The sequence below is a fragment of the Citreicoccus inhibens genome (assembly GCF_019039035.1).
Lineage (GTDB): Bacteria > Myxococcota > Myxococcia > Myxococcales > Myxococcaceae > Citreicoccus > Citreicoccus inhibens.
Map to the genome: position 1 here is coordinate 57672 of NZ_JAHNZT010000021.1, position 57671 is coordinate 115342.

General features: G+C 71.7%; 36 protein-coding genes (2 of these 36 cut by a window edge). 12 read left to right on the top strand and 24 right to left on the bottom strand.

The features are described from left to right. The 4 genes from KRR26_RS22930 to KRR26_RS22945 form a co-directional block, all read right to left on the bottom strand. Nucleotides 1-244, bottom strand: the 5' end (the start) of a protein-coding gene (locus KRR26_RS22930; RefSeq protein ID WP_147422976.1) for a hypothetical protein. The gene continues 425 nt to the left of window position 1, outside the view; the window shows 244 of its 669 coding nt (coding positions 1-244); the start codon lies at nucleotides 242-244; the stop codon falls past the left edge of the window. 49 nt (nucleotides 245-293) lie between these two features. Further along, entirely contained in the window at nucleotides 294-1745 is a 1452-nt protein-coding gene (locus tag KRR26_RS22935; protein WP_120206685.1) for a reverse transcriptase family protein, read from the bottom strand. Between the two features lie 398 nt (nucleotides 1746-2143). Further along, on the bottom strand, nucleotides 2144-3991 hold the full coding sequence (locus tag KRR26_RS22940; RefSeq protein WP_217080822.1) for an SWIM zinc finger family protein: 1848 nt from the start codon (nucleotides 3989-3991) through the stop codon (nucleotides 2144-2146). Further along, entirely contained in the window at nucleotides 3988-10473 is a 6486-nt protein-coding gene (locus KRR26_RS22945; RefSeq protein ID WP_217080823.1) for a HEAT repeat domain-containing protein, read from the bottom strand. The genes KRR26_RS22940 and KRR26_RS22945 overlap by 4 nt, the downstream gene beginning before the upstream one ends. A gap of 178 nt (nucleotides 10474-10651) precedes the next feature. Between KRR26_RS22945 and KRR26_RS22950 the strand changes: the two genes are divergently transcribed. The 3 genes from KRR26_RS22950 (at nucleotide 10652) to KRR26_RS22960 (ending at nucleotide 12523) form a co-directional block, all read left to right on the top strand. Further along, nucleotides 10652-11050, top strand: coding sequence for a hypothetical protein (locus KRR26_RS22950; protein ID WP_120206688.1), 399 nt, complete (start codon nucleotides 10652-10654; stop codon nucleotides 11048-11050). Between the two features lie 19 nt (nucleotides 11051-11069). Further along, nucleotides 11070-11975 carry a M57 family metalloprotease gene (locus tag KRR26_RS22955; protein ID WP_120206689.1) on the top strand — a complete coding sequence of 302 codons (906 nt, stop codon included), beginning with the start codon at nucleotides 11070-11072 and terminating at the stop codon, nucleotides 11973-11975. Nucleotides 11976-12130: 155 nt separating this feature from the next. Next, the gene (locus tag KRR26_RS22960; protein WP_217080824.1) at nucleotides 12131-12523 is read left to right on the top strand and encodes a DUF488 domain-containing protein; all 393 of its coding nucleotides are present in this window, start codon (nucleotides 12131-12133) and stop codon (nucleotides 12521-12523) included. Nucleotides 12524-12533: 10 nt separating this feature from the next. Here KRR26_RS22960 and KRR26_RS22965 read toward each other — a convergent pair whose 3' ends face one another. Next, nucleotides 12534-13931: an MATE family efflux transporter gene (locus KRR26_RS22965; protein WP_217080825.1), complete on the bottom strand. Its 1398-nt coding sequence runs from the start codon at nucleotides 13929-13931 to the stop codon at nucleotides 12534-12536. Between the two features lie 179 nt (nucleotides 13932-14110). Between KRR26_RS22965 and KRR26_RS22970 the strand changes: the two genes are divergently transcribed. Further along, nucleotides 14111-14671, top strand: a complete 561-nt coding sequence (locus KRR26_RS22970) for a sugar O-acetyltransferase (RefSeq protein WP_217080826.1) — start codon at nucleotides 14111-14113, stop codon at nucleotides 14669-14671. Between the two features lie 16 nt (nucleotides 14672-14687). On the opposite strand, the gene KRR26_RS22975 is transcribed toward KRR26_RS22970, so the two are convergent. From KRR26_RS22975 to KRR26_RS23025, 11 genes are all read right to left on the bottom strand, one after another. Next, complete coding sequence (locus KRR26_RS22975) at nucleotides 14688-17417, bottom strand: hypothetical protein (protein ID WP_217080827.1); 2730 nt, start codon at nucleotides 17415-17417, stop codon at nucleotides 14688-14690. A 60-nt stretch (nucleotides 17418-17477) separates the two neighbouring features. Then, nucleotides 17478-23150: an AAA family ATPase gene (locus tag KRR26_RS22980; protein ID WP_217080828.1), complete on the bottom strand. Its 5673-nt coding sequence runs from the start codon at nucleotides 23148-23150 to the stop codon at nucleotides 17478-17480. Between the two features lie 476 nt (nucleotides 23151-23626). Continuing rightward, nucleotides 23627-26806, bottom strand: a complete 3180-nt coding sequence (locus KRR26_RS22985; protein ID WP_217080829.1) for an AAA family ATPase — start codon at nucleotides 26804-26806, stop codon at nucleotides 23627-23629. Beyond that, nucleotides 26803-28053 carry a metallophosphoesterase family protein gene (locus KRR26_RS22990; protein WP_217080830.1) on the bottom strand — a complete coding sequence of 417 codons (1251 nt, stop codon included), beginning with the start codon at nucleotides 28051-28053 and terminating at the stop codon, nucleotides 26803-26805. Before KRR26_RS22990 ends, KRR26_RS22985 begins: the two co-directional genes overlap by 4 nt. Nucleotides 28054-28204: 151 nt before the next feature. Further along, nucleotides 28205-31441, bottom strand: coding sequence for a carboxypeptidase-like regulatory domain-containing protein (locus KRR26_RS22995; RefSeq protein WP_217080831.1), 3237 nt, complete (start codon nucleotides 31439-31441; stop codon nucleotides 28205-28207). A 60-nt stretch (nucleotides 31442-31501) separates the two neighbouring features. Further along, nucleotides 31502-31963 (bottom strand): VOC family protein, encoded by a 462-nt coding sequence (locus tag KRR26_RS23000; RefSeq protein WP_120206697.1) that lies wholly within the window; start codon nucleotides 31961-31963, stop codon nucleotides 31502-31504. Nucleotides 31964-32043: 80 nt separating this feature from the next. Beyond that, a complete protein-coding gene (locus tag KRR26_RS23005; RefSeq protein ID WP_217080832.1) occupies nucleotides 32044-32418 on the bottom strand; it encodes a hypothetical protein in 375 nt (124 codons plus the stop codon). A 143-nt stretch (nucleotides 32419-32561) separates the two neighbouring features. Further along, entirely contained in the window at nucleotides 32562-33335 is a 774-nt protein-coding gene (locus tag KRR26_RS23010; RefSeq protein WP_217080833.1) for an SAM-dependent methyltransferase, read from the bottom strand. After that, a complete protein-coding gene (locus KRR26_RS23015) occupies nucleotides 33332-34060 on the bottom strand; it encodes a hypothetical protein (protein ID WP_120206700.1) in 729 nt (242 codons plus the stop codon). The genes KRR26_RS23010 and KRR26_RS23015 overlap by 4 nt, the downstream gene beginning before the upstream one ends. Nucleotides 34061-34227: 167 nt before the next feature. Continuing rightward, the gene (locus KRR26_RS23020; RefSeq protein WP_147422978.1) at nucleotides 34228-35103 is read right to left on the bottom strand and encodes a Dyp-type peroxidase; all 876 of its coding nucleotides are present in this window, start codon (nucleotides 35101-35103) and stop codon (nucleotides 34228-34230) included. A gap of 165 nt (nucleotides 35104-35268) precedes the next feature. Beyond that, nucleotides 35269-36792 carry an FAD-dependent monooxygenase gene (locus KRR26_RS23025; RefSeq protein ID WP_199723798.1) on the bottom strand — a complete coding sequence of 508 codons (1524 nt, stop codon included), beginning with the start codon at nucleotides 36790-36792 and terminating at the stop codon, nucleotides 35269-35271. A gap of 63 nt (nucleotides 36793-36855) precedes the next feature. Here KRR26_RS23025 and KRR26_RS23030 point away from each other — a divergent pair, with 63 nt between their 5' ends. Both KRR26_RS23030 and KRR26_RS23035 read left to right on the top strand, forming a co-directional pair. After that, on the top strand, nucleotides 36856-37494 hold the full coding sequence (locus tag KRR26_RS23030; protein WP_120206702.1) for a TetR/AcrR family transcriptional regulator: 639 nt from the start codon (nucleotides 36856-36858) through the stop codon (nucleotides 37492-37494). A 111-nt stretch (nucleotides 37495-37605) separates the two neighbouring features. Next, nucleotides 37606-38220, top strand: a complete 615-nt coding sequence (locus KRR26_RS23035) for a hypothetical protein (RefSeq protein ID WP_120206703.1) — start codon at nucleotides 37606-37608, stop codon at nucleotides 38218-38220. Nucleotides 38221-38224: 4 nt separating this feature from the next. Here KRR26_RS23035 and KRR26_RS23040 read toward each other — a convergent pair whose 3' ends face one another. Then, nucleotides 38225-38965, bottom strand: a complete 741-nt coding sequence (locus KRR26_RS23040) for a class I SAM-dependent methyltransferase (protein ID WP_120206704.1) — start codon at nucleotides 38963-38965, stop codon at nucleotides 38225-38227. Nucleotides 38966-39188: 223 nt separating this feature from the next. Between KRR26_RS23040 and KRR26_RS23045 the strand changes: the two genes are divergently transcribed. The 3 genes from KRR26_RS23045 to KRR26_RS23055 all read left to right on the top strand — a co-directional run bounded on the left by KRR26_RS23045 (nucleotide 39189) and on the right by KRR26_RS23055 (nucleotide 41076). Beyond that, nucleotides 39189-39686, top strand: coding sequence for a tetratricopeptide repeat protein (locus tag KRR26_RS23045; RefSeq protein WP_120206705.1), 498 nt, complete (start codon nucleotides 39189-39191; stop codon nucleotides 39684-39686). Nucleotides 39687-39806: 120 nt separating this feature from the next. Then, nucleotides 39807-40592, top strand: a complete 786-nt coding sequence (locus KRR26_RS23050; protein WP_120206706.1) for an alpha/beta fold hydrolase — start codon at nucleotides 39807-39809, stop codon at nucleotides 40590-40592. 40 nt (nucleotides 40593-40632) lie between these two features. Continuing rightward, nucleotides 40633-41076 carry a hypothetical protein gene (locus KRR26_RS23055; RefSeq protein WP_120206707.1) on the top strand — a complete coding sequence of 148 codons (444 nt, stop codon included), beginning with the start codon at nucleotides 40633-40635 and terminating at the stop codon, nucleotides 41074-41076. 10 nt (nucleotides 41077-41086) lie between these two features. Here the strand turns inward: KRR26_RS23055 and KRR26_RS23060 are convergent, their stop codons facing one another. Both KRR26_RS23060 and KRR26_RS23065 read right to left on the bottom strand, forming a co-directional pair. Next, on the bottom strand, nucleotides 41087-41782 hold the full coding sequence (locus tag KRR26_RS23060; RefSeq protein ID WP_217080834.1) for a molybdopterin-dependent oxidoreductase: 696 nt from the start codon (nucleotides 41780-41782) through the stop codon (nucleotides 41087-41089). Then, the gene (locus tag KRR26_RS23065) at nucleotides 41775-42434 is read right to left on the bottom strand and encodes a cytochrome b/b6 domain-containing protein (protein ID WP_217080835.1); all 660 of its coding nucleotides are present in this window, start codon (nucleotides 42432-42434) and stop codon (nucleotides 41775-41777) included. Before KRR26_RS23065 ends, KRR26_RS23060 begins: the two co-directional genes overlap by 8 nt. A 197-nt stretch (nucleotides 42435-42631) precedes the next feature. On the opposite strand from KRR26_RS23065, the gene KRR26_RS23070 reads away from it, so the two are divergent. Continuing rightward, nucleotides 42632-45313, top strand: a complete 2682-nt coding sequence (locus KRR26_RS23070; protein ID WP_217080836.1) for a right-handed parallel beta-helix repeat-containing protein — start codon at nucleotides 42632-42634, stop codon at nucleotides 45311-45313. 18 nt (nucleotides 45314-45331) lie between these two features. Here KRR26_RS23070 and KRR26_RS23075 read toward each other — a convergent pair whose 3' ends face one another. Further along, nucleotides 45332-47017 (bottom strand): sigma-54-dependent Fis family transcriptional regulator, encoded by a 1686-nt coding sequence (locus KRR26_RS23075; protein WP_217080837.1) that lies wholly within the window; start codon nucleotides 47015-47017, stop codon nucleotides 45332-45334. Then, entirely contained in the window at nucleotides 47014-50352 is a 3339-nt protein-coding gene (locus KRR26_RS23080) for a serine/threonine-protein kinase (RefSeq protein WP_217080838.1), read from the bottom strand. The genes KRR26_RS23075 and KRR26_RS23080 overlap by 4 nt, the downstream gene beginning before the upstream one ends. A gap of 299 nt (nucleotides 50353-50651) precedes the next feature. On the opposite strand from KRR26_RS23080, the gene KRR26_RS23085 reads away from it, so the two are divergent. Both KRR26_RS23085 and KRR26_RS23090 read left to right on the top strand, forming a co-directional pair. After that, a complete protein-coding gene (locus KRR26_RS23085; RefSeq protein ID WP_217080839.1) occupies nucleotides 50652-53018 on the top strand; it encodes an RCC1 domain-containing protein in 2367 nt (788 codons plus the stop codon). A 90-nt stretch (nucleotides 53019-53108) separates the two neighbouring features. Further along, nucleotides 53109-53687 (top strand): DUF642 domain-containing protein, encoded by a 579-nt coding sequence (locus KRR26_RS23090; RefSeq protein ID WP_217080840.1) that lies wholly within the window; start codon nucleotides 53109-53111, stop codon nucleotides 53685-53687. 20 nt (nucleotides 53688-53707) lie between these two features. Here KRR26_RS23090 and KRR26_RS36980 read toward each other — a convergent pair whose 3' ends face one another. The 3 genes from KRR26_RS36980 to KRR26_RS23105 form a co-directional block, all read right to left on the bottom strand. Beyond that, nucleotides 53708-54193: a hypothetical protein gene (locus tag KRR26_RS36980; protein WP_236069051.1), complete on the bottom strand. Its 486-nt coding sequence runs from the start codon at nucleotides 54191-54193 to the stop codon at nucleotides 53708-53710. A 924-nt stretch (nucleotides 54194-55117) separates the two neighbouring features. Further along, nucleotides 55118-56311, bottom strand: a complete 1194-nt coding sequence (locus tag KRR26_RS23100) for an ABC transporter substrate-binding protein (protein WP_217080841.1) — start codon at nucleotides 56309-56311, stop codon at nucleotides 55118-55120. A gap of 126 nt (nucleotides 56312-56437) precedes the next feature. Beyond that, nucleotides 56438-57671: the 3' portion of a hypothetical protein gene (locus KRR26_RS23105; protein WP_217080842.1), read on the bottom strand. It continues 47 nt past the right edge of the window; 1234 of the gene's 1281 nt are visible here — the last part of the coding sequence; its start codon lies off the right edge, out of view — the gene reads right to left on this strand; its stop codon occupies nucleotides 56438-56440.

Sequence of the window (57671 nt, forward strand, 5' to 3'; positions counted from 1 at the left end):
GAAGGATGCGGAGCTGATTCTGCTCATCGAGCGTGCCGGTGACGCGCTTGCGCGCCTCCGAGATGGGCACGGACGTGGCGGGATGCGGAGGCTCCTTCGCGCCATTGCACGCGATGCAGACGAGCGCGAGCCACAGGGCCGTGTAGCGACGGCGAACACGCCGCGGGGGGCTGGGGACATGGCGCCACGCTGTCCGCGAGCGCCCCACGTGGACCCTCGCGCCCGAGGCGGGCCGAACGGTCATCCCGTCGGCGTGTTCACGCGTGATGACTCTTGGATGACTGGCGACGGGATTACGCCGCCGTCGTCGCGGGGCGAGCGGACAGCTTCTCCAGCCGCTCCATGAAGGCGCGGCCCTTGGCCGGATCCGTCATGTGGATGAAGGCGGCCATGCCCTGGAGCTGCTCCAGCGACTCGCCTTCCTTGCCCGGCTTGCCCTGCTCACGGTTGTGCAGGGCGGCGCGCAGGCGGCGCACCACGTCGCGCGGGACTCGCGCGGCGGGGACCTTCGGGCCGGCGTCATTCACCACCAGCCCCGTCACGCGCTGACGGCTGCCCTTGCGAGCCACGCGCGTCTTGTCCGGATGCAGGCGGAAGCCCTCGGCCTCCACCACTTCCTGCACGCGCGCGAGCAACACCGCCACTGGAGCGCCCTGCGCCCGCCGAGCCTTGGGTGCCTTGGCCTTCGTCCACGAGAAGGTCAGGTCATCCGCGTAGCGCGTGTAGACGAAGCCCAGCTTGCGAGAGAGCGCGGACAGCCGCTTGTCCAAGCGCAGGCACAGCGCGTTGGTGATGCCCGGAGAGGTGGGCGCGCCCTGAGGCAGCGCGCGCGGCCCCTGCGCCACGTAGAGCGTCTTGCCTCGGAAGCTCACGGCCTCGCGCGGGGCCTCGGTGGCGAGCAGCGCGAGCAGCGTGGCGATGTTCTCCGGCAGCCCGCCCTTGCGCAGCAGGCCCTTCACGCGCGGCCACGTCACGGACGGGAAGAAGTCCTTCACGTCCACCTTCACCACCACGTCCGCGCCTCGGTGCGCCAGCGCGTTGGTGAGGATGGAGCGGCCCGCCACGAAGCCGTGCGCGGCGCCGTGCACGGGCAGCCGCTCGACGATGTTGGAGAGCACCCAGCGCTGGGCGGCCTTCAGCTCCGTCTTGGGCGAGGTGATGGTGCGCGAGCCGCCGTCCCGCTTGGGAATGCGCCAGCTCGTGTAATGCGTGGCGGTGTCCACCTCGCGGTGGAAGGCGAACCAGCGCAGCTTGGAAACGCCGAGGCCCAGCGCCTTGGCCACGTCCTCCGCCGAGGTGAACTCAGGCAGGCCGTTGGACTTGGCCCGCTCCTCGCGGTGAGGGATGTCGAACGCGTCCGCGCCGCCCTCCTCGTTCCAGTGGATGCCCGCGCCCAGGTGGCCAATGTGCGTGGCCTTCCAGGCTTCGTAGGCCAGCCGCTTCAGCGCGCGGCGCTCGGTGGCCTCGGCCTTCTTCTTCTCCTTCCAGGCCGTCTTCTCCTTCTCCTTCAGGGAAGAGAAGTCGACCTCCTCGGCCAGCGCGCCTCGGGCGACGAGCTGCTGGTGCACCCACTCGTCCTGGCCGCCGGCCTCGGTGATGGCCTTCCATCGGGCGAGCACCGCGGCCCTGGCGGCCTGGCGCGTCTCACGCTGCACCAAGGCTTGCGCGGTGGGCGTGACGGGCGTCGGGGTGGCGATGGCCTGCGGTGGAGCGGCGGGGACGAAGGACTCAAGCTTCGCGGTCATTGCGACACCAGGGACGGGCGCGGCGGCGTGAGGTGGGGCGACGGACGTTGCGCGAGCAGTCGAGGGAGGCCGGGAAAGCACCACCATCTCACCTGGGGCACGGTAGCCTCACCGGCTCTTCCCTCCTAGGCACCATGGCCGCGGCGGGAAAACGGCGGTCGCGTCGTTGGCTCCGCTTCCCGCCGTGGCCATGGTGCCTAGGAGGGAGAGAGCCAAGAACAGGCTACCTTGCGGAGAGTGTCCTGCATTTCAACCAGAGCGGCGCAACGCCGCTCCTGCGCTCGAGGCGCTAAGGCTGATGCGCTCCGGACCTCTCTCGGCTGCTCGCGTTCGCTATTTCGTCCGTCGCACCCATCCTTCCAGCCGCCCCGTCGGCGGCCGGGCCGTTGTTGAGAGGTTTACACCAAGGCTGAGGCCGCGTCGATGTAGCCGTCGGCCATCAATTGCTCCAGGCGCGCGAAATACGCGGTGCGCGCCTCGGAATCCGAGTCGAACCACAGGCGCTGGTGCCGGGCCTCGCCCGAGCGCGGGCCCCACTCCAGGCCCACCAGCTTTCCATCCAACGACACGCGGTACACCTGCTCCAGTCCGCTGACCGGGTCGCGGCGCACGTACTGCCGCGTCTCGGCGCGGATGAGCTGGCGCCCCTCGGGCGTCTGGCGAAGCGCCTCTTCCTCTGCGCGGCGGCGGCCATAAGCCAGACGCAGCGCCAGGAGGTGCTCGCAGGGGCCCTCGCGCAGGCCGGAGCGGCGGAAGTGCGGACACCCGCAGCCCGCGTCGCGCAGCCGGCTCTCCAGGTCCAGCGTGAAGCTGGGGAAGAAGCTGCGCACGGCCTCGCGGTCCACGACCTCGCCGTGGATGCGGGTGCCTTCGCCCACCAGCTCGTGCACCTTGGTGAGCTTCACCTCGCCCGCGCCGGGGCCGCCGTCGCCGAGCAGGCGGTGGGCGCGCGCTTCCAGCTCATTGCCGAAGCGGATGGTGGCCTCGTCCACGGGCGTGGGCATCAGCTCGCGCGGCCGGTACTTGTTGCCGGCCACGTCGAAGAGGACGCGTCCGCGCAGGCACTCCAACTGGAGCGCGGCGCGCACGGCGTCTCGGGGTGAGCCCGCGGTGGCGGCCAGCGTGTCGAAGGGCAGGGGCCCTTCCGCGCGCAGGCGGTTGCGCAGCTTCTCCGCCAGCCCGTCCGGCACCGCGCGCGGCATGAGGACATCGAAGGCGGCGGCGCTGGACCAGCCGCTCTCCGTCCAGCCCGTCAGGCCGAGCGTCAGCGTGGCCATGCCCAGGTCGATGACCCAGAACACCGGCAGGCCCGGGCCCATGAGCTGCACCTTCACCGACTTCGCGTGCGGCAGCAGGCGGGCCAGGGCCATGAGGCGCTGACGGCCGAAGGTGCGCACCACGGCGGGGGCGGTGCCCGTGTACTTGCCGCCGTGGCACTCCAGCACCAGCTCCCACGGCTCCAGCACGAGGCGCGGGGGGGCGCCGGGCACCAGCTCGAAGCGCAGCGCGCGCGGGGCCTTCTTGGCCTTGCGGGTGCGCAGCGCGACCAGCAGGTTGTAGAGGTCGACGGGCGCCAGCTCGCAGGTGGTGGCCGGCAACGTGGCCGCGGACTGCACCTGGAGGAAGCCGCGCAGCCACGCGTGCGGGACGTCCACGTTGCGCGGGGCTCGGGCCTCGCCACGCGCGGGCAGCGCCACGTGGGCCTCCAGCGACACGGGGACATAGGCGCGCAGCCGGTCCACCTTGGTCAGCAGGTCGCCGGGGACGTCCAGGAAGGTGGAGCCGTGCGCGGCCTCGCGCCCCTCGAAGAGGGCGTTGTCGAAGGCGAGCCGGGCGTAGGCGCTCTCGTCGCGGGAGAACACCTCCAGGGACACCTGATCCGGATCCACCGTGAGCACGGGGTCCAGCACCGCGTCCTTCTTCTCCTCGCCGTCCAGCGCGCTGTCGAGGAAGGCCTTCTGCGCCTCCCAAATCTGGGCGGTGGCGCGCTTGCCCTGCTTCATGAGGTAGGCGAGGTACGCGGTCCGGTCCTTGCCCCGGTAGCGCAGGTCGCTGGCGAGGACGCCGAAGGCGGCGCTCAGCGCGTCGCGGAAGAGGGCGGCGTCACGGACGCGGCCACGCAGGCCCACCGTGCCGCGCGAGCCCTCCAGGGCCAGCAGCACGCGCGAGGCGTCCGAGGTGGCGTCCACATCGCTCGCGGTGGCGTAGCGGAGCGCGACGGGATGGCGAGGGGAGGCGGTGCTCACGACGGGGTTCCTTCCTTCCGGACGCGCTCATTGGCCCGGCGTGCACGTTTGTGGGCGCGCCACGCGGCCTTGCGCAGCTCCACCGATTGCGACTTGTCGAAGGCGGCGGTGTGCAGCAGTTCCGTTGCCGCGTCTCCACCCACGCGCCCCAGCGCGGCCCAGGCGTCCTGGCGGACCTCGGGCTTCGCGTTGGCCGCGAGCGGGCGCAGGGTTTCTGTCTGTCTGGCGCCGAGCAGCGCGGGCAGCGCGAGCCGGCGGGCCTCGTCCGTGGCCAGCGCCTCGGCGGCCACCTTCACGCCCGTGGGGCCGAAGGCCACCGGGTCGAAGGGCTTCACTTCCAGGGCCCACGCCGCGGCCTGCTCGGGCGCGAGCTTCGCCAGCGTGTCTGCCGCCGCCGCGCGCACTCGCGCGTCCGGGTCGGAGAGGGCGGCGCGCACGGACTCCAGCTCCTTCACGGCGCCCAGCCGACCCAGCGCGCGCGCGGCTTCCTGCCGCACGTTCGCCGGGGCCACGGACTCGCCCGAGCGCAGCAGCGCGCTGGCGGGGCCGACCAGCTCTCTCCCCCCCAGCCGAGCCGCCGCCCACAGCACGCGCTCCCACGCGGAGGCCACCGGGGCGCGCTTGGGCGCGGGCGTGGACGCCCACTCGGCGGCGGTGCGGCGCTCGGTGGTGAGCAGGGCCTGTGACAGCGCGGAGGTGTCCACGGAGCCCGCGGGACGCGCCTCGCCGGTCCAGGTGCCCACCAGCCACGCGGCCTCCTCGCGGGCCTGCGCCTTGTCGTGGCCCAGGAGCGCGGTCAGCTCAGGGATGGGCAGGGCACCACGGCGCGCGAGTCCGCGACGCAGCCGCAGCCGCAGGGCCGCGTTGTCCAGGGTGGCCAGACGGGGCACCAGCAGCGCGGGGTCTCCCTCGCCGGAGAGGTAGGCCGCGGCGGGCTCGGAGATGTCCGTGTACTTGCTGGCCACCGCGAGGAACTCCACGCGCGTGCGCTCCTGCGGGAAGAGCTTGTCCAGCGCCTTGCGGGCCGCCTCGCGCAGCTCGTCCTCGTCGTCGTCGAGCGCGGCGGCCAGGGCGGCCTCTGCGGCCAGGTCTCCCAGCTTCCCGAGCTGCTCGGCCACCGTGACGCGCACGTCCACGTCCGTGCCGTCGTCCGCCAGCAGGGCCTCCAGCTTCACGCGGGCGCGCTCGCCGCCGATGGCGCGCAGGCCGCACACGCCCGCGCGCTGCATCTCCTCGGTCTGGCCTTCCATCGCGGCGGCCTCGACCTTCTCCTCGACCCGACGGCGCTCCTCGCCCTCGGGCAGTCGGCCCGCGAGGCGTCCCAGGCCCTCGATGGCGGCGACCACCATGGACGGCTCGGCCGGGGCCTCCGGCGTGCCACCCGCGGCCACGAGCTCCAGCTCCGCGAGGGCGCGCGCATCCCCCAGCGTGCCCAGGGCGAGCAGCGCCCGCTCCCGGTCACCCGGCTCTCCGGCGCGCGCGTACAGCAGCAGGGGACGCAGCGCGCTGGCGCGGCCCTTGTGCGCCACGCCCTCGGCGGCGGGCAGCATCACCAACCGGTCGCCGGCGCGCAGGACCTCTTCCAGCGGCTCCACCGGCGAGCCCTGGTAGATGACCCGCTTCGAGTAGCGCGCCACGGCCTCCGCGCGCACGGCGGCGTCGCGGTCGTTGAACAAGCCCACCAGCAGCGCGTCCTGGCCCGCCTCCTTGCCGGTCTGCAACTCGACGGCGGCGGCCTTGCGCACCTCCGCGTCCGCGCTCTTCACCGCCACGCGCAGGAAGCGCACCGCCAGCTCGGGGTCGCGCTTCGTCGCCTCGCGGTCCTTCGTCTTCTCGCGGTCGGTGCCCGCGATCTTCATGGCGGCCGCCACGCAGGCGAGGCGCACGGCGGGGGCCTCGTCGTCCACGCTGCGGCGCGCGAGCAGGTCCAGCGCCTCGACCCGCTCGGTACGTCCCAGGGCCTTCACCAGATTCGTGCGCTCGTTGACGTCCGTGGAGACGGACAGGCGCGCGCCCAGGGCGGCCACGGCGGCCGGAGTCGCCAGGCGGGCCAGTCCCTCCACCGCGCGCTTCACCAGCGGCGCGGCCTCGGCGCGCAGGAAGGCGCCCAGCACCTCCACGGCGCGGTCGTCGCCGCGCCACGCGAGCAGCTCGGCGGCGCGCAGCCGGAGGTCCTCGTGCTCGCTGGCCATCGCGCGGCCGAGCGCCTCGGTGACGCGCGCGTCGTTGGCGCCCGCCAGCCGCTCGATGACGCCCACGCGCAGGTCGGCGTGCTCGCTGCTCAGCGCCGCGAGCAGCGGCTCCAGGCTTCCCGCCGGGCTGAGCTTCTCCAGCAGCTCGAAGGCGTACTTGCGCACGTCCGCCAGCGGCGAGTTGAGCGCGGCGGCCACGCGGGGCCGGGCCGGGTCTCCACGCTCGGCCAGCTCGTCCAGCGCGGCGCGGGCCACGTCCGGCGAGAGCGAGGCCAGGGCCAGCGCCAGCGGCTCATCACTGCCCGCGGGGAACAGTTCCTTGATGCCCGCGAGCGCGGCCTTGCGCACGAGCTGGTGCGGATCCTCCAGCGCGCGCAGCAGCGCGGCCACCGCGGCCTGCGTGCCCGCGTAGCCTTCCTGCGTGAGCTTCACCACGCGGTCCACCGCGTCGCGGCGCACGCGGTGTCCCTCGTCATCCCCCGCGACCACCTGCCGCAAGAGCCCCACGTACGCGCCGAACGCGAGCCGGCGCAGGTGCTGCCGCTCGGCGGCGACGGTGGCCTCGGCCGAGGGCTCCGCCGAACCGGGCTTCACCGCGGAGAAGAGTCGCCGCAGCCAGCTCTTGCCGCCGCCCGTCTGCACGGGGCCCGTGCCGGGCGCCGTCTCCGGCTTCCACGGGGCGTCCAACGTGCGGGGCCGCGCGACCTTCTGCGCCTCGCGGAAGTAGTCGAGCGGCTTGTTGCGCAGCAGCAGCACCTGGGCCGCCGCGTAGCGCTGCTCGGGTTGGTCGCTGGAGAGGGCCTCGGCGAGGCCCACCACGCGCTTGGCGCGGTCCTCTTCCGACGGCCAGTCCTTCATGTCGCCGGCCTTCTCCGGGCGCGGCGGCAACAGCACGTCCACCAGGTGCGCGCGATACGCGTCCGCTTCCGTGCGCAGCTCCAGGGCGCGGGCCGCGGCGTAGCGTACGTCGGGACGGCCGCCGGACAGCGCGCTGGTCAGCAGGTCGGGCGGCTCGCCCCGACGGGTGGCGCGCAGGTCGCGGGCGAGGACGATGGCGAACACCATCTCCTGCACCTCGCGCGCGGAGTCTTCCAGGCCGTGCAGGAGTCCGCCGTCGCCCTCGGAGCCCAGCGCCGCGAAGGAGAGGATGGCGCCCAGGCGGATGGGCAGGTGGTCATGGCGCAGGTTGCCGGTGAGCACCGGCAGCGCGCGCGCATCACCCAGGCGCGACAGGCCGTCCGCGCCCCACGAGCGCACCGCCACGTTGGCGTGGCCGAGCGCGTCCAGCAGGAACCCCTCGTCACCGCGACGGCTCGCGGTGGCGAGGCCTCGCGCGCCCTGCTCCTGGAGGTCGCCCAGCTCATGCGGGATGAGCGTGGTGGCGAAGAAGCCCAGGAGGCGCCGCGAGCCCAACGAGGCCAGCGCTCGCGCCGCGCGCACGCGCAGCGGGTGGAGGAGCCCAGGCGGATAGATGCGCTCCAGGTCCTTGTCGGTGATGAGCCCGCGCATCGGCTCGATGATGTCCTCGGCGCCGCGCGGGGCGAGCAGCTCCGCGGCCCGCACGCGCACCGGCAGCTCTCCCGCCACGAGCCCGGCCAGCAGCGGCCCGTTCTCGCTCGGAATCAGCTTGTCGAGCGACTCCAGCGCGGCGATGGCCACGTCCACGCGCTCGTCCTGCACCAGCTTCAGCAGCGGCGAGCGCAGGGGCTCGGCGGGGGCCTGCGCGGCGTTCTTCGCCGCCAGCGCTCGCAGCGCGGGGTGGGTGCTCGTCAGCGCGGCCAGGTGCGGCTCGGGCTTCTCCTTGCCCGCGAGCTTCACCCACGACTCGTAGGCGGCGGTGGCCACGGTGACGTCGCGATCCTCCACGGACTTGCGCAGCCGCTCCAGGGCCCAGCTCTCGGCGCCGCGCTCGGTGAGCACCTCCACGGCGCGCTGGCGCAGGTCCGGGAAGCGGCCCGTCAACGCGCGGTCCAGGGCCTTCTGCGGCTCCTTCTCGTTCCACGCCCACAGGGTGCGGAAGGCCTCGCTGCGCACCTTGCCAGACTCGTCCTCCAGCGCGTTGCCGAGCAGCGGCTCCGCGCCCTGGGCCTGCGCGCCCAGCTTCACCAGCCGGTCCAGGCCGCGCACGCGCACGTCCTCGTGGCCCGAGCGCAGCGCGGCCTCGGCGGCGGACAGCGGCGCCTCCACGTCGAGCGTCACCACCGCGTCCAGCGCCGCCGCGCGCACGTCCGCGTCGGTGTCGTCCAGCATCCACACCAGCCGCTCGCGGGCACGCGGATCCTGCAGCGCCTGAAGCGACGTGGCCGCCTGCCGACGGATGAACGCGTCCCCTTCGCGCGACAGCTGGAGCAGCGCACCCAGCGCGCGGGCATCGCCCACCTGCGCCAGACCGCGCGCGCCCCGCAACGCGGTGTCCGGCGTGCGGCAGGCCATGGCGGCCAGCAGCGGCTCCAGGTCCGGCTCCGCGAGCGTGCCCTGCGCCGAGGCGCCCGCGAGCAGCGCGTCGCGCGAGGCGGTGACCTCGGTCTCGGTGGTGAACTTCGCGTCCGCGTCTCCGGCGTTGCGCTTGGCGCGCAGGGCCAGCATCCGCGCCACGTCACGCACCGCGCGCGCGAAGTCCTCGTCACGCGACTCCAGCGCGGCGGCCAGCGGCCGGCGCTCCAGCGCGCGCACCGTGAAGGCCACGCGCCGCACATCCGCGTCCGAGTCATCCAGCGCGCGCGCCACCAGCGGTTGGAGCTGCGGGTGGCTCAGGAGCCCACCGCCCGCCGCGCGGATGAGCACCTCGACCTTGAGGGGCGAGGGGCCACGCTCGAAGGCGGTCTTCAGCGGCTCCAGGCTCTCCGCGGGCGAGACGGCGACGAGCGCGTCCAGCGCCGCCAGCCCCACCGAGGGCTCCGCGTCCGCGAGCCGGCCCGCGACGAGCCCCGGCACCAACGGGGACGTGCCGCCGAGCTTCGCCAGCCGGCGCAGGCCCAGGGTGCGGATCTCCGAGAAGCGCGAGTCCAGGGCCGCGCGCGGCGCGCCCAGCGCGGACTCCGTCTCCAGCTTCTCCAGGGCCTCCAGCGCGGCGAGGCGCACGGCGGGCTGATTGTCGTTGAGGCGCTCGCGCAGCTTGGGGCGAGCCCCGACGCGGCCTCGCGCGGCCAGCTCCAGCGCGGCCAGCTTGCGCACCTCGGGCTCGTTGTCCGAGGTCAGCAGCCCCAGGACGAACTCCAGCGCCTCGGGCTCCTCCAGCGCGGTGGCCTCGCGCACCGCGGCCTCGCGCTTGGAGCGGCCTCCCTTGGGGGCCTCGGCCAGCAGGTCGAAGCCGTGCGCGTACGTCACGGTCTCGTCGGTGGGCTTGCCATCCAGGCCCACCGTGTAGCGAGACACCTTGCGGTCATCGCCACCCGCGAAGACGTGCCCCTGCGCCAGCTTGGCCAGCCGCGGGTTGGCGGGCGGCGCGAAGGCGAGCGCCGTCACCGGCCTGGTGCTCACGTCGAAGGTGCGCGGCTTGCGGCGCTCATCCAGACGCCAGACCTTGAGCTTGCCGTCGGTGCCCGCGGACCACACCCGGTCCGAGGCCTCCTCGCCCGCCTCGGCGGCGGGCGTGGGCGGGAACAGCAGCGCGAGCACCGAGCCCGCGTGGCCGCTGTCCTTGTCGCCGCGGACCTCGAACTCCACCGCGCCCACCAGGTACCAGAGGCGCAGCTTGCCGTCGTCGCCGCCGGACACCAGGCGCCCGTCGCGCGGCGTGAACGCCAGCGCCCGCACGCCACCCTCATGGCCCGGCATGTCGCGCCGCGCGTCCGTGGAGAGGGTGAAGGCGCGCACCACGCCGTCATCACCGGCGCAGGCCACGTACGTGTTCGAGGGGTCCACCGCCACCGCGCGCAGCGGCTGCGACGAGGCCCGCCACTCCTTCAGCTTGCGGGTGGACTCCACCTCCCACACGCGCACGACGCCGTCGATGCCGGCCGTGGCGAGGTGCTTTCCGTCCGGGCTCGGGGCCACCGCGGTGCATCCGCCCGCGTGCACGCCGTGGAGCTGGAACTGCACCTTGCCGTCAGACAACGCCCCGAAGTACACGGTCCCGTCCGCGCCGCCCGCGAACCAGCGCTCGCCGAAGAGCGCCACCGCGAGCACCGCCGAGGGCAGCTCCGTGGTCCACACCACCTTGTTGGTGCCGGGCTCGTAGGCGATGAGCCGGCTGTCGGTGGACGCGCGGGCGCCGCCCACGAGCAGCAAGCGGGCGTTGGCCGCCAGTGCACGAACCTTCTCGATGTTGCCGATGGCGAGGTTGGCCATGGTGTCTTTCCGGAGCGACCGCGCCGGGTGCATCCGCGGTCGAGCGCGGCAGGAGCGTAGGCGAGCCCTACGGGGAGCGGAAGGTGGAAAGGACGCGCGGCGCGAGGGCTCGGGAAGATTCCCGGCTTCTCTCGTTGGACTGAGGACTCACATCCACCAACAACGGAAGGCTTTCGCCATGCAGAGCTCGAAGAAGACGCTGTTCCAGAAGTACGTCCTGGGTGCCGCGCTCGCCGTCTCGGCCATCCTGCCGGGCATCGGTCACGCCACCCCGACCAGCAATGGCTACACCTGGCAGGTCTGGGGCTTCGTGGACCAGTACCGCGTGTCGAACACCGGTGATGTTGTCGTGTGGTTCGAGAACAGCGCGGGCACGCGCATCACGAACTATCCGGACGCCAATGGCGTGAACCAGTGTGCCGGCAATGATGGACTGGTCATCTCGCAGTCGCATCCGTTGTTCGACCAGCTCTCGAAGACCATCCTCACGGGCGGGCTGGCGCGCCGCAATATGAAGATCGCCTACGAGGGCGTGAGCGGCACCTGCTACATCAAGATGATCCTGGTCGAGATGTGATGTCCCAGGTGACGCCATCATGATGACACGACAATTCAGACCGCCCTGGCGCGGGCTGGCGTCCCTGGCGTTGCTGGGAGCGCTCGCCGGGTGTGGCGGCGCGGACCCCGCCGAGCCCACTGCTCCCACGCTGTCCACGTCGCATGCGCCGAGCTGGGAGGACTTCCTCGCGCGCAGCACCAAGCACGTGGAGGGCCGGGACATCTACGTCGTCGAGTGGGACCGGCCGCTCGCCTCCATCGAGGCGCTGCGCGCGTACTACGACCAGCAGGTCGCGGGAGCGGACACCGGCACGGCGGGGCAGCCGCTGATGGTCAATCAGGTGAACGGCGCGGATGACCTGTGGCGAGACCCGACGGTGACGCACTTGAGCTACTGCGTGAGCACCGCGTTCGGCTCGCGGCAGGCGCGGGTGCGGCAGGAGATGCAGGCCGCGGCCTCGTCGTGGGCGCGACTGTCCAACGTCGCGTTCATCGATGACCCGACGCAGGATGGCTCCTGCACCGGCAGCAACACCAACGTGACGTTCGCGGTGGTGCCGTGGACCTCCGGCGGGGCCTGCTCCTTCTTCCCGAGCGGCGGCGCCTGCGTGGCTCGCACGCTGGTCATCAACTACGACGACTTCGACACCAGTCCGAACTGGAAGACGATCGCCCCGAACATGACCACCGAGGGCGTGCTGCGCCACGAGCTGGGGCACATCCTCGGCTTCCGGCACGAGCACACCAACCCCGCGTCGGGCACGTGCTTCGAGGACTCGAACTGGCGGTCGCTGACGCCGTATGACCCGTCCAGCGTGATGCATTACCAGTGGTGCAACGGCGTCCTGTCCGCGGACATGACGCTGACCAACCTGGATGAGCGCGGCTCGGTGTCGGTGTACGGCCTCGCCGTGCCGGCCATGAGCGCCGCCCTGCTCCTCTGAGCCGTGACACCGAAGGCCGCCCGTCTCGCGTGAGCACGCCGCGCGAGACGGGCGGTTCGCGTCCTCGGGGCAAGGCGCCTGGCTGGTGCGCCCCTCAGGGCTGCTCCCCGTGCGCGCGTCGCGTGGGCAGCATGTCCCCTCGGAGGATGGCGACGATGATTCAACTCCAGCGCGTCTATGGCGAGCAGGGCCCGGCGGCTCGGGTGGGGACTCGCTTCCTGGTGGACCGGCTGTGGCCGCGAGGGGTCAGGAAGACGGACCTCCGGCTGGACGGCTGGCCTCGCGACGTGGGCCCCAGCACGGAGCTGCGGCGGTGGTTCGCGCACGACGTGGAGCGCTGGGGCGAGTTCCGGCGCCGCTACACCCGAGAGCTGGACGCGCACCACGACGCGTGGGCGCCGTTGTTGGAGGCCGCGCGCCACGGCCGCGTCACCTTGCTGTATGGCGCGCGCGACACCGAGCACAACAACGCCGTGGTGCTGAAGGACTACCTGGAGGCGCGGCTGAAGCGCGCGGCGAAGACGAGGTCCCGGCGCACCGCGCACTGAGCCGCGTGGCTCAGCCCGCCGCGAGCGTGGGCGGGGGTTCGGCCGCGCTCACCAGGGACTTGCTCTGCCAGGCGCGGCTCCTCCAGCGGAACCAGAAGGTGATGCCGCGCGTCCACTCGTCCACGGCCACGGCGAGCCACACGCCCGCCAGTCCCAGGTTCAGCTTGAAGACGAAGACGTAGCCCAGCGAGAGGCTCAAGCAGACCATGGACGTGAAGCCCATGTAGACGGTGAAGGGCGCGTCTCCGGCGGCGCGCAGCGCGTTCACCAGGACGAGGTTGAACGAGCGCCCCGTCTCCAGCAATAGCCCCAGCACGATGACGCGTGAGGTGAGCTCGATGACGTCCGCGTGGGGCGTGAAGAGGCCCACCAGCGGCTTGCGGAAGAGGATGGCGAGCACGTCCACCGCCACGGTGATGGCCACGCTCCACTTCAGGCTCTCCAGCACGCGGCGGTACGCGTCCTCCGTGCGGCGCGCGCCCACCAGCCGCCCCACGATGATGGACGTGCCCACGCCCACCGCGATGCTGAAGAGGAACACGTACTGGGAAATGGACATCGCGTACTGGCGCGACGCCAGCGCGGTGGGCCCCAGGAACGTGACGTAGAAGAGGAACACCGTCTGGCACGAGTGGTACGTGAGCTGCTCCACCGCCGAGGGGATTCCAATCTTCAGTATCTTGAGGATGTATTCCTTGGAGAAGGCCACGTCGTCGCGCGCGACCATCTTCACGCCCATCACCCGGTACAGCATCCAGACGAAGACGAGCAGCGCGGTGGAGCGGCTCACCACCGTGGAGACCGCCGCGCCGGCCACGCCCAGCTTCGGCGCGCCGAGCAGCCCGAAGATGAGCAGCGCGTTGCCGAGGATGTGCACCGCGTTCATCCCCAGCGAGACGAACATGGACTCCTTCGTGAAACCGTAGGTGCGCAGCAGGCTCGCGAAGACGTTGATGAGCGCCTGGAGGAAGATGCAGCCGCCCGCGATGCTCAGGTACGTCCGGGCGTACTCCATCACCTGTCCCGTCAGGTTCATCCGCGCGAGCAAGGCATTGCCGAACAGCAGGAACGCGGCGCTGACCGTCACGCCGAGCAGCAGGTTCAAGGTGATGGCGAGCGCGGAGATGCGCGCGGCCTCGGCGTTGCGGCGAGCGCCCAGGTACTGCGCGACGACGACGGAGGCCCCGTTGCTCACCATCTCCATGATGAGGATGCAGAGCGAGAGGTATTGGTTGACGACGCCGACGGCGGACACCGCCTCGTCGGAGATGCCGCTGAGCATCAGCGTGTCCGCCGTGCCCATCAGCATGAAGAGGAGAATCTCGAGGAACAGGGGCCACGTGAGCTGAAACAGACGAAGCTCCCGTGGCTCGGGAGCAGCGCCGGGCACGGCGACCGCGGATTCCATGGCGCGGTGCGTACCGTCCCGCTCCTTTTTCAGCAACCGCATCGCAGGGCGAGGGGCGCGACCCGGGCCCGAGTGTCTCCCCGTCGCCTCTCCAGGCGGGCGGCCTGTTTGCCGTCCTCCGCGAGGGTGTTCATCGTGGCGACGAGGGCACCCCTGCCCCTCGGCGCGAAAGGCACGTCATGGCGCGGAGCGAGCGCGAGAAGATGCTGGCGGGCGAGCTGTACCTGGGCAACGACCCGGAGCTGACCGCCGCGAGGGTGCGAGCCCGGCGCCTCTTGCGCGCCTACAACGAGACGGACATGGAGGCGGCCGAGCTGCGGCGCTCCCTGCTGGAGCAGCTGCTCGGCACCGCGGGGCCCGGCGTCTATATCGAGCCGCCGTTCTTCTGCGACTACGGCACGTACCTGCACCTGGGCGCGCGCGTGTACATGAACTTCCAGTGCGTCGTCCTCGACTGCAACCACGTGGAGATTGGCGACGACGTCTTCTTCGGCCCGGGCGTGCATGTCTACGCGGCCACGCACCCGTTGGATCCAGACGTGCGCATCCTGGGCCCCGAGTCCACCCGGCCCGTGCGCATCGGCGCGAAGGTGTGGGTGGGCGGGGGCACCGTCATCGTCCCAGGCGTCACCGTGGGCGAGGGCACCACGGTGGGCGCGGGCAGCGTGGTGACCAAGGACCTGCCCCCTTACGTGCTCGCGGCGGGCAACCCCGCTCGCGTCCTCCGCGCGCTGCGCTGACGCGGAACGGCCGGCCTCAGACGCCTCCGAGCTGCGCGGCCGGGTGCGCGGCGCGCAGCTGCACCAGCGAGGCGAGGCAGCTCTGCCACTCGCCCTTCGCAATCGAGCCGGTGAACTCGCTCAGCACGGGCGCCACCACGCGCGCGAAGGCCTCGTCCTCCAGGCCCAGGTCGCGCACCAGCTCGATGACGCGGCGCTTGGCCACGCTCGCGGAGAGGCGGCGCTGCACCTCGCCCTCGCGGGCCTCCTTGGCGCGTCCCGGAGGCAGGCCGAAGAGCATCCGCCGCAGGAAGGTGCGCAGCGCCTCCACGTTGGCGAAGCGCTCCGAGCCCGTCCGGTCCGGCAGCGCGTTCTTCGGCCCCGAGGGCTTCCAACCCTCCGGCAGGTGCATGGGCCGGTGCTTCTCCCAGAGCAGCCGCACGGCGAAGAGGCCCACCTCGCGGTCCGCGCTCTGCATCAGCCACGCGAGCCGCTCGGCGCCGCCCAGGCGCGCGTAGTGCCGACGGATGATCTCCACCGCGACCTCGCGCGTGCTGCGCTTGGTGGACTCGGTGAGCGTGAACACCTTCACCGCGTCCAGCTCCTCGGGCTGGAGGGTGCAGCGCGCGTCCGCGCCCGCCTCGCCCGCGCGCAGGAGGGCGTCATAGGCGAGGTTGCGCACTTCCTTGGCGTCCGACTCGGCCAACTCGTACACGCGCGTGTGCCAGCCCCAGGCGCGCAGCTCCGCGCGGGTGATGGCCAGGGCGAAGCGCCGCACGTCGTCACGCGCGTCGAACAGCGCTGGCCACAGCTTCTCCGGTGTGTAGGCCTTGCGCGGCGCCTTGGGCTTGATGTCGTACGACTTCGCCTCGGGCTGCTCCGGGCCGATGATGGGGTGGTGGCAGCGCAGGTACGTCTGCGCGAAGGCGCGCGCCGGCACGGGCTGCTTGGCGCCCAGGGCCAGCTCGAAGAGGCGCTCCAGGCCCGCCGCCGCGTCGCCCGAGTCGCTGAAGTCCGCCGGCGCCACGTTCTCCAACAGGTAGCGGTGGGCGAAGTCATGCAGCGTGGGGTCCGCGCGCCGAGCCAGCGCCAGGAGCCAGGGCACCGTGAGCTGGCGCGGCGTGAAGAACTTGCGGTTGCCCAAGAGCGCCAGCGCGGTGGCGCGATGGCGGGCGCTGAAGACGAGCGCCTTCACCCGCTCCACGTCCAGCCCGGGCAGGCTGTCCGCGCGCGTGAGCCACTGCGCGGCCTGACGTCCCAGCCGTGGGTGGGCCACCTTGTCCAGCAGCCACTCGGGACCGATGTCCGCCGGCTTGTAGGTCGCGAGCGTCTTCATCGCCAGGTCCTCCACCTGGGCGGGCTGCGCGGAGCGCTTCGCGTCGGCGATGAGGTCCTTCCAGAACGCGGCCGGCATCTCTCCCGCGGCGTACTTGGAGGCCACGTAGCCCTTGGCCCACGCGAGCTGCTCGCTGGTGCCGTAGAGCAGGCTCTGGAGGAAGGGGTGCGTCAGCTCGGCGCGGTCGAAGGACTGCTCCAGCGCCTTGGCGGCGAAGCCCGCCGTGGGCTTGGTGATGAGCAGCCGCCCCAGCAGCTCCAGCCCCAGCTCGCGCGGGTTGTGCTTCTCCAGCGCGGCGGCGGCGTAGGCCTTCACGTCGTTGGCGCCCTTGGCCACCAGCTCCGCGAGCCGCTCGGGCGACAGGTCCTGCGCGTGCGCGCGGGCGTACTCGATGGCGTAGGCGCGGGCCTGCGCGCTGGGCGACAGCAGGAGCGCGAGCACCGCCTCATGCAGCCCGAGCGCGCGCAGCTTGCCCTGGTGGAACTCGGGCGAGCCCTGGAGGGTCTCCACGAGGAAGTCGTGCGCGCTGCCCAGCGGCCGGCGCGCGAGCCGGTCCAACCACGCGGGCGTCACCTTGCGGAGCGCCTCGGGGAAGTCCTTGCGCAGGCCCTGGATGGCGAAGCTCGCGGCGGGGTCCGCCTGACACGTGTCGAGCAGGCGCATCAGCGCGTCCGGCGAGCGCTTCCACGCGTCCGGGAACGCGCGCTGCTTCACCATGTCCTTGGGCGGCTCGATGGGGAAGGTGGAGGCCGCGTAGTTCTTGCTGCCGTGGGCCCAGACGTGGTTCGCCACCCAGCTGGAGCGCCAGCGCGTCTCGGGGGTGTAGTGGCGGAGGACCTCGACGGCGAACTGCGGGTACAGCTCCGGGACGCCCGCGCCCAAGAGGCGCAGGTAGCGCCACGCGCGACGCTGGAGGTAGGTGAGGGTGCCGCCGCTCACCTCGCGGCGCCGGCTGCCCGTGCCGCGCTCGGTGTCGAAGCGCCACGCGAGGATGCCGAACATCTCCGCGTCATGGCGGGCCTCCGCCAGCTTGTAGATGCGCTTGAGTCCGCCCCACAGGCCGAAGCGCAGGTCCGCGCGCCGGACGAGCTCGAACAGGGCGGCGCGCGAGGCGTCGGTGTTCTTCTCGTAGAGGGACACGAGCAGGTCCGCCAGGGCGAAGCGCGCCGGCAGGGGCACGTCCTTCTGGGCCAGGTAGCGCTGCCAGGCCTCGTGGGCGGCGGTGTGGCGGTCCTTCGCGTCGGCCCGGTCCTGGGCCTGGGAGAGCAGGCGGAGCAGCTTGTCGAAGTCGAGGGCGCCCTTGGGCAGGGGCTTGTCGGAGGTCGGCTCGGGCTGACCGAGGAACGCGAGCACCGCGTCCGCCAGATCCGGCGCCTCGGCTCGGGCCAGTCGTTCGAGGTCGGCCGCGCTCAGCACATCGCTCGTGGACATGGGTCGCGGATTTAACACAGGCGCGGCGGTGGGTGCGCGCCCGTCGGTTCCCAGGCGGGTTCAGGTCCCGTCCGCCCGGGCCCGCTGGGTGGCCCGAGGTAGCTCCACGGTGAAGGTGGCCCCCGCCCCAGGCTGGCTGTGGACGTGGATGCTGCCGCCGTGCGCCTCCACCACCTTGCGGCTCAGGTACAGGCCCAGCCCCAGGCCGCCATAGTGGGAGGCGGACACCCCGCGCCCGTAGCGCTCGAAGAGCCGGGGCTGGCGCTCCCGGTCGATGCCGATGCCATGGTCTCGCACCGTCAGCCGCGCGAGCCCCGGCTCGGCCTCGACGGTGACCTCGATGGGCCGGCCCGCGCCGAACTTGAGCGCGTTGGTGAGGAGGTTGGTGAGGACCTGCTCCAGCCGGGGGCCGTCCCACTGGCCCGGACAGGGGACCGTGTGCAGGACGAGCCGACTGCCCACGCGCGCGAACGCCTCCGCGAAGCGGCGGGTCACCTCCCGCGCCAGCTCCGCGAGGTCCACCGGCCCGGGCTCCACGGTGACCGGGCCGCCGCTGGCCTGCGACACATCGAGCAGCGTCTTCACCAGCTCCACCAGGTGGTTTGTCTGGGACAGCGCGCGGGAGAGCTTGCGGGCCTCCGGGTCCGGCAGGTGCACCCGTTCGTGCTCCACCGCGCGCTGGAGGCTCTGGAGCTGGAGTCGCAGCGACGTGAAGGGCGTGCGCAGCTCATGGGCCGCCATGGAGAGGAACTCGTCGCGCATGCGGACCGCCCGCTGGGTTTCTTGGTGGAGCCGCGCGTTGTCGATGGCGACCGCGGCCCGCCGCGCCACCTCTTGGATGAGCGTCTGGTCGGCGCGCGACCAGCGCCCCGGTGTCCCCGAGGCCAGGGTGAGCACGCCGATGTCCTGCCCGCGCGCCATCAACGGCACCACCATCACGCTGCGGGTGCCCAGCTCGCGCAGGAGTCTCGCCTGGGTGTCGTCCTCGGAGGTGCCGCGCAGGAACTCTTCCGAGAGGTCCGGGAGCAGGAGCGGCTCGTCGTGCCGCAGGTCGCTGGAGGACACGTGCATCGCGTCGCGGCGGGGCGGGTAGCGCCGTCGGAGCTCCTGCAGCAGCGGCTCCTTGGCGGGGTCCGCGTGCGCGCCCGCGAGCCGGCGGATGCCACCTCCCTCCATGACGAGGTCGATGACGCACCAGTCCGCCAGCGACCGCACGCTCAGCCGTCCCAGGCGCGCGAGCGTCTCATCGGCATCGAGCGACTCGGACAGCAGCGCGCCCGCCTCGGCGAGGAACGTCGAGCGGTGTCGCTCCGCCTCGGCGGCCTCGCGCGAGGTCCGCTCTCGCGCGAGCAGCTGCGCGTTCTCCAGGGAGATGGCAGCCTGGGACGCGAGCAGCTCCAGCGCGGCGAGGCGCTCGGGCGTGAAGGCCCCGGTCAGCAGGTTGTTCTCCAGGTAGAGCAGCCCCACCACGCGGGCCTGCCGGCGCACCGGCAACGCGAGCACCGCGCGAGGCCGACGCTGCGCGATGTACGGGTCCTGGGAGAACCGCTCGCTGAGCGATGCGTCGTCCAGCAGCACCCGCGCTCCGGTCAGGGCCGCGTATCGCAGGAGCGACGGCGGCACGAGCGTGGGCGTGGTCACCACCGGGAGCGACGGGTGCAGCGCGGTCTCCACGCGGTGGCCCTCCAGCGTGGCCTCCGCCTCGATGAGCAGGTCGTCCCCTTGCGCGAGGACGAGCACCCCCCGCTGCGCCCCGCCCTGCTCCAACACCACGCGCAGCAGCGTGCGGATGAGCTCGTCCCGCTCGATGACGCCCGAGATGATCTGCGACGCCTTCACCACCGCGAGCAGGTCGAGCTGCTCGTTGGACACGGCGACGGTGGCGCTGGAGGGCGGGGCGCGGACCTCCGCGAGACTCGGGTGCCGTTGGTCGAGTCGCCGCACCTTCCCCTCGGCGCCCCAGCGGACAAAGGCGGCTCGTGCGTCGCGCAAGGACTCGGCCGCGAGGGCATCGGCGCCGCGTGCTCGGTGGAAGGCGGCGGCGCGCTCATGGGCCAGGGCCTCGTGGTGCAGGAGGCCGCTGGTGCGCGCGGCGAGCGCGGCCTGGGGGTACAGGCGCTCGGCCTCGGCCTCGCGGCCCTCGACGCGCGCGACCTCGGCGGACAGCAGCAGGTAGGGCGCGCGGTAGTTCCGCGGGCTGTGCTCGGCCCAGTGTTCGAGCCGGTCGAGCAGGGACTGGAGCGAGGGGAGTGTCTGGAGGCGGGTGGCGTCCGCGGCGCGCGCCACGGGCGAGGTGAGCGTGAGCCCGAGCGCGAAGGCGTGGGTGGCCTCGATGGGCAGGCCCATCAGCGCGCGGGTCCATGGCGCCGCGCGCAGGGCCGCCTCCAGCGCTTCCTCGGGCTCATCTTGGATGAGCGCGGTGAGCTCTTGGATGACGTGGAAGAACGCGAGCGCGGTGTGAGCGCTCACCCGGGTGAGTTCTTCGAGGCACGCCTCGGCGTCGAAGGAGGCGTCATCGAGCCGCGTGGGGCCGCGCGTCCGTCCGCGCAGCGCGGCCACGAATTGTTGCTGCGCGCGGATGGACTGGTACATGGGCTCGTTGTGGCTGTCTCGCGCGAACGCGGCATACGGACGCGACGCCTCCAACACCGCGTCGAGCGGTTCGCCCAGCTCCCAGTGCAGCCACACGGTGAGGGCGGACAGGTAGCCCGCGAAGACGAGGTCACCTACTTCCAGGCAGGCGCGGAACGCCTCCTCGACGATGGGCAGCGTGGTGGAGAAGGGCCGGCCCCACGAGTGGATGAAGTTGCCGTGCAGGTGCAGGAGCATTCCGCGGCGGCGCACGTCGTGGAATCGCGCGTTGAGCCGCAGCGACATCTCCGAGTACGCGAACGCTGAGGGGATGTCCTGGAACACCGACACCCGCATCGAACCGTAGGCGCTGTACGCGAAGCAGGATGCCTCGGTGTTCCCCTCGCGCAGCGAGACGTGCAGGGCCTCCAGGGCCAGCACGGGGAACAGCTCGGGCCGGCTGATGGAGGCGCAGGGGATGGCCTCCGCCAGCAAGTCGAGGATGGCTCGGACGCGCGGGTCGGTGACCACGGGCGCCTCTTCGAGCTCCGCGATGGGACGACCGCGCAATGCCTCGGGCACGGCCCGCGCCTTGGCCTGGGTCGCGGCGCGCAGCTCGGGGACCGTCTCGGGGAACGTCACCCCCAGCCGCGCCAGGGCCTCCAGCGCGGCGTCCACTCCGTCGCTGTATCGCCCGGACACCTGATACAGGCGCATGCGCAGGATGGCGATGCGCGCGTGCTCCACGTCCGAGCGTGTGGAGTCGACCAGCTGGTGGAACAGCGCGTCCGCGCACGCGAAGTCTCCGGCCAGGTACTCGCACTCGGAGCGTTCGAGGTAGAGCGCGAAGGTCTCCGCGGGATGCGTGGCCCAGGCGTCCTCGGGGAGCAGCTCCGTCGCCAGTCGCAGGTGGTCGCGCGCGGAGGCATACGCGACGGCGGCCTTCGCCCGCGCAGCCACGAGCATGTCGAGTCGCCGCAGGTCCTCGCGCTCCTCTGGGGCGGTGATGAGGTGCCGGCCGAGGTTGAGCTGATGCGCGGCGGCGAAGCGCTCCTCGGTGGGGGACTCAGGCGTGAGGCGGGCGCGCAGCATGCGGCCGAGCCGCAGGTGCAAGGCGGCGCGTGCTTCGTCGGGGACGCGTGACGCGGCCGCCTCGCGCACGCGGTCGTGGACGAACGCGTAGCGCTCCTCCTCGGGGCGGAGGAGCCCCGCGCGAACCGCCTCTTCGAGCGCGGCGCGGGTCTGGGTCTCGTCACGGTCGAGGAACCGCGCGAGCAAGTCGAGTCCCGCGCGCGGTCCCAGGTTCGCGAGCGGGCCGAGCGCTTCCTGGGTCTCCCGAGGAAGTCGCCGCAGCTTTTCCGCCATGAACTCGGCGACGTTGTCAGTGAAGCCCTTGGCGCGAATGCGCTCCAGGTCCCATCGCCAGGCCAGGCGCTGCCCGTCGAACTCGAGCAGGTGCTCCGCGTAGAGCGCGGCGAGGAACTGGAGCGTGAAGAAGGGGTTGCCCGCCGTCTTCTCGTGCACCAGCGCCGCGAGCGGCGCCACGTCCGCGCGCGAGCCGCGCAGCGTGTCGGCCAGCAGCGCGGTCACATCCTCTTCCGAGAGCGGACCGAGCTCCAGGTTCGTGATGCGCGCGCCCCCTCTCCGCGCCTCGTCGCGCATCCACGCGAGCGGGTGTCGAGGCGTCACCTCGTTGTCCCGGTACGTGCCCACGATGAAGAGGGGATGCGCGTGCGGAGCGGTGAGCAGGTCCTGGAGCAGCGCGAGGCTGGCGGAGTCCGCCCACTGGAGGTCATCCAGCAGCAACACGAGCGGCTGTCCGTCCTGGGTGAGCACGCCGATGAACCGGCGCAGCACGGCGCGGAACCGGTTGCGCGCCTCGGCGGGCGGCACCTCGGGGACAGGGGGTTGCGGCCCGATGAGCAGCTCCACTTGAGGAATCACGTCGATGACGAGCTGCCCGTTGATGCCCAGGGCTTCGCGCAGGCGCTCACCCCACGCGGCGATGCGCTCCTCGCCCTGCGCGAGCAGCTCCAGCACGCGCTCGCGGAAGGCCTGCACGAACGTGGCGTAGGGGAGGTCACGTTGGTACTGCTCGAACTTGCCGGAGACGAAGGCGCCGCGTGACCGAGCCTCGGGCGCGAGCAGCTCTCGCACCAGCGTGGACTTGCCGATGCCGGAGTAGCCGGACACGAGGAGCAGCTCGGGCGTCCCGGTGTCGATGACGTGCTGAAGATGGCGGTGCAGGGTGGCTGCGTCCGCGTCGCGGCCATAGAGCCTGCGCGGCGGCTGGAGCCGGCCGGACACCTGGCGCGCGTCGAGGGCGAAGGGCTCGATGCGCCCGTGCGCGCGCCACTGCTCCAGGCACCGCGCCAGGTCATCCTCCAGCCCGCGCGCGCTCTGGTAGCGGTCCTCCGGCATCTTCGCCAGGAGCTTGAGGAGGAGTTCCCCCACGGGCCGAGGCAGGTCCGGTACGCGCTCGAAGGGTGAGCGTGGCGGGCGCGCCACGTGACAGTGGATCCACTCCAGCGCGTCCCCCGCTTCAAAGGGGAGCCGGCCGGTGAGGAGCTGATAGAGCGTGACCCCGAGCGCGTACAGGTCGGCGCGGAGGTCCGGGGCCCGATGCGTGCGCCCCGTCTGCTCCGGCGCGAGGTACGGCAGGGAGCCCTCCACCCGCCTGGGTCCGGGCGCGGGCGTGGGGTGGCGCGGCAGCCGCGACGCGAGCCCCAATCCCGTCAGCTTCACCTCGGAGGTGGTCGGGTGGACGAGGAGGTGGAGGGGCTTGAGGTCCTTGTGGAGCACGTCCCGCGCGTGGAGCGCCGCCACCACCGCGGCGATGCGCACCGCCAGCTCCAGGAAGCGCTCCAGCGGCATGGGGCCGCCCATCAGCCGCTCCAGGGGCTGCCCGCCCGAGTCCTCCAGGACCAGCGCCGGCATGCCACGCCAGGTGTCCCAGGCCAGCGGACGTACGAGCGCTGGAAGGCCCAGCGCCCCGGCCAGGGCTTGTTCGTGACGCAGCTGCTCCACGTCCTCGGGCTGGCCCCGCTGAGGGTCCAGCACCTTCAGCAGCACCGAGCGCCCGTCCGTGAGCCGGGTCGCGCGGTACCAGCGGAGCCTTCCGCCTTCATGCAGGGTCTCGGTGATGGCGTACGCCTGACTCATGGGGCGGGTCCCCGTGCGCGGCGCTGCGCCGGACCGCACCCGCTGAATCTGTGCCCGGCCCCCCTCGGGCGCCCGGCCGGGACCGGAGGCCCCCTTCTCCTGGGGCCTGGGAGGGCCGGGCGAAAAAATAAAGATGTCCAAAATCAAGGAATCGGAGGGGTGGCGTCTTCAAGACAAAGGTCGGGGCGCTGGGGGCAGAGCCGCCGGTGCCCGAGGAAGCGGATGCGGAGCATCCGTGGGGCGGGGGGAGTGCCGGGGAGGTTCCGGTGCTCAAGGTTTCAGACGCTCAGCGTCTGTGCAGTCAGAGGGGGAGCGCTGGGGTGGTTGTTCCCGCGCTCAAGGATTCAGGCGCACCGCGTCTGATGGGGCGATGGAGGCGTGCCGGGGGGCACGCTTCCTAGAGGGGGAGCGTTTCTCTGGGGGAGAAACGCATGTCACTGGGAGCGCGTCGAGGGGGCGCGCTCCCAGTGTTTTTTTTAGGGTTCGGTGCCGGTCCCGGGCAGGCGCGCGGTCGAGGAGGACAGCTCCCGTACGCAGGCCCCTTCCGCTTCGAACTGTGCCCGCAGCCAGGGGTGGCAGGTGAAGGCGATGACCTGGTGGCGCTCGGCCAGTCGCGCGAACAGGCGGACGGCGGCCCGGGCGCGCTCGGGGTCGAAGTTCACCAGCACGTCATCCGCGATGAGGGGCAGGGCCCCGTTCTTCTCGCCGAAGTCGCGGATGGCGGCCAGGCGGAAGGCCAGGAAGAGCTGCTCCCGCGTGCCACGGGAGAGCTGCTCGGCGGTCCAGTCCCGCTGTCCGTCGCCCACGCGCAGCTCCCGCTCTCCGCCCGCGGGCATGAAGACGCGGCGGTAGCGCCCTTGGGTCAGCTCGGAGAACAGCTCGCTGGCGAGCTGGATGACGCGCGGCTGCTGCTCCTCCTCGAAGCGCCGGCGGGCTCGGCCGAGCAGGGCCAGCGCCAGTCGGTCCGCCGCGTAGCGCGTGGCCAGCTCCGAGGCGCGGGCGCGCAGGGACTCCTCCTGGATGCGCAGCGTGGCGAGCTGCTCGTCGTTCTCCCACTGTTGGAGCTGGTTGTTCAGCGCGCCCTGCTCGGTGAGGACGGCCTTGAGTCGCTCGCTGCCCACGCGGTGGCGCTCGCGCAGGAAGTCCAGGGCCTCCTTCAGGCCGGACTCGCCGCCCGCCTCGCGCGTGGCCTCACGGGCGGCTCCATCGTCCAGGCCGGTGAGCGCCTCGATGCGCTGGGACAGCTCGCGCGCGCGGGTGGTCAGCTCCGCGTAGCGCAGGGCCTGTCCGGCGCGGCGGCGGAAGGACTCCTCGTCCGCGCAGCCGCCCTTCGCGAGGAGCAGCTCCAGCGCGCCGTCTTCGTCTCGGACGTGCTGGTCCAACAGCGCCTTGTCCGCCAGGAGGTCGTGGTACGAGGACTCGCGCTGCCGCTGCTCGGCGGTCTGGGTGCGCACCTCCTCGAGCGCGGCGGCGATTCGCGCGGCCACGGCCTCCACGGCGCCCGGTGGGAGGCCCGTGCGCGCGGCTTCGCCCTGGAGGCGCGCGGCGGCCTCGTGACAGGTGGCTTCGTCCTCGACGAGCGCGGCCTCGTCCGCCATCACGTCCTGGAGGCGCTGACGGAGCGCGGCGGTGTCGCTCCACAGGGCTCGGGCCGTGGAGGCGGTGGCGGAGGCGGGGAAGCGACGGGCTTCGAGGAACGCGCCCAGCTCCGCGCGCAAGGACTGGCTCCGTGCCCCGGCGAGTTGGAAGGACTCTTCCGCGCGCTGCTCGTCACGCAGGGCCGCGTCGCGCTGGGTGCGCAGGGCGTCGCGTTCTCGCTGGAGCGCTTCTCGCCGCTCGGCCTGGTGCAGCTCCTCCAGCAGCGAGGTCTCCCGCGCCGCCAGGTCCGCCAGCGATGCGCCCGGCGCCAGCCCCAGGTCCGAGGACGCGCCGAGCAGGTCGCGGAGGATGAGCTCCTCCCGCGTCGCCAGGGAGGCCAGCGTCGCGCGCAGGCGCTCCTCTTCTTGTTGTCTCCAGCGCTGGCGTGCCGCGTGGGCCTCTCGGTGGGCGTGCTGGGCCGCCTCCACCCGTTGGCGCGCGTGGGCCAGCAGCCCCACCAGCGCGAGCGCGATGCCCCCGCACAGGGCCGCCATGAGCCATCCCGCCTGGAGTCCGGCGACGCCCGCGAGCAGCAGGGCCAGCGCGACGCCCACGCCCACCAGCCACGCGGGCAGCGGTGACTGCGCTGGCGCGGGCTCGCCCTGCACGCGCACGCTGTCGAGCTGGCGCCGCAGCTCCAGCCGCTGTTCTCCCAGCCGCTCCAAGTCACCTCGGGCCGCGCGGAAGCGGGCCGCCGCGGCCTGGCGCTGACGCACCTGCGCGGGGCGCGCGTCGGGGAGCACGGCGTGCTCGGTCTCCGCTCGGGCGGCGGTGTCCTCCAGGCGCTCGCGACTCTCTCTCGCTCCGGCTCGGGCGGACTCGGCTTCGCGGCAGCGCGTGTCCGCGGCTTCCAGTCGGCCGGCCACGCGCTCCAACTCGCCGCGCGCGGTGGCGCTCAGGTCCAGCGCGAGCAGCCCGCTGGCGTCCACGGCGAGACCCAGCTCGCCCAGGCCCTGCTCCACCTGCCGGCGCTTGGCCGCGAGCGCGGCGCGGCGCGCGGGCAGGCCGCGCATCAGCTCGGCGCGCTCCGAGAACGCGGCGAGCGCGGCGCGCAGCAGGTCCGCGCGCTCGCGCACGGGCCAGGGGGCGGCCAGTCGCGCCAGTTCGCCGCTGACGAAGGCGAGTCGCTCGGCGAGCTGGGCTTGCTGGGCTCGGTAGGCTTTGCGGCGCTGGAGGATGTCGTCCAGGCGGGCCGCGCCGGCGGTGGGGAAGCCCTCCAGCGGCGGGAGCGCTTCGCGTTCGGTGTGGTGCCGGGCCAGCTCCGTCAAATCGCCCAGCGCCGAGTCGAGCCGAGACAGTCGATCCACTTCGCGCGCGGTGGCGCGCAGCTCCGCCTCCAAGGCTTGTTGCTCGGCGCTTCGGGCGCCCAGGGCCTCGCGTTGTTCGAAGTAGCGCGCGGGTCGGTCGCCCACCTCACGGAGCTGGCGCTGCACTTCCTCCAGCTCGCGCATCACGCGGTTGAGCTCGGGCTTCTGGCCACGGGGGGCGTAGAGCGCGTCCACGTCCTTGCGCAGCCGCTCCACGGCCTCGGGCAAGCGGCGCGCGCCGCGCATGCCCGCGGCGAAGAGGGCCTCGGAGACGCCGCGCTGCTCGGCGAGGTTCTGGAAGGACGACAGCTCGTCCAGACGGAAGGCGAACACTTCGAAGAACAGCTCGCGCGGCACGTGGGTGAGCGCGTCGCGCAGGAAGGACTCGGGCAGCGCGTCGCCGTCGGGCCCGTGCACGGTCAGCTCGCCCTCGGAGCGGCGGCCCGCGAGCCGGCGCACCACGAGCGGGCCCGCGCCTGTCACGAGGCGCAGCTCTCCCCCGAAAGCGCCGGACTCGGGCTCGTAGCGCTCGGCCTGTCCGCGCTTCTCGAAGCCGAACAGCACGCCGCGCAGGAAGGCCAACAGGGTGCTCTTGCCCGCCTCGTTCGGGCCGTAGAGGAGGTTGAGGCCCGGCCCCAGCGCGCTGGAGAAGCCCGCGAAGTGACCGAAGCCCTGCACCTGGAAGCCGTCGATGTGCAGCCCGGGCTTCACGGCGTCTCCTCGTGGAGGTGCTCCACCACGTGCTGCCCCGCGCGCGCGAGCAGCTCCGGGCGCGGCGCCTCGAGCGCGTCCACGCCCAACCGCTTGAGCCGCTGCCCCAGGCTGGCCAGCTCTTCGTCGTGCCACAGCGCGGTCAGCGCGGCGTCGTCGTGCGCGAGGGCCTCGGCCTCGGTGAGCAGCGTGCCCATGAAGCCGCCCGCGGCGCGCACCGCGTCCAGGTCCAGCTCCGGGCGGGTGCCATCGCGCAGCGACTCCAGCAACACGGGCGGATGGCCGTGGGCGAACTGTTCGCGCAGGTCCGCTTCGAGCTGCGCGAGCGCACCCGGGCGAGCCAGCTCGCGGTGCAGCGGGCCGCGTCCCGCGAGCGTGAGGCGCACCGCATGGCCGTCCAGTTCGCTGGCGCAGCGTGAGTCCACCAGCTCGCGCGCCAGGACCTGGAGCGAGTCCAGGGACCGCACGCCGGTGAGCGGGAGCTCCAGGCGGTGCCACCGCACGCGATCCACGGGCACGAAGCTGCGGCGGGTGGCGCCATCCTCGACCTCCACGAGCACGCAGCCGCGCTCGCCTGTCTCATGGACGTGGCGGCCCTGCGGGTTGCCGGGATAGACAGCCACGCCACCGCCCGCGAGCAGGTGTTCCGCGCGCGTGTGCACGTGGCCCAGGGCCCAGTAGTCGAGGCCGCGAGCGGCCAGCTCCGCGCTCGTGCACGGCGCGTAGTTGGCGTGGCCTTCCGCGCCGCCCAGGTTGGTGTGCAGCAGGCCCACGGAGAAGTCCGGGCCGGTGCGCCGGAAGCGCGCGGAGAGGTTCTCGCGCACTTCGACGTCCGGATAGGACACGCCCTGCACGCGACACAGGCGGCGACCCTCGCGGCGGACCTCCACGTCCTCCCACTCGGGGCCGAAGACCTTCACGGAGGAGGGGAGTCCCAGCGTGCCGGTGTCCCCGCTGAGCGGATCATGATTGCCGTGGACGATGAAGGTCTGGATGCCCGCGGAGTCCAGGCGCGTCAGCTCGCGGCGCAGCGCGAGGCGAGCGCGCACGGAGCGGTCGCGCACGTCGAAGAGGTCGCCCGCGAGGAGCAGGAAGGCGACGCGCTCGCGCAGGCACAGGTCAACGATGCGGGTGAGGGCTTGGAAGGTGGCGGACTGGAAGCGGTTGAGCAGGGGCGCCTGCGACGCCACTCCGCGAAACGGCGTATCCAGGTGCAGGTCGGCGGCGTGGACGAAGGAGAAACGCATCGGCGCTCACCGTAACCGAGACTCGACGCGGCCCCGACTTTCCGCCGCGTCGTGCGATGGCTGGTGGACAACCCGTGGAAGCGTGCGGGCCGCAGGCGTCGAGGACCCGCCAGATGACGCGAACCTGGTGAGTCGGACCGCGCCTTGGGTCCTAGGGATTCTGCACTTCCGTCCACTTGAGGCGCGCCTCGCGCAAGACCGTGCCCTCCGCGGGGAGGTCGACCTCCTCCTTGGCGTACATGGAGGAATCTCCCCAATCGCGCTCGAAGAAGAGGGTCGAGGGGCCGGCCGGGAGGTGCTGGAACACGGCGATGTCCATGGGCTCCCAGGTGTCGGGCCGCATCCCCATTCCGAAGGCTTGGGTGAGGACCGCCTCCGTCGGCGGAAACGCCAGGGGACCGGGGAGCCACAACACTTGCCCCACGTTGCGGTCCGTCACGTGGACCTTCAACGTGGCGCCACCCACGTTCTCCTGTTCGATCAGGGTGACGGTGACCTTGCCAGTGGCGGGAACCGTCACCGTTTGGCTGGGGATGTGCGCGTGAGACTCCGAGTCCGCGCGCACCAGGTAGGTTCCGGCGGGAAGCCCCGTGACCACTCTTGGGTCCTCGGGCCTGAGACGCCGAGAGCCCTGGCCGATGCCACTGAACTCGACCGTGGCCGGCAGGGGCCGCCCATGTGCATCTCGCACATCGACCTCGATGCGAGCCCCCCGCTCCATCCTCACCGTGAGGTCCTCGACGTCGGGCGTGATGACCCGTTGGGTGGGCAGATGCCCCTGGTTCGATTCGCTGATCTCCAGGGAGAAGGGGCTGGTGGAGAGGTGTTCGAGCCGGAAGGTCCCATCCGCGGCGGAGCGGTGGAACCTGTGCTGTTGCGGGTAGTCGGCGTTGTTGGCGAGCGCCGCGATCATCAAGTCGACCGCTAGCGGTTGACCTGTCTCCGCATCCACCACGTGTCCGCTCAGCGTGCGGCCGTGCTCCATGCGCAAAGTGCCCAGGTCCATGTCCTCGCCTCGGCGCACCTCCGCCGTGCGGTACAGGGGCGCGAGCTTGGGGACTGTGATGGTGATGGGCACGGTCCCGGTGTCGTCGATGGCGATAGAGAATGTGCCCGTCTTGTTCTCGAAGTCCTCCGCGTTCACCCAGAACCTGGTGATGGGCGCGCCGTCGGGGCCCACGACGTGTCCTCGTACCTGGGCTACGCGCTCCATGACGAGGCGGGCCTCGGTCTGGCCATTCTCCACGCGCAAGCAGGGCTCGGGATTGGGACAGATGTAGTTGTCTTTCAAGACCTCCAGGTCGTAGGCGTTGGCCACGAGTTGGCGCAGGACGAAGCGACCATCCGGCCCTGTGCGCACGCCCGGCGGTATGGCGACCCGCTGGTAGCCCGTGGGCAGGGTTCCTCGCCTCCATTGCGGGAGGCCGTCCTGCGTCACGGTGGCGCGAAGTCTGGCATCCGGTATGGGGCGGCCCTCACCATCCACCACGATTCCGGCGAGCGACCAGCCCGCCTCGAAGCGCACGGTCACCTGCGCTTGCGCGTCCTCGCTCAGTTCGAGGGTTTGCGATGCGGTGCGCTCCACGCCCCCCTCGGATTGCGTTGCTTCCACGACGTAACGGCCCGCATGCAAGCCCTGGAGTGTGAAGTGTCCCTGGGGGTCCGCGGTCACCGTCTGCAATGAGCCGGGGACGGGATCGCGAGAGGGGGTGTTCTCCCAGAGGGAGACAGAGACATCGCCCATTGGCCGGTTCTTCGAGTCGAGGACTTCACCCACGAGCCGAGCCCCGCGACGCACGTCGAGGCGCACGCCTTGAGCCGGACCGCGCACCGTCACGGCATCGCTCAGGTACTCGTGACTCTGGACCGCGACGCTGTATTCGCCGGGCTTGTCGATGGTGACTTCGAAGTTCCCGTCGTCGTCGGCATCGCCCTGGTTGCACATCAAGGTGTCCATCGCTGAGAGCGTTCGAGGTCCCGTCGGACACGCAGTGATGGTGACGGATGCGACGGGCTGCTTCTCGCTATCCCTCACCCGCCCTGCGATGAGGGTCGAACGCTGGAGGACGATCTCCAGTGGCTTCGTGTCCGCGGTGAGCTGCAACTCCTCTTCTTGAGATGCACGATATCCAGGGGCGGAGCCCCAGACGCTGTACGTTCCAGGCTCCAAGGGCCCGATGCGGAAGTGTCCATCCTCAGCAACACGATGCTGGGCCTGTTCGTAGCCGCTGTTTTGCTTGCGCAGGACCACGCTCGCGCTCGCCACGGGCTGACCGGCGGCGTCGCGCACCGTACCCTCCGCGAAGCGGGCGTCGACGAGAGAGAGCACCACCTCGGCGGGTTGCGGAGCCTCGAGGTCGCCAAGAGAGAAGCCGACAAGCCCCGCATGTTTTGCGGTGACTCGGTATGAACGGGGTGGGAGCGACTCAAACACGAAGCGGCCTTGTTCATCCGAAGTGGTGTTCCACGTTTCGGAGTTCGGCCCATATCCACTGATTTCCACGTGGACCTGCGCTCCGGCCACGGGTGCTCCGCGCTCTTCCACGCGCCCGTGAATCTCTCGCGGTCGATGAAGGCGTACGGCATGACCCGGATATTTGAGGACAGAGAGAGGGAGGCGCGCTGGGAGCCATCCGTCTGCCGTGATGATCACTCGGATGTACACCTCGTCGGGCAGGGGGCCCAGCCGGAGTCGGCCTTCCTCGTCCGTGACCGAATCGAAGAATCGCGTGTCTCGGGCGGAGAACGCGGTCACCCGGGCATGGGGAATGGGGGTGAAGGAGTCCTCTTCCAGCACGACCCCGGTCAGGCTGCCTGCTCCACCGAGCTGAAGTTCCAACCCTTCCGTGCCGGTGAAGACGCCGAAGCGGACCGTGGCGCCGCGCGCGTTCTCGGCCCAGAGCGTGAAGATGCCATCGGGGAGGCCCTCGAGCGCGAACGTGCCTCCCGGGCCCGAGAGTGTGTCCGCGTACGTGAGGGTCTCGCCTTCGCGAAGGCTCACCAGCTCCAGCAGTTCGTGGTTCGAGCTCTCACTGCACGGCCCCGGCTTCGTCGCGTAGAACTCCTCCGCGCGCCGCTCTGGATCGGGAGGTGGCTCGCACGCGCGTTCGGACAGTGTCTCGCCCGGCTCGGCGCGGGTGGCGAGGACGCGCGCGCCGGTCACGGGGCCTCGCTCGTCGAACACGATGCCGCGGATGTGCGCGGTGCCCTGGTTCGCGCGCAGGCCCACGGGGGCGAGGACCCTGGGTGGGGTGTTTGAAATGGATGTCTGGGATTGCGCCGCGAAGTCATGGGGCTGGGTGGCGCGCGGTGCTCGATGAACGAGCAGCCCCAACGCGAACACCAGCCCCACGACTGCCACCACCACCGCCACCGCCCACCTGCGCATGCCGTCCTCCGGTGCTGTCCGGAGGACCATAGCAGCCGCGCCAGGTGTGACGAGGAGGCGCTACCCGCCCTTCATCATCTTGGCCATGCGCGTCTTCATCTCCTCGGGCGCCACGTCCTCGACGTGCTGGGAGAGCGTCCAGCGGTAGCCCTCGGGGTCCTCGAACGTGCCGGACCGGTCGCCGTAGAACATGTTCTCCAGCGGGCGCACCACCTTGCCGCCTGCCTTGACGAAGCGGTCCGCGAGCGCGTCCACGTTCTCCGTGTAGAGGCACAGCATGACGGGCGTGCCGCCCAGGGCCTTCGCGCTCTTGTTGCCCCAGGTGGGGTTCTCCTCCGAGAGCATGACCCGCGAGTCGCCCACCTGAAGCTCCGCGTGCGCCACCTTCCCGTCAGGCGTGGGCAGTCGGTACAGCTCCTTCGCGCCCAGCGCGTTCTTGTAGAACTCAATGCCCTTCGAGGCGTCGCGCAGCGACAGGTACGGCGTGATGGAGTGGAATCCCTCGGGAATCGCCTTGGCCATGTGCCCCCCAACCGGAAACTTCGAGTGGATGCCGCGCGCCCACTCTTCCAGGGGGAGAGCCCCCTGGAAGAGCGAGGCCGCTAGTGCGTGCTGTCGGAGCCGCCCGAGCCGCTGCCCGTCGAGCCGCCCATGGAGCCCGAGGAGTCATTGCCCATCGAGCCGCTGCCCGAGGAGCCGCTGCCCGAGGAGCCGCTGCCCGACTCGTCCATCATGCCGGAGCCGCCCGAGCCCGCGTCCATGCCCATGGTGCCCGCGTCTGCGGCCATGGAGCCCTTCTTGCCGTGGGTGCCGCTCTTGCCGCTGCCGCCCGTGCCCTCATCGGTGGTGCCGACGCCGCCACCGCTGTGCTCCTTCGAGGAGATGGAGCCGTTGTTGTTCCGGTCGTTCTTGCAGCCGGTGAGGGTCATCGTCGCCGCCACCGCGCCCAGCATCATCCATTTGGACCAACCCGCCATCGCGACACCTCCATGGGTGAGTGACTGGCCCATAGGCTGGTGCTGGCGCTGTCGCTTGGCATCCTGCCCTCGGAATGGGCGTGCGCCGGCTGGCGTCTGTCCGAGTGGACAGGCAGGCCCTCGCTCACCTCAAGGGTGCCGGCTCAGTCGCGCCGTCGCAGGACGAGCAGCGCGTACTCGAGGCGCCCGTCGAGCAAGCCCTGCTGCAAGGACAGGTGTTCGCGCTGCGCCTCGCGCGGTCCCTGCCGCGCCGAGGCGGACTCGCGGGCGAGCAGCTCCGAGGTGAGTGTCCAGAAGCCCACCACGCGCGAGGACAGGTCCCGCCGCGCTTCCACCTCGAGCCCCGCCGCGCGTGCCTCGCCCAGCTCCGCGTCCACGCCGCCTGTCCTTGGCCCTTGGAAGCAATCCGCCACGGCCAGGACACCCCCTGGATGCAGCAGCGCACGGGCCTGACGGAACCAGTCGGCGCGCGGCTGCGCGCGACCTCCCTCCACGGCCACCACCGCGTCGAAGCGCGCGCGGCCGAGCACCTCGCGTGGCTCGCCCAACAGCGTGCGCACCCGCGTCCCCAGGCCCGCGGCCTGCGCGCGCCGGCGCACGACGTCCACGTGCGAGGGCACGCTCGTCACCGCCGTCACCTGGGCGTCGTGGCGCGCCGCCCAGTACACCGGGCTCCCGCCGCGCACGCAGCCCAGGTCCAGCAGCTCGATGGGGTGGGGCAGTGGCCCCATGGCGCGCGCCAGCTCCGTGAGCAGGGCCTCCTGCGCGGCGTGGATGTGCCCACGCAGCGTGGCCGCGTCCAGGCCCGGAGGTGGCAGCCCATCCACCAGCCCCGTGTGGTCGTGCACCCGAGGGCCGCGTCCGGGCCTGGGCGCGAGGGGCAGCCCACCCCCGAGCGATGGACTCGACTCCCTCATGGGGTGCCCTCCTCCGGCAGGCTGGGTTCGAGCCTTCGCAGCGCGGCGTCCAGGCAGCGCAGGCCGTGCCGGCGCAGGTCCTCGGCGGCCTCGCGTCCCCAGGCGGCCACCTGGCGCTGGTCCTCTTCGGGCATGGCGTAGAAGCGCGGCGCACGCGCGCGGATGTCCTCCGCCACGTGCGCGGCGATGCCCAGGTTCTGGCCCGCCGCCTCGGCCGCGTCCTCCATCGCCGTGCCGGCCCACAGCAGGCGCAGGTACGCGGCCCACTGCACGCCCGCGAGCCCTTGCGCCACGCGGCGGAACACCGGCGCCGTCCAGGCCTCCACGGGCGTGGACAGCGCGGGCGAGACCACCGCCGAGGCGAGCAGCCGCGTGGCCTCTTCCAGCACGTGCTGCGGCACCCGCGCGTGCTCATGGGTGAGCGTGGAGAAGGCCAGGTTCTGCAGCAGGTACTGCACGCGCGGTCCCTCACCGAACAGCGGCGCGCCGAAGCGAACGGCCGGCGCGGCGAGTCGGGCCGCGCAGAATCCGAAGTAGATGCCCGCGCCGCGCGTCTGGAGGACCGGCGGGGCCAGGCCCGCCTCGGCGCCCGCCTCGTACAGCAGGGGCAGGGGGCCGGGGCGGCCGGACTCCAGGGCCTCCAGCACCTGGTGGGCGAAGGGCGGTGGCAGCGACAGGAGCCGCAGCCTGCGCAGCGCCTCTTGGTACACGGTTCCCTCGCTCATGGTCACTCCCGGGGATGGCGCGGGGGCGGCGGCTCATGGCCGGACGCCGGAGCCTGGGGCGCGACTCCACCGCGCGGGGACCCCAGGACCGCAGGGATGTGCACGCGTCCGGCATCCCGCACCGGGCCACCCGCGCGAACGTCGTGGACTGGACGCTTCCTCGGGCGTCATGGCGCCACCTGCCGCTGGGGCTGGTGCGTCACCTCGGAGAACCAGGGGCGGGGCGGTGCCAGGTACAGGCCTCCGCCCACCGCCGAGGCCTGGTACGGCGGCGCGCCCGGCGGAGGAAGTCCGGGGCCGAGCATGGCGTCCAGCGCGCGGCGGAACCGGGCCGGGTCCGACGACGCGGCCACGAAGGCCAGCCCCTCGTCGGGGCCCTCGTGGAAGGGGAAGCTGCGACGGATGAGCGGCCACGACTCGGGCGCGTGCGCGCGGCGGTGGCGAGCCGGGGGCGCGTCGCCTCGCAAGGGCGCGGGCCGGAGCGCGGCGGCGTGGGGACGCGCGCGAGACAAGTCACCGCGCAGCCGCAGCGCGCGGGCCCGAGCGCGGATGGAGTCGCGCTGGAAGCGCAGGTAGAGCACCCACGCGGCGCCGGCCAGGGGGCCCGCGGGGACGATGGCCGCGCGGCGAATCTCCTCGACGGTGGGGGCCTGACAGGTCTCGTCGAGACAGCCGCCCAGCACTTCCTCCTCGGGGACGAGCACGCCAGCGAAGAGCGCGGCCGCGCGGCGCAGCGCCCACTGGAGGCGGGACTGGGTGTCGGCGCCCAGTTGGAGCAGCACCTGCGCCTGGGTGGAGGGGATGCGCAGGTGGGCGCCCCGGCGGGGCAGGAGCGGCGCGCCTTGTTCTCCCTCGGCGAGCGGAGACACCAGGGCCGCGTCGAACGCGAGCACGGCGTGGACGCCTTCGGCGGCGCGCAGCTCGGCGTGCACGCGCGAGGCCGCCTGCCGCACCTGGGCTCCCTCGCTGGCGCGGCTCAACCGCCACACGGCCAAGGCACTGAAGGCCCCGGGCGGATGAAACAGCCCTTCCTGTGGCCTCATGCTGGTCACCCCCCTGCACCAGGCACAGCCGCTCCATGGAATGCGGCGCCGCGAAGCGCCGCGCTTTCTCTGTCGGTGAGAGCAAAGCGGCCCGGTGTCCGCGCCGTCAAACCTGGGGGGCGGCACTGTGTTGGCCAGTGCCCTTCCCGTCGCTTCGCCCCAGGGCTACGGCGTCGGGGGCGCGCCGAACCAGCGCGACAGGGACTCCCGCAGCCCCGTCAGCTCGCGGTCGTCTGTCGCCCAGGCGATGCAGCCGTCCGGGCGCAGCAGCCGGGACGTCTCGCCCTGGACACGCACGGTGCGCACGCGCGGCGCCCAGGCGCTCGCGAGCCGGGACGCGGCGCCGTCGCCCGCGTCGAGCAGCACGCCCTCGCCCTCACCCATCAGCGCATGGAGGTGCACCTCGCCGCTGTCCACCGTCGCGACGCGGTTGGTCGTCTGTCGCCCCACCAGGGGATGGTCGCTGCCCAGCGCGTAGCGCCCCGTGACGCCGCTCATCATCTCGCCGAAGAAGCGGTTGCCCTCGTCGGTCTCCATGACGCCGCTGATGATGGCGCGCAGCGCGGTCGTCTGCGGGTCGGGGCGCATCAGCGCGGCCTGCGCGCGCGTGTTCTCCAGCACCCGCTCCGCCACGGGGTGACGCTCGGCGGTGTACGAGTCCAGCAGCCCTTCCGGTGCATTTCCGCGCACCGCGGCGGCCAGCTTCCAGCCCAGGTTCATCGCGTCCATCACTCCCAGGTTCAGGCCCTGTCCGCCGAAGGGCGAGTGCACGTGCGCCGCGTCGCCCGCGAGCAGCACGCGCCCGCGCCGGTACTCGGTGACCAGGCGCGTGTTGTCGGTGAAGCGCGTGGCCGTCTTCACGGCCGTCACGCACACGTCGGTGCCGCTCACGCGCCGCAGGCTCCGCTCAATCTCCTCGCGGGTGACGGGCGCGTTGCGGTCCGCGGGCGGCCCGTCGAACTCGAGCAGGAAGACGCGCCCCGGCGTCGGGCCATACGCCATCATCCCCACCGGCGTGCGCCGCCAGCCGAGCGGCAGGAGCTTCTCCGGATGATCCACCTCCACCACGGCCTGGTGGCCCGTGAGCGTGGGCTCGGTGCCGGGGAAGTCGAACCCGGCCTGCTTGCGCACCGCGCTCCGTCCGCCGTCGCAGCCCACCAGCCACGCGCAGCGCAGCGTCTGAGTGCCCTCCGCCGAGCGCACCTCCACGCTCACGCCCGCCTCGTCCTGCGTGAAGCCGAGCACTTCCTGGCCTCGCCGCACCGGCACGCCCCGCGCCTGGGCGAGCGCCCCCAGCATCATCTCCAAGCCCAGCTGGTTCACGCCGCGGAAGCGCCGCTCTGGCTCGCGCTGCCGGGTCGGGTCGATGAGGAACAGCCCCCCGAAGTGGCCGCCAATCTTCTTCCAGCCCTGGGCCAGCGGGCTCGCCTGGGCGCCCGACTGCTGGACCATCTTCGCCACGGCCTCGCCCATCTGGCGCTCGGCCTCGTCCAGCGCCGGCCCCAGCCCGCGCCGCTCCAGCGCCTCCGCCGCCAGCACCCCCACGGAGCCCGCCTTGATGGTGGGGTCCATGGACTCCAGCCGCTCCAGCACCCCCACGGAGGCCCCACCCAGGGCCAGCTCGCTCGCGAGCAACAACCCCGTGGGACCCGCCCCGACGACCACCACGTCGAATGTCTCGTTCGCCATGATGGATTACCTAGTCTAAATATTTACCGAGTACAAGTTTTGATTCGGAGCTAGGGTGCGCCCATGGCGGAAGACGAGGGACTGCGGGCGCGCAAGCGGCGCGAGACGCGGAAGATGATTTCGGATGTGGCGACGGGGTTGTTCGTGGCGCGCGGCTTCGACGCGGTGACGGTGGCCGAGGTGGCGGCGGCGGCGAACGTCTCCAAGATGACCGTGTTCAACTACTTCCCGCGCAAGGAGGACCTCTTCTTCGACCGGCAGGAGGAGGGCATCGCGCTGTTGCGGCAGGCGTTCCGGGAGCGCCGCAAGGGAGCGTCGCCGGTGGCGGTGCTGCGCGCGCTGGCGCGGTCGCTGGTGGAGAGCGACCACGCCTTCGCGAGGATGAACGCGGGCGTGGCGGGGTTCTGGCACATGGTGGAGGTGAGCCCGGCGCTGCGGGCGCGGCTGCGCGAGATGGGCGAGGAGGCGGAGGCCGTGCTGGTGGAGGAGCTGACCGGGCAGGTGGGCGCGCCGCGCGAGGACCCCATCGCCCGGCTGCTGGCCGCCCAGGTGGTCGCGGCCATCCGCGTCGCCTACAGCGAGGGGCTCCGGCAGATCGCAACGGGAGAGGCGCCCGAGGTGGCCCGCGCCGCCGTCGTGGAGCTGTTCGAGCGCGGACTGACCATGATGAGCGCGAGCGCCCGGGGCACGCCCTACGCCTGACATGGCCCCACACGGTCCGCGCGGGGCTACAGGGGCGCAGAAGCAGGAGCCGCGGGGGGCGGCGCGCTCCGGGCTCGCGCCCAGGCCGGGGTCGGGCTAGAGGGGCGCCCCATGCGTGACCGAATCCAGGCGGTGCTCCGCCAGCTGGCCCAGACGCCCGAGGTCGAGGCGCGGTGGCTCAACACCTTGTCCCTGATGGAGTTCATCGGGGCGCGGAAGATTTCGCGCACCGTGGCGGACCGTCACCCGACGCTGGAGGTGCTCGGGCACCTGGCGGACGAGACGCGCCACGCCTTCACCTTCAAGAACCTCGCGTGCACGGTGGCGGGCGGCGAGGTGACGGACCTGCTGTGCGCGACCGAGGCCGCCACGTGGTTCCAGTCGCTGGACCGCGGGCTGGCCGAGTGGGCCACGTCCCTCACCGGGACGTCGGACGTCTACCTGCAGTACCTGCTCACCACCGCGGTGGTGGAGCGGCGCGCGATGGTGCTCTACCCGCTCTACAAGGCGGCCAGCCGCAACGCCGTGGTCCGCGAGGAGCTGGGGCGCGTGGTGGTGGAGGAGCAGAGCCACCGCCGCACCCTGGAGGACGCGTGCCTCGCGCGCCTCGCCGCCGTGGGCGCGACGCTGGAGCCGGCGCTGGCCATGGAGGAGCGCCTGTTCGAGCCGTTCCTCGGGGCCTTGGAGGCGCACGTCGCCTCGCTGAGCGCGGCCTCCGCGGCCTGAGGCGTCAGTCGGCGTCCTCGGGCTCCGGGCCCGATGCGCCGACCCCGGAGAGCACCAGCCCCTCGGGAGTCCACGTGGCGCGCAGGGCCTTGGCCTTGCGCGCGCGCTTGCGGCTGAGCTCCACCCCCACCGCGTCCAGACCCATCGCGTTGGCCACGGCCAGCGCGGTGCCGTGTCCGCAGAAGGGGTCCACCACCGTGCGCGTGGTCGTCTGCTCTTGGATGAAGCGGCACGCCAGCTGGCACGCGCGCACGCCCATCCCGCGCGTCCACGTCACGTCGCCCGCCTCCGGCAGCACGTCCGGCGAGGACTTCGCCAGGTCCACGCGCACGTCCCGCGAGAAGCACAGCAGGTGGGAGAACGCCGGCCGCCCGAACGTCACCGTCCCTGGCGTCCGCCGGCACACCACCTTGTGCCAGAGCGTCTCGAAGCCCGCCGCCTCCGCCGCGCGTGACACCAGGTAGCCCTTGTCCACCCAGGCGCCGTCCTTCTTCACGTCGGATTGGTAGAACACCGCCACGCCGTCCGGCGGCACGCGCGAGAGCACGAGCCCCGCCGCGCGCACGAACCACTCCTTCCACTCCGCCACCGAGAGCGCGGGGAACTCGGACACGTCCGGCATGGAGGTGACCACCGAGCACCCCTCCAGCACGGGGCTGGCCTCCAGCCACTTCAGCGCGTCCTCGCAGTGCACCGTGCGTCGCGCACCCGTCGCGCCGCCCATCCCATCCCGTTCATCCGTCATCACCCGCCGGAGTCTGCCAGACGCCTCCCGCCGCGCCGCGCCCCTTGGAGGAATCGACCGGGTGCCGTGCGACGACGCTCGTTCGTAACCTCGCGAAATTGCAGTAAAAATTCATCTTTCCTGCGGGGTTGAATCAACTCGGGGCGCCAAGGCAGTTGCAAAAGTCAGCAACTTCAGGCCTTTAAGACGAGAAAAACTTGTTTTTCTTGCGAAAGGCGCGGACATGGCGAAGGCGAACCGAGATGGGGAGCTGCGAGAGGGCGGCCAGCCGCTGCCAGCCTGCGCGCAGGGCCTGGCGCTGCTGACGGTGGGCCGGGTGGAGGAGGCCCGAGAGGTGCTGGAGGAGGCGCTGGCGCGCTCGCCCTTGTCCATCGAGGTGCGCCGCACGCTGGCCCGGCTCCGGGCGGCCATGGGCGATGGCGCGGGCGCCCAGCGGCTGTTGGAGGGCGCGGTGCAGCTCGCCCCGCGCGACATGGCCACCGTGTGCGACCTGGTCCTGCTCTACGCGAGGCAACGCGATGGGATGGCGCGCGCGCGGCGGCTGCTGGATGCCGCACTCGAAGTGAATGAAACGGAGGCGCTGACGCACCTCACGTATGCGCGCGTGGTGGCGCAGGACGCGCCAACGCAGGCGCTGTTTCACGCGCGCCAGGCGCTGGCTCACGGCGACGGCGAAGTCCGCGAGGCCGCTGCGTGGTGGGTGCGCCGCCTGGCGAGTTAGCGTGAGACGTGTCGGGTTGGAGCCGCGCAGCCGGTGGACGCACGGACAGGATTCATGGCTTGCTACAGCTCCCGCTAAACTTATAATTCCAAGCCTGTCCGCTTAAATAAGGATTCGTTCATGCCCACGATTTCCGCGACTGACGGAACGTCCATTCACTATCGCGTCATCGGCGAGGGGCCTCGCGTGGTGGTGCTGGTGCACGGGTGGATGGTGTCGGGCGCGGTCTGGGACGCGCTGGTGGAGCGCCTGGATGCGACGGGGCTGCGGCTGGTGATTCCGGACCTGCGCGGCGCGGGTGGCTCGGGGCGGCCCGCTGCGGGGTACACGCTGGAGCAGCACGCGCGGGACGTGCTCGCGGTGGTGGACCACGTGGGCGCGAAGCGCTTCACGGTGGTGGGCCACAGCATGGGCGGGCAGGTGGCGCAGTGGATCGCCGCCACGGTGGCGGAGCGCGTGGACGGGCTGGTGTGCCTGAACTCGGTGCCGGCGGCGGGGCTGCCGCTGCCCGCGGACGCGGCGGGCCTGTTCCGCACCTCGGCGGGCGATCGCGGCAAGCAGCAGACCATCCTGGGCCTGGCGTGCCGTCAGCTGTCGCCCGAGGCGTTGGAGACGATGCTCAAGGACTCGGCGGCGGTGTCCGAGGCCGCCATCCAGCAGGGCTTCGACGCATGGACGGCGGGTGGCTTCGCCGAGAAGCTCGCGAACATCACCGCGCCCACGCTGGTGGTGGCCACGGATGACGCCTTCCTACCGCCGGCCTTCCTCAAGCAGGCGGTGGTGGCGCCCATCCGCCGTGCGCGCCTCACGTACCTGCCGGGCCCGGGGCACTACCCGCAGGTGGAGCGTCCGGCGGAAATCGCGGCCCTGTTGGGGGCGTATCTGGCAGGGAGCGCGCAGGCGTAGCGGCGCGGCATGCGGCCGAGCGGTTCGTGGGAGAGCGCAGATGTCCTGGAGCATGAGCTTCGAGTACGACGCCCAGCACGACGTGGTCACGGCGGGCTTCACCGACTGCATCCTCGTCAGCGATGCGGACGTCGTGCGGTGGCGGCGCGAGGTGGAGGAGCAGTTCCAGCGCTTCACCCGGAACGGGAAGGTGGACCTGCTCATCAACCTGGATGGGCTGGTCGTGAAGTTCACCGCGGGCCGCACGTTCGGCCGCGAGCGCCGCGAGGTGCTGGAGAAGTACACGCACCGCTCCTACCGCTTCGGCGGGGACGAGATGACGCGCATGTTCATCCTCACCAGCGGCGCCATCAACGGCGCGGCGGTGAACCACTTCGTCACGCGTGAGGAAGCGCTGGGCGCGCTGATGGCGGAGCGCGAGGCGCTGCGCAAGAACGGCTTCACGCCGTTTGGCGGCAGCGTGATGAGCGGCAGCAAGGCGTGAGCGGCGCGGCTCAGACGCCCGCGAACCACTCGTAGCCCTGGTCCTCCCAGTAGCCCCCGGTGGGCTCGGGCAGGAAGTTCACCTCGGTGAGGTACTTCACCATCTTGTAGCCCAGCTTCACCGCCGAATAGAGGCGCAGGGGCGCGCCGTGCGCGGCGGGCAAGGGCTCACCGTTCATGCCGTAGGCGAGCAGCGTCTGGGCGTGCATGGCGCTGGGGCGGTCCCACGACGACGCGTAGCCCAGGTCGAACGAGCGGAACTCCACGTAGCCCGCACGAGGGTCCGCGCCCACGGCCTCGGCCACGTCGCGCACGCGCACGCCGTGCCATGCCGCCACCGCGCTCCACCCCTCCACGCAGTGATGGCGCACGCGCAGGTCGGCGCGCGGCAGCCGGCGCAAATCCTCCACGGTCAGCACGCTCGGCCGCGCGACGAGCCCGCCCACCTTCAGCGCCCAGCTCGCGGGCGCGCGCGGGACCTCGGGCGAGATGAAGTACGCGGGGAAGTGCTCGGGCGGCGTGAGCGCGGAGAGGGGCTCCTCGGGTGCCAGCCGCTCCGGGTCGAACAGGGCCCGTTGCGCGCGCAGGTTGAAGCGCTCCATGGCGCCCAGGAAGCCCGCCTGCGGACGCGTCGAGTCGCACGCCGCGAGCCCGAGCGCGGACGCGCCCACGAGCAACCGTCGCCGCGTCAGGAGCGCGTCACGCACGGGGCTTCTCCCCGCCCGTCACCATCTCGACGAGCGCGCGAGGATGCAGCGCCACGAGCAGGACATGGCCGAGCGTGAAGAGGACGAACAGCGAGAGCACGCCCAGGTGCACGGCGCGCGCGGTGTCATAGCCGCCGAACAGCGCGGTGAGTCCCCGCAGCTGCACGGGCTTGTAGAGCACGAGCCCGGAGAGCACCGCGAGCAGCCCGAGCAGGAGCGCGCCTGAGTACGCCAGTCGCTGGAGCCCGTTGTAGAGCCCTTGGGCGGGCGGCTCGTGGCGGAGGCGCAGATAGAACGCGAGCGTCTGGAGCGCGTTGCGCGCATCGCGGCGGGGCAGGAAGACGCGGCGGCGCCACTCGCCGCTGAGCAACAGATAGAACCCATACACCGCGCCGTTGAGGACGAGGAGCCACGCGAAGGCGAAGTGCCAGTGACGCGCGCCCGCGAGCCACCCCCCCAGCCGCGCCCACGCCGGAGGTGTCACATCTTGAAAGGGATACCAGGCAAACGGCTGACCGCGCGGGCCGAGCTTGGGATAGGCCGCGAGGATTTGCAGCCCGCTGCCCGCCATGATGACGAGCAGCGGCACATGGGCCCAATGGGCGAGTCGGATGAGCCAGGGCTGGGGACGGCGTTCTTCGGGCGCGCGCACGCGCGGGACCACAGCATGCAGTCGGCTCGGAAAAGTGCCGCGAGACAGGCCATCGCCGGGTAGGTGACGCACGCGCGTCGGGACGTCGTCCAGCGGACGCGTGGGTCGGTCGTGAAGACGAGCCGGCGTGACACATGTCCGTCTTCCTTTGCATCGTGGGACCTGCTCCTATCGACGTGACAGGGAGGGGCTTGCCGATGAATCAGGCGAACACGCGGCGGTTGTCTTTGTTTGCCGGAGCGCTGTGGGTGCTCTTGGGGGGCTGCACGCTCCTGGAGGAGCCCTCCTTCGACCTGGAGCCTTCGGGCTCGGTGCGGGTGATGGTGGTGTTGCCTCGCTCGCTGCGCTCCGACGCGGTGGCGCGCGTGAGGGCCACCGCGACGCCCGCGGATGGCGCGGCGGTGGAGGGAGACCTGTCGGGCTCGGGGAGCTTGTGGGCCGGGTCGGTGGCGCGGGTTCGGTCCGGCCCGGCGCGAGTGCGCGCGGAGGCGCTGGACGCGTCGGGCGCGGCGCTGGCCTCGTTGGATGCGGACGCGGTGGACCTTCCGCCGCACCACGCCGCGCTGCTGTTGCTGCTGCCGCAGGCGGCCTCGACGAAGCCGCCGGTGGGGAACGTGGCGCCCGTCATCGACGCGGTGGTGGCCGCGGAGGCGGTGGTAAAGCCGGGCGCCACGGTGGCGCTGCGCGCGCGCGCGCATGACCCGAATCCGGATGACGCGGACACGCTGAAGTACGCGTGGAAGGCGTCCGCGGGCGTGTTCTCGGACGCGGCGAGCGCGGCGCCCACGTGGACGGCGCCAGCGGACGCGGGCAACGTGACGGTGACGCTCTCGGTGTCGGACGCGCACGGCGCGGTGGCGACGCTGGGCTTCGCGGTGAGCGTGGGGCTGGCTGGGTTGGGCGAGCCCTCCCCCCAGGCGGTGTTCAACCGCTGGCCGGCGGTGACGGAGCTGGGCGCGCGGCCGTCGGCGGAGCTGCCGGTGAATGAGGCCGCGGCGCTGGAGGCCTCGGCCACGGATGATGACGGCGACGCGCTCACGTACGGCTGGGCGGCCACGTGCGAGGGCACCTTCGACGACGCGACGGCGGCGACCCCGCACTTCACGCCCACCGCGATGCCGGCCTCGGATACGTGCGGCAACTGTCGGCTCACGGTGACGATGCGCGACGCCTACGGCGGCGAGGCGACGCGCGGGCTGGACGTGTGCGTGGTGCAGCGGCAGCCGCCGCGCATCACGAGCACGGCGCAGTCCTCGACGGATGCGGTGGCGGGGCAGGTGCTCCAGTTCGACGTCGCGGCGATGGATCCGCAGGGGCGTCCGCTGACGTTCGCGTGGACTGCGACGACCGGCGCGATGGGGCCGGCGACGAGCACGGCGACCACGAGCACGGCGACCTGGACGGAGCTGTCGTGCGTGCCCTCGGACACGCTGCCGGTCATCGCGGTGACGGTGACGAACGCGGCGGGGCTCCGGGTGAGCCGCACGTTCCCGGTGACGTGGGGAGGCCGTTTGTGTGGCGCCCAGCGGCCCTGCGCGGTGACGCTGGGGGCGGGCACGGTGACGCTGGGCGCGGACTGCACGACGGAGGGCACGGTGTATGTCCCGGATGGCCATCTGTTCGACGGCGCGGGCTTCACGCTGACGGCGGTGGAGCAGGACGGGACGCCGGCCTCGCACTGGAAGGGCGCGGTGCTGCGCAACCGAGGGGCCTCGGCGAGCATTCGGCAGGTGGTGGTGACGGCCCGCGGGCTCGCGGACCTCTGCGACACGGGCGCGGATCGCCTCGTGGGCATCCAGTTGCAGGAGGCGAGCGGCGCCATCACGGACACCCAGGTGCGGGACCTCCACCAGAAGGAAGGCCGGAGCGGGTGCCAGGAGGGCCTGGGCATCGACGTGCGCGGCGCCACGAGCGGGACGCAGGTGGCGCGCGTGGACGTGCTGCGCAACCAGGTGGCCGGGTATCAGAAGGCGGGCATCGTGGTGTCGGGCCTGGTGGATGCGACGCTGACGGACAACACGGTGACCGGCGTGGGCCCGCAAGGCTTCCTCGCGCCCAACGGCATCCAGCTCGGGTATGGCGTGACGGGGCGGGTGAATCGCAACACGGTGACGGGGAATGGATACACGGGCGGGGATGTCGCGGCGGGCATCCTCGTGGTGGGCGGCGCGTACTCCGGGCCGGGGACACCGCTCTGCAAGGACGTGACGCTCCAGGGGAACACGCTCGATGAGAACGACGTGGGCATCAATCTGGCGCAGGCCGATGGGACGGATGCGCACGGCAACGTGATTCCCCCGGCGGAGCTGACCCGCATCCAGGTGACAGAGAACCGCATCCACAAGACAGACGTGACGAATGGGCTCGTGTATCAGGCGGGCATCGCGGACCTGGGGAGCGCGAACGTCATCAGCCTGAACGACGTCACGGGGCCGGGTTACTCGCGCGCGACACGTCCGGACTCGACCTTCGACGTGGATGTGTTGTCGGTGGGGACGGACCGCAAGTTGGTGTTCCTCAACCCCGAGCGCTCGGTGGTGGCGAAGGCGTGCTCACCGAGGCTGGTGGTGCAGGCGCAGGACGCGGTGGGCAACCTGGCGCCGCTGGTCTCGGACACGGTGTCGGTGTCCGCGACGGGGACCGCGGCGGCGGGGGTGACGTTCCACCTGAAGCCTGACTGCAGTGACGCGGCGGTGACCGCGTTGCCGCTGGAGGGCGCGCAGCGCGAGGCGGTGTTCTACTTCCAGGCGGCGCAGGCGGGCGACCTGGCGGTCACCGTGGCGGGAGGAGCGGTGACCGCGACGCAACCCCAGACGGGCGCGGTGGCTCCCACGCTCTCACGGTGGGTGGGGATACCGAACGACGCGCCCCTCTGGTGACACGGCGCCAGGGCGCATTCAGTCCTCCGCGTCGGCGGCCTCGGACTCGATGTCCTTGATGAGCTTGTAGAGATACTTGGGGTTCACGCCCAAGCGGCGGGCCGCCTCGGCGTGGCTGCCGCTGGCGTCGAGCGTCTGTTGCACGAGCCGCTGGCGATACACCCGGACCGCCTCCTTGATGCCCCGGGGCGGGGTGGCCGGCCGCAGGGCTCCGGCGATCTCCCGCGGCAGCGCGTCCAGGCCCACGCGCTCCGAGTCGCTCAGCACCACCGCGCGCTCCAGCACGTTGCGCAGCTCGCGCACGTTGCCCGGCCAGGACCAGGACTCCAGCGCGGCCAGGGTGGCCGGGTGCAGCCGGCGCGCTGGCAGGCCCTGCTCGGCGACGAGCCGGGCGATGAGCGTCTCGGCGACCAGTCCGATGTCCTCCTCGCGCTCGCGCAGCGGCGGCACCTCCAGCCGCACGACATCCAGGCGGAAGAGCAGATCCTCCCGGAAGCGCCCGGCGCGCACCTCCGCGGGGAGGTCCTTGTGCGTGGCGGCCACGATGCGCACGTCCGCGCGGCGCGGCTCCGCGGAGCCCACCCGCATGAAGGTGCCGCCCTCCAACAGGCGCAGGAGCTTCGCCTGGACGGGCAAGGGCAGCTCGCCCACCTCGTCGAGGAAGAACGTGCCTCCGTCCGCGGCCTCGAAGCTGCCGGGGCGCGTCCGCTCGGCCCCGGTGAAGGCGCCTCGCTCATGACCGAACAGCTCGCTCTCCACCAACCCTGGCGAGAGGGCTCCGCAGTTGATGGCCACGAAGGGGCTGGAGGCCCGGCGGGAGTGCTCATGCAGGGCCTTCGCCACCAACTCCTTGCCCGTCCCCGTCTCGCCCAGGATGAGCACAGGGGACGAGGTGGGGGCCACCTTCACCAACAACTCCAACAGCGCCAGCATGGCGTCGCTCTCGCCTACCAGCGCATCGAGCTTGCGACCCGTCCGCAGCCGCGCTCCGCGCTCCCGCCGCTTCTCTCGCGCGCGGGTGAGCGCCACGTCGCGCTCCAGCAAGGGGCCCAGGGCGCGCGCGAAGGCCTCGGCGTGCTCGCGGGCCTCCGGGCCGAAGGCCCCCGCGGTGCTGGGGTGGTCCAGGTACAGCACGCCGAAGGGCCCCGCGCGGCCCGCCAGGGGTACGACCAGCACCGCGCGCAGGGCGAGCGCCATCACGCTGGGCGCCTGGGCGAAGCGGGCATCATCCCGCGCGTCCTCGAGCAGCAGGGCGCCGCCCGTCTCCAGGGCCGCGGCGAGGATGGTGCGGGACAACTGCCCCTCGGGGCCGTGGGGGTGCGGCTCCGTGAAGCCCTGATGCGCGGCGAAGCGCAGCGCCCCGCCTTGGCCGCGCAGGCCCACGAAGCCCCGCTTCGCCCCGGTGAGCTCCATCAGCGCGCCCAGCGCCACCTCCAGCGAGGTGCCCAGCGGCGCGGCGGAGACCCGCTCCAGCGAGCGCAGCACCGGGCTCCTGGAGGACTCCGGCGCGGGGGGCGGGCGGGCAGGTGGGGCCGCGGCCAGCCGCGAGGCCTCCTGCTCGATGCGCACCAGGGCCCCGAAGTGCTCGAGGGCCCAGGTGCGCAACCGGTCCCGGTCCACCACCTCCGCGCGAGCCAGGGACTCCAGCTCCACGAAGGCGCGCAGCGCTTCACGCACCTGGTCGACGAGCGACGCGGCGCTCATGCCGCCTCCTTCCGCTCCAGCGCCCCGCGCAGCGCGTCCGCGCTCTGGAATCGCTCCTCGACCTCTCGCGACAGGCAGCGGCCGATGAGCGCGCGCAGGTCCTCCGGCACGCTGGAGGGCAGGGGCGCGGCGGGGGTGTTGTGGATGCGGTAGACGAGCTCCAACTCGTGGGTGCCGAGGAAGGGCCGGTGCCCGGACAGCAACTCGTAAATCACCACGCCGAGGCTCCAGACGTCGCTGCGCCCATCCACGGGGCGGCCCACGCACTGCTCGGGGCTCATGTACGCGAGCGTGCCCACCGCGGCCCCCTGGCGGGTGACGGTCTTGAAGACGATGCTGCGCACGAGCCCCAGGTCGGTGAGCACCGCGCCCTGGGAGCCCAGGAGGATGTTCTCGGGCTTCACGTCGCGGTGCACGACGCCCGCGCCATGCAGGGCGGCGAGCGCGGAGGCCACGTCGTGCGCGAGCGTGCGCACCTCGTCCGCCGCGAGCGTGCCGCGCGCCGCGAGGTGCGCGCGCAGGGACGGGCCATCCACCAGTTGCATGGCGAGAAACCCCCTGCCGTCATCGAGAGTGCCGGCCTCCAGGATGCGCACCAGGTTCGGGTGGGCCATCTGCATGCCGGCGCGGGCCTCGCGGAAGAAGCGATCGCGCACCTCGGGATGGCTCATCGCCTCGGCGTCGAACAGCTTGAGGGCCACCTCGCCGTGAGGCCCCCGGGCTCGCCAGACGGTGGCCGCCGCGCCCGCGCCCAGTTGCGACAGGAGGACGTAGGGCCCCGCCTGCCGGCGCGCGCGGCGCCGCTGTCTCCAGGTCCGGAGCAGCCCCGTGCCCAGGGCTGGTAGCAGCGCGCCGGGGCCCAGCAGCAGGACGCCTGGGACGCCCCAGCGCACCAGCGGCCCGAGCAGCCCGAGCACGCCCAGCGCGAACACGGGCAGCATCACCCGCTGTTGTCCCGGCAGGAGCCGCCGGCCCATCCACCCCAGCGCGAGCAGCCCGAGGAGCAGGGTGAGTCCCTCGCGAGGCCCGTTGGCGAGGCGCACCGAGGTGGACGCCCACCGCAGGGCGAGCCGCCCCACGCGCGCGGGGCCGTCCACGTCTTGCACGCGCACCGTGCTGCCCGCTTGGACTCCCGTGAGGACGCGCCGCTCTCCCGTGGGGAAGCGCACCTCCAGGGTGTAGCGCGCCAACGGGTCGGGAAGCCCCACCCGCGCCCTCCCGCCGCGCGCTCGGGCCGTGGCCACCGGAGGGCCGCCCGCCTCGGGGCGGAGCAGCACCCAGGCGCCCTCGGCTCGGCTGTCGCCGTGGCTGGCGCTCACGTCCACCCGCACGGCGCGGCTCGCGGTCGCGGTGGCCAGCAGCAGGCCCCGCTCCGGTGTGTACACGTCGGGGGCCCCGTCCCCGTTGGCGTCGAAGACGGCGGGCTGGGACAGCGGGCCCGTGACGTCGGTGATGCGCTCGAAGCCCTGCTCCCCGCCCAGGTACACCTCTCCGCCCTGGGTCATCCGCGCGCCCACGCGCAGCTCGGCTTGGATGACGTCGGGGCGGCCATCGAGGTTGAGGTCCACCACCAACCCGGCGGGGGCCTCGGGGCGCGTCCAGGGCTCACAGCCGCCGCGGGCCGTGGGCGGGCAGGTGACGAAGGGGAAGGCCCGCTCGGGGTTGTGCAGGCGCTGGGCGGACACCTCCGGCCTTCCGTCCCGGTCGAGGTCCGTCCACGCTCCGCCCTCGGCGACGAGGGGCAGGGGCAGCACCTGGAAGTGCCCCGGCGTGTCCTGGCGCAGCAGCAGGGGCGGGTCTCTCCAGCGCAGGGCGAAGCCATCCGCGTCGCCGTCTGCGTCGGCGTCATCCCACAGCACGTGGTCCGTCCCGGGCGGCGTGGGCGCCTCGGGCCCGAGGGTGAACTGGCCCGCCCCGTCGTTGAGATAGAAGGCGTGCCGCTCCAGGGTGACGACGTGCAGGTCCAGGTCCCCGTCCCCTTCCATGTCCACGAGCGCCACGCTGGCGTTGTTCGCGGAAATCACCCGGGTGCGCTCGAAGCGCCCGGCGGAGAAGCGCCACACCTCCACCGTGCTCGCGCGGGTGGCCGCCACCAGGTCCAGGTCCCCATCTCCGTCGAGGTCCCCCAGGGCGAAGCGCCCGTTCCACAGTTGAATGTCCCGGGGCAGCGCGCTGTCGAGCGGCACGAAGTGGCCTGCGCCGTCGTTGCGGAAGGCCACCATCGCGGCGCTGCCCGTGCCCTCGCCCCCCTCGGGGGAGAGCGCGACCACGTCTTCGTCTCCATCCCCGTCGAAGTCCGCGGCCACGACGTGCAGCAGGCCCTTGGGGAGCGTTCCAGGAGGTGTCTCCGCGAAGGTGGGGACGCGCCGCTCGGTGGAGCGGTAGATGCCGTCGTGCGCCAGCACCCAGACCTCGCCGCCGGACTCGGCCATGGCGCGAGGCTCGAAGCGCAGTCCGCTGGCCACCGGCACCCACCGCTCCCGCTCCACGCGGAAGACGGTGCCCGCGCTCGCGCCCCACCGGCCGTCCGCGTCCAGCACGATGTTGCCCAGGGCGAACGGGCCCTGGAGGGCCCGCCAGCGGCCCTCCTCGAAGCGATAGAGGAGGCCGCCGCGGGTGCCCATTCCGCAGGCGTGGAGGGATTGCGTGGGCGCGCCGTCCAGCGGCGGGACGGGCTCCCAGCCCCCGGGCGTCGAGCGCCAGAGCCGGCCCCCGCCGTACTCCAGCAGCCAGCCCTGGCCCCGCGCATCGAAGCGGACCTGACCGCAGTAGTAGGTGTTGGCCCCAATCTCCGGCGTCCACGCGGCGAAGGACGGCTGGGATACCCAGGTGCCGTCCTTCCAGCGCCACATCCGGGCGCGCTGTCCACAGGCCCAACCGTCTCCGTTCGGCAGCAGGGCATAGCTGCCCACCTGGAGGAACTCGCTGTCGTCCAGCCGCTCCCTCGGGGTGGGCACGGGCTCGCTGCCCGTGGCCGTCACCCGCAGCAGGTTGGGCTGGAAGCCATTCAGTGTGTGATTGAAGCCGAAGTAGACCTCGCCCGCGCGCCAGGAGGACAGGGACAGCTCGGTGGCGAAGGGGCCCTCGTAGGCCACGCGCCAGGGGCCACCCGGCGGGCGGTGGTAGAGGCGCGAGCGTCCGGCGGTGGTCGCCTCTCCGGACACCGCCACCCAGAGCCCGCCTCCCGGGTCCGCGAGCATGGCGGGCACATTCCCTCCCACCTCGTCGAGCGGGAGCTCCCGGTAGAAGCGCCAGGTGTCGGCGGCCTCGGACAGGGGCGGTGGCGCGTGTCTCGCGTCGTCGCAGGCGGCGGCCAGCACGAGCAGCGGCAACATCCACGGGAGCAGGCCCCCTGCCGGTGCGCGCGAAGGTCTGGAATTGAACATTGGCTGGGGAATCTACGCGTCGCGCGAGGCTCCTGGGAGGTGCCGCGACGTGACGAGGAACGTCACCCGGTCAGAAAAAGCTGACTCCATTCCCTCTCACGTTCGCAACCGCGCGTTTTTACAGCTGCGGTCGGAGGCGTGGGGTTTGGAATGTCGTTTGCTCTACGCCCGCCGCAACAACCCCATCCATCGCCGCACCCGCCGGCTGGCGCACCGCTTCATGCGGCGCGCCGCGACAGGAGACGTGTATGCATCGAGAGACTTTTTCATCCCGAGAGAGGCGCCTCGGGGTCCTGCTGCCCTGGCTGCTGCTGAGCGCGCTGACGGGCCTCGCGGGCTGCAAGCCTTCCGAGTCCAGCCAGGCCGAGCCGCTCAGCACCGCGGTGTTCTCCATCACCGTCGACGAGCCGGTGGCTGGCGGTGACACCGGTGGCGCGGGGCGCGTGTCTTCGTTCGCCAACTTCTCCTTCACGAGCGTGGCGCGCATCCGCATCGACGTGTTGGAGACGGCGACCGGCACCCCGCTCTACAAGGGGATGGACCTCACGGTGGCGGGAGGGACGTGGTCGGGCACCGTGCCCTTCCTGCCTCGGAACAAGGGCCTCACCTTCCAGGCGCGCGCCACGGGGCTCAAGGGCGAGCTGTACTTCTCGGGCAGCACGGACAAGACGCTCACGGGCGACAACGAGAGCGTGGTCATCGTGTTGGCGCCGGTGAGTGACGGGGAGACCGTCTCCCTACCGCGCATCAAGAAGATCACCATCCCGGCCGAGTTCCCTCCGGGCAAGCGCGGCAACATCGACTTCCTGGTGGAGGCCAACACGGGGGAGCCGCTGCGCTACGTCATCACCGCCGGGAGCGGGGGCGGCTCGTTCTCGCCGGTGCAGGGAACCCTGCAACTGCTGGGCACCACCGGCACCTTCGTCAGCCAGTACGCGCCGCCCTCGGTGACGACCGAGACCGAGTTCACCCATGAGGTGCTCGTCACGAACTCGGCGGGCCACTCCGTCAAGACGACCTTCAAGACGAAGGTGCTGCCGGTCGACCCGTCGTCCGACGCCATCGACACGCACGTGTCCGTGCTCTTCAACCCGGTCATCCAATCCCTCAAGGCCACGCGGCGGATGGGAACTGGGGACGTCATCTGGGAGGCGACCGTCGCGGATGACAGCGCGGCCTCGACGCTGACCTATGCGTGGAGCTTCAACCCGCAGGGCGCGGTCGACCCCGTGCCTGTCTTCGCGGGTCAGTCCAACCCCACCACGATGCACGGCTACTCCTCGGCGCTCCAGGGCGAGCTGGTGCTCCAGGTGACGGACGTGGACGGCGGGCAGACGACGCTGAAGTACGTGCTCACGCCCGGCCAGTTCCCGGATGCCCCCTATGCGGTGGGCAACCTCAACGGGCTCATCTCCATTCAGGCCGGGGAGAGCCACACCTGCGTGCTGTTCGACAACGCGAACGTGCGGTGCTGGGGCCTCAATGCCTCGGGGCAGCTGGGCTACGAGCACACCCTGGATATCGGCGACAACGAGCACCCGTACACCGCCGGCAACGTCAACCTCGTCGGCAACGCGACGCAGGTGGTGACGGGCGCCAGCCACACCTGCGCCCTGCTCGAAGGGGGCTTCGTGCGGTGCTGGGGCGGCAACGCGCATGGCCAACTGGGCTATGGCCACACCGCCAACATTGGCGACGGCGAGCCGGTCGCCAGCGAGGGCTATGTGGGCCTGGGAGGCCGCGCGGTGAAGCTCGCCGCTGGCGCGGAGCACACCTGCGCGGTCCTCAGCACGGGCAAGGTGCGCTGCTGGGGCGCCAACAGCCAGGGGCAGCTCGGCTACGGCCACACCCGCGACGTGGGGGACAACGAGTGGGTTTGGAGCGCGGGGGACGTGGACGTGGGCGGCCCGGTGCAAGACATCACCGCCGGGGCGTTCCACACCTGCGCGTTGCTCAGCACGGGCAAGGTGCGCTGCTGGGGACAGGCCGCGCTCGGCCAGCTCGGTTACGGGAACACGACTGCGATTGGCGACAACGAGACGCCGGCCACGGCGGGCGACGTGGACGTGGGCGGGCCGGTCCTTCAGCTCAGCGCGGGCAAGGCGCATACGTGTGCCCTGTTGAGCACCGGCCGGGTGGTCTGCTGGGGCTACAACGTCAACGGGCAGCTGGGCTACCCGGGCTATTACACGTGGCCCTATTACCCCTACTTCGACAACGTGGGCGACACCGAGACGCCCGCGTCGGTCGGCTCCGTCGAGCTGTATGGCACGGCCATCCAGGTCGCCGCGGGCGCGGACCACACCTGCGCGTTGATGAGCTTTGGCGCAGTGAAGTGCTGGGGGTATGGCGCGTATGGCCAGCTTGGCTATGGAAAGAGCAGCACGCTCTCCACGCCGAACGCCGAAATCGTGAACCTGGGGGGCGCGTCGGCGTATGCCCTGACGGCGGGTGGCGCTCACACCTGCGCGTTGTTGAGCACGGGCAAGGCGCGGTGCTGGGGCCGCAACGACCATGGCCAGCTCGGCTACGCCAACACCCTCAACCTGGGGGATGACGAGCTGCCTTCCGCCGCGGGAGACATCCAGGTGCTCGCGCCTCCCGTGGGGCCCTGAGCCATGGCGTCGGCCCGCTGGGACAGCGAATGGGTTTGCAAGACGTGGGAAGTCATTGCCGTGAAACGCAGCAATCCAAAGGGAGGGCGCATGACAGGCATTCTTCGTGGGAAGTCGCTCGTGGGGTTGGGCTTGGGCCTCACGCTGGCGGGGTGTGGCGCCGGGGCGGACTCGGACATGGTGTCGGGGCCGGCGACGGGCACGGTCGCGCAGCCGCTGACCGAGCTGGTCACCAATGGCAGCTTCGAGTCCTCGCCCTTGGGTTTCAGCAACTGGGTATCTGTCTTCGCGGGGAGCACTCAGCTCACCGGGTGGACCATCCTGGGCTCGGGCATTGATGTGATGGCCAGCAGCTACAGGTCCGCCAATGCTGGCAGCGCGTCCATCGACCTCAACGCATATGACGCGGGCGGTGTCTCCCAGGTGCTGACCACGTCGTCGGGGACCGGGTACACGGTGCGCTTCGCGCTGGCCGGTTGCGTGGGCACCTACGTCAAGGTCACCGCGGGCAGCGTCTCGTACAACTTCCGGGTGAACTACGCGGGGTGGGTGTCCAACAACTTCGTGTTCAACGCCACCGGCACCAGCACCGAGCTGAAGTTCGAGAGCCTGTCGACGGGGGTGTCCTGCGGTCCGCAGCTCGACAGCGTCTCCGTGATGGGGCCCTGAGCCCGAGCCACGCCAGCCCTTCACGGCTGGTGGGGATATCTGCTCACGCGCCCCTCGGGTGACACGGCGTACAGCTCGAACCCATCAAACTCGAGGACGGTGCCCGCGCCGAAGCCCGGGCACTGGTCGACGCGGCGATTGACGCGCACGAAGTACCAACCGCCCTGCTGACCCACCACGACCTCCAGGGATTTGGGCGAGGACGTGCAGGGGGTGGTCGTGCCGGTGCGCTGGGGGAGTCGCTTCAAGGCTTCCTCCAGCGCGGCATGCGCGGCGAGCACCGCGGGCCCATCCAGTGTAGCCAGGGGCCTCAGCTCGGTCTCCGGCCACGGAACCTGCGCCGCGCCGGGGGAGAGGGGAGTCACCTTGCCTGTCTCGGGCACGAGCGACTTCGAGGGCGCCGCGACCGTGCCTGCATCGGCGACGGTCCCCCCGTCAGGCGGTGTGGCAAGTCCAGCAGTCGCCATGAAGGAGGCCAGCAGGAGGACGTGAGGTCGCGTCAGCATGGGCACCGTCTAGAGGGAAGGCGAGAGCGGGGTGCACTCTGGCATGGACCCCTGAGGTCTAAAGCTACGGGTTGGACGATTCTTGCACGTTGCCGTGAGTTTCCAACGATGCTGGGCGTCGTCCCAGAGCGACATTTCCCCAGCGGGGGTCCATCGGTAGAACCGAGGTGCCTCTCGGGTTCCTGTCGCAAGCCATCCATTGGCGGGGACGGGATTGCCGCGCGAGTCCTTGAGGAGGCGCCCTTGAGGGGTGGTGGCATAGGTCACTGCAACCCATGCTCCTTCGCTGGACTTCACCAGCGGCCAGACAAGCAGGTCCTGCCCGCTGACCTGAGTGGCGCACGGATGATTATGCGCGAAGCCAATGATTGGCAGGTCGCGGCCATGATCTGCATCGTCGACCCCGCCAAAGGGAGGGGCACAGGCGCTCGCGAAATTGATGGCATTTCGGATTGGCCAGGATACGCGCCAATCGTCAGGTGTCCGGTAGATTGCGACGCAATATTCGGCAGCGTCACTGCGGGGGCGTTGGGTATTCTGGTCACACGAATCCGATGCGCCGGGCAGCTCCATCAATGCTCGGAGCGAGGGCAGTACCAAATCATCCGGGACGTTGGGGCCGTCCGTCGTGACGGTGGGCACCTCAGGCCAAGGACCCGGAACGATGGTCAGGGCCTCCTGGTCTTCCTGCCATTGCAGCTCAGCGTTGAGGTAGTAGCGCCGGGCTCCCGTGCAGGCCACGGAGACCAGCACGAAGACAGAGAGCACCAGCGCCCCTGTCTTCGCGGGGGGAAGCGCCCTGCGGGCCACGCTGATTGCCTGGAGCGGGAATTCTGAACTTCCTGAATTCACGGCAATGACAGTAGCAGGCGAAGCCCTTGCGCGACAATTCCCCACGGAGTGGGGAGGTGGGGGCGCCCTGCCTCAGGGCGCCACGGTGGTGACGAAGGTCGTCTTGCCTTCGCCCACCTTGAGGACGACCGCGGGCTTCACCGGGTTGCGATGGGCGTCCATGCTGAGCGTGCCCGTCACGCCGGGGAAGTCGTGCGTCGTGGCGATGGTGTCGCGCAGCGTGGCGCCCGAGGGCGGGGTCGCCTTCTTCAGGGACTCGATCGCCACGCGCGCGGCGTCGTAGCCCAGCGCCGCGATGGCGTCCGGCACGCTCCCATACGCCGCCTTGTAGTCCGCGATGAACTTCTGCGTGCGCGCGTCGGGATTGTCCGGCGAGTAGTGGCTGGAGAAGTAGCTGCCATCCACCGCGCTGCCGCCCAGCTCGAACAGCTTGTCCGAACCCCAGCCGTCTCCTCCCATCATCGGCACCGTGAGGCCCAGCTCTCGCACCTGCCGCGCGATGATGCCCGCGTCGCTGTAGTAGCCCGGAATGTAGAGGCCCTCGGGCTTCATCTTCTTGATGGCGGTGAGCTGCGCGCGGAAGTCCGTGTCTCCCTTTGAATAGCTCTCATCCGCCACCACCTTGCCCCCCAGCTCCGTGAACGTGCGCACGAACGTGTCCGCCAATCCCAGACTGTAGGCATTCTTGTTGTCGCGCAGCACCGCCACCGTGTTCAGCTTCAGGTTCTCACGCGCGAACTTCGCCATCACCCAGCCCTGGAACGGGTCGATGAAGCAGACACGGAAGATGAAGTCTCCCTTCTGCGTCACCGATGGATTCGTCGCGCTCGGCGTGATGACGGGCACGCCCGCCGCCTGCGCCTTCTCCGCCACCGCCAGCGTCGCGGACGAGCCCACGTCCCCGAGGATGAGCACCACCTGGTCCTGTGTGAGCAGCCGCGTCGCGGACTGCGCGGCCTCCTCCGGCTTCCCCTGCGTGTCGTAGACGCGCGCGTCCAGCTTCTTGCCGTGGACCCCGCCCGCCGCGTTCGCCTCCTGGAGCGCCAGCATGATGCCGTTGCGCGCCGAGATGCCGTACGTGGCCTCGCCGCCCGTGAGGCTCGCCAGCACGCCGATGCGCAGCGTGTCCGCGGGCGCGGGCGTGGCCGCCTGGGTGCCCGGCGAGCCTGTCGGCGCGGGCGCGGCGTTGGTCGAGGAGGACTTCTTCTCGCAGGCGCTCATCCCGAGGGCGAGCGTGGCGAGAAGCAACGGAAGGACACGGCGCATGGACTCTGTCTCCAGGAACACGAGGCGGTAGTGCCCCATCCGTGATGCGCCGTTCGGAGTCAAGCGGAACGGCCGCCGCACGCCCCCGTTCCGTCTGGAAATGCGCGTGTGACGGACATGCGCGGGTCACTGCCGCAGCTGCGTGTCGCCTCCGGATGGATGGCCGCGCTTTCGCTCTCCGGAGGAGCCCGGGGACCCCATGGTCAGGGACGGCGAGGAGGCGGGCACGAGCGCGCGCGGCGCGCGTCCTTCCTGGGCCAACGTGTGCATCAACTGGATGAAGAGGGCCTTGTAGAGCGCGCAGGACTCGGGGCCGAATCCCTGCCGCAGCAGGGCCAACAGCCGGTCGCGGACGGTCGAATGGATGCCCTGGATGCCCACGTCGGAGAGGACTCTCGCGCTGCCTTCATGTTGTCCCGTGTTGTAGAGCGGGAAGAGTCCGCCTTGCCACGCGGTGCGATGGCCGAACACGTCGTCGAAGTCCATCAGCCCGTCTTCAATCAGCTCCAGCATGTCGAGCGACGAGCCGTAGAGGACCGTTGCATAGAAGGGCTCCACGACCAGGAGCAGCCCCACCAGACACGAGAGGAAGCTGTTGGCGGTGAAGGTCTCGACACCGCTGTTGCCATGCTGGCTGTAGAGCAGTGCCGAGATCCGCGGGTTCGGCTTGGGCGGGAAGTGGTTCGGCAGGAAGTGGGCGGGGTGATGCACGAGCTCGAGCATGCGACTGGCGATGCCCTGGGCCCCCCCGAGGTGATGCGCGAGCTGATTCATGACGCTCACGATGCATCCATATGACGGGTCGTAGTTGCGGCGGCACACGAGGTGGATTCGCGTCGTGCCTTCTTGGATTTGAACAATCGTGTGGGTGCAACCCGCGACCTGAAGCTGGCCCTGGTGCTCCGCCTTTTTCTCTTTCCCAATCATCTTGTTGATGGTGTTGAGCGCCAGGCAGTTGAGCCAGTCTCCCTCCACGTTGATGACCAGGGTGTCTCGAAAACGCTGGTCCCGGGGCGGTTGTCTGAGGAACTCGGCGTGGATGAGCTTGTTGAGCAGGTTTTGGATTCCCGCGTCTCGACTGCACAGGAGATCCAAGAGGTGCTCCAGGAGCCCGTTCTGATTCTGGGCCGCGTGAAGGAAGTCCTGGAACAGCAAGTTCATGAGGCTCGGGTCGCGGCGCGCGCGCTTCGCACGGGACCACGCGCACAAGGTCGCGTACGGCGAGGCGTGGGGTTGTCCCGTGTAATGATTCGTCAGGAAGTCCTGCGCGAACTGGGCACACGGCGCCAGCGGGACGACGACCAAGGCCGGCGGAGTATTGGGCGCCGTCAGTGTCCGGGTCTTGGGCTTCTTGGGGGGG

Bases quoted from the DNA above. Each gene is read 5' to 3' on its own strand.
- KRR26_RS22935 (WP_120206685.1), bottom strand. From the start codon at position 1,745: ATGACCGCGAAGCTTGAGTCCTTCGTCCCCGCCGCTCCACCGCAGGCC.
- KRR26_RS22945 (WP_217080823.1), bottom strand. From the start codon at position 10,473: ATGGCCAACCTCGCCATCGGCAACATCGAGAAGGTTCGTGCACTGGCG.
- KRR26_RS22950 (WP_120206688.1), top strand. From the start codon at position 10,652: ATGCAGAGCTCGAAGAAGACGCTGTTCCAGAAGTACGTCCTGGGTGCC.
- KRR26_RS22955 (WP_120206689.1), top strand. From the start codon at position 11,070: ATGATGACACGACAATTCAGACCGCCCTGGCGCGGGCTGGCGTCCCTG.
- KRR26_RS22960 (WP_217080824.1), top strand. From the start codon at position 12,131: ATGATTCAACTCCAGCGCGTCTATGGCGAGCAGGGCCCGGCGGCTCGG.
- KRR26_RS22965 (WP_217080825.1), bottom strand. From the start codon at position 13,931: ATGGAATCCGCGGTCGCCGTGCCCGGCGCTGCTCCCGAGCCACGGGAG.
- KRR26_RS22970 (WP_217080826.1), top strand. From the start codon at position 14,111: ATGGCGCGGAGCGAGCGCGAGAAGATGCTGGCGGGCGAGCTGTACCTG.
- KRR26_RS22975 (WP_217080827.1), bottom strand. From the start codon at position 17,417: ATGTCCACGAGCGATGTGCTGAGCGCGGCCGACCTCGAACGACTGGCC.
- KRR26_RS22980 (WP_217080828.1), bottom strand. From the start codon at position 23,150: ATGAGTCAGGCGTACGCCATCACCGAGACCCTGCATGAAGGCGGAAGG.
- KRR26_RS22990 (WP_217080830.1), bottom strand. From the start codon at position 28,053: ATGCGTTTCTCCTTCGTCCACGCCGCCGACCTGCACCTGGATACGCCG.
- KRR26_RS22995 (WP_217080831.1), bottom strand. From the start codon at position 31,441: ATGCGCAGGTGGGCGGTGGCGGTGGTGGTGGCAGTCGTGGGGCTGGTG.
- KRR26_RS23000 (WP_120206697.1), bottom strand. From the start codon at position 31,963: ATGGCCAAGGCGATTCCCGAGGGATTCCACTCCATCACGCCGTACCTG.
- KRR26_RS23005 (WP_217080832.1), bottom strand. From the start codon at position 32,418: ATGGCGGGTTGGTCCAAATGGATGATGCTGGGCGCGGTGGCGGCGACG.
- KRR26_RS23010 (WP_217080833.1), bottom strand. From the start codon at position 33,335: ATGAGGGAGTCGAGTCCATCGCTCGGGGGTGGGCTGCCCCTCGCGCCC.
- KRR26_RS23015 (WP_120206700.1), bottom strand. From the start codon at position 34,060: ATGAGCGAGGGAACCGTGTACCAAGAGGCGCTGCGCAGGCTGCGGCTC.
- KRR26_RS23020 (WP_147422978.1), bottom strand. From the start codon at position 35,103: ATGAGGCCACAGGAAGGGCTGTTTCATCCGCCCGGGGCCTTCAGTGCC.
- KRR26_RS23025 (WP_199723798.1), bottom strand. From the start codon at position 36,792: ATGGCGAACGAGACATTCGACGTGGTGGTCGTCGGGGCGGGTCCCACG.
- KRR26_RS23030 (WP_120206702.1), top strand. From the start codon at position 36,856: ATGGCGGAAGACGAGGGACTGCGGGCGCGCAAGCGGCGCGAGACGCGG.
- KRR26_RS23035 (WP_120206703.1), top strand. From the start codon at position 37,606: ATGCGTGACCGAATCCAGGCGGTGCTCCGCCAGCTGGCCCAGACGCCC.
- KRR26_RS23040 (WP_120206704.1), bottom strand. From the start codon at position 38,965: ATGACGGATGAACGGGATGGGATGGGCGGCGCGACGGGTGCGCGACGC.
- KRR26_RS23045 (WP_120206705.1), top strand. From the start codon at position 39,189: ATGGCGAAGGCGAACCGAGATGGGGAGCTGCGAGAGGGCGGCCAGCCG.
- KRR26_RS23050 (WP_120206706.1), top strand. From the start codon at position 39,807: ATGCCCACGATTTCCGCGACTGACGGAACGTCCATTCACTATCGCGTC.
- KRR26_RS23055 (WP_120206707.1), top strand. From the start codon at position 40,633: ATGTCCTGGAGCATGAGCTTCGAGTACGACGCCCAGCACGACGTGGTC.
- KRR26_RS23070 (WP_217080836.1), top strand. From the start codon at position 42,632: ATGAATCAGGCGAACACGCGGCGGTTGTCTTTGTTTGCCGGAGCGCTG.
- KRR26_RS23075 (WP_217080837.1), bottom strand. From the start codon at position 47,017: ATGAGCGCCGCGTCGCTCGTCGACCAGGTGCGTGAAGCGCTGCGCGCC.
- KRR26_RS23080 (WP_217080838.1), bottom strand. From the start codon at position 50,352: ATGTTGCCGCTGCTCGTGCTGGCCGCCGCCTGCGACGACGCGAGACAC.
- KRR26_RS23085 (WP_217080839.1), top strand. From the start codon at position 50,652: ATGCATCGAGAGACTTTTTCATCCCGAGAGAGGCGCCTCGGGGTCCTG.
- KRR26_RS23090 (WP_217080840.1), top strand. From the start codon at position 53,109: ATGACAGGCATTCTTCGTGGGAAGTCGCTCGTGGGGTTGGGCTTGGGC.
- KRR26_RS36980 (WP_236069051.1), bottom strand. From the start codon at position 54,193: ATGCTGACGCGACCTCACGTCCTCCTGCTGGCCTCCTTCATGGCGACT.
- KRR26_RS23100 (WP_217080841.1), bottom strand. From the start codon at position 56,311: ATGCGCCGTGTCCTTCCGTTGCTTCTCGCCACGCTCGCCCTCGGGATG.